The 57671-nt window shown below is 59.7% G+C and carries 42 protein-coding genes and 10 pseudogenes (2 of these 52 cut by a window edge); 41 read left to right on the plus strand and 11 right to left on the minus strand.

What is annotated here, in order from left to right; translation table 11 throughout:
* From ACG873_RS31630 to ACG873_RS31655, 6 genes are all read left to right on the plus strand, one after another.
* Nucleotides 1-173, plus strand: the 3' portion of a protein-coding gene (locus ACG873_RS31630; RefSeq protein WP_394889902.1) for a cytochrome P450. The gene continues 1045 nt to the left of window position 1, outside the view; 173 of the gene's 1218 nt are visible here — the last part of the coding sequence; its start codon lies beyond the left edge, outside the window; it ends in the stop codon at nucleotides 171-173.
* A 44-nt stretch (nucleotides 174-217) separates the two neighbouring features.
* The gene (locus tag ACG873_RS31635) at nucleotides 218-463 is read left to right on the plus strand and encodes a ferredoxin (protein WP_394889904.1); all 246 of its coding nucleotides are present in this window, start codon (nucleotides 218-220) and stop codon (nucleotides 461-463) included.
* Between the two features lie 203 nt (nucleotides 464-666).
* Entirely contained in the window at nucleotides 667-1269 is a 603-nt protein-coding gene (locus ACG873_RS31640) for a nuclear transport factor 2 family protein (RefSeq protein WP_394889906.1), read from the plus strand.
* Nucleotides 1270-1645: 376 nt separating this feature from the next.
* A complete protein-coding gene (locus tag ACG873_RS31645) occupies nucleotides 1646-2503 on the plus strand; it encodes an SDR family oxidoreductase (RefSeq protein ID WP_394889908.1) in 858 nt (285 codons plus the stop codon).
* A complete protein-coding gene (locus tag ACG873_RS31650; RefSeq protein ID WP_394889910.1) occupies nucleotides 2473-3219 on the plus strand; it encodes an SDR family oxidoreductase in 747 nt (248 codons plus the stop codon). Before ACG873_RS31645 ends, ACG873_RS31650 begins: the two co-directional genes overlap by 31 nt.
* A gap of 317 nt (nucleotides 3220-3536) precedes the next feature.
* Nucleotides 3537-4583 carry an LLM class flavin-dependent oxidoreductase gene (locus tag ACG873_RS31655; protein ID WP_394889912.1) on the plus strand — a complete coding sequence of 349 codons (1047 nt, stop codon included), beginning with the start codon at nucleotides 3537-3539 and terminating at the stop codon, nucleotides 4581-4583.
* 255 nt (nucleotides 4584-4838) lie between these two features.
* Here ACG873_RS31655 and ACG873_RS31660 read toward each other — a convergent pair whose 3' ends face one another.
* Nucleotides 4839-5201, minus strand: coding sequence for a hypothetical protein (locus tag ACG873_RS31660; RefSeq protein WP_394889914.1), 363 nt, complete (start codon nucleotides 5199-5201; stop codon nucleotides 4839-4841).
* 278 nt (nucleotides 5202-5479) lie between these two features.
* Between ACG873_RS31660 and ACG873_RS31665 the strand changes: the two genes are divergently transcribed.
* Entirely contained in the window at nucleotides 5480-5806 is a 327-nt protein-coding gene (locus ACG873_RS31665; protein ID WP_394893798.1) for a helix-turn-helix domain-containing protein, read from the plus strand.
* Nucleotides 5781-7037, plus strand: coding sequence for a type II toxin-antitoxin system HipA family toxin (locus tag ACG873_RS31670; protein WP_394889915.1), 1257 nt, complete (start codon nucleotides 5781-5783; stop codon nucleotides 7035-7037). The genes ACG873_RS31665 and ACG873_RS31670 overlap by 26 nt, the downstream gene beginning before the upstream one ends.
* A 697-nt stretch (nucleotides 7038-7734) precedes the next feature.
* Here ACG873_RS31670 and ACG873_RS31675 read toward each other — a convergent pair.
* On the minus strand, nucleotides 7735-8547 hold the full coding sequence (locus ACG873_RS31675; protein ID WP_394889916.1) for an IS5 family transposase: 813 nt from the start codon (nucleotides 8545-8547) through the stop codon (nucleotides 7735-7737).
* A gap of 527 nt (nucleotides 8548-9074) precedes the next feature.
* Here ACG873_RS31675 and ACG873_RS31680 point away from each other — a divergent pair.
* The 5 genes and pseudogenes from ACG873_RS31680 to ACG873_RS31700 all read left to right on the plus strand — a co-directional run bounded on the left by ACG873_RS31680 (nucleotide 9075) and on the right by ACG873_RS31700 (nucleotide 15621).
* Nucleotides 9075-9563 (plus strand): Spy/CpxP family protein refolding chaperone, encoded by a 489-nt coding sequence (locus tag ACG873_RS31680; protein WP_394889917.1) that lies wholly within the window; start codon nucleotides 9075-9077, stop codon nucleotides 9561-9563.
* Between the two features lie 219 nt (nucleotides 9564-9782).
* Entirely contained in the window at nucleotides 9783-11972 is a 2190-nt protein-coding gene (locus ACG873_RS31685) for a hypothetical protein (RefSeq protein ID WP_394889919.1), read from the plus strand.
* Nucleotides 11973-12469: 497 nt separating this feature from the next.
* On the plus strand, nucleotides 12470-12952 hold the full coding sequence (locus ACG873_RS31690) for a Spy/CpxP family protein refolding chaperone (protein WP_394889921.1): 483 nt from the start codon (nucleotides 12470-12472) through the stop codon (nucleotides 12950-12952).
* Nucleotides 12953-13008: 56 nt separating this feature from the next.
* Nucleotides 13009-13383, plus strand: a pseudogene (locus ACG873_RS31695) (response regulator); the annotation flags it as partial.
* 846 nt (nucleotides 13384-14229) lie between these two features.
* Nucleotides 14230-15621 carry an ATP-binding protein gene (locus tag ACG873_RS31700; protein WP_394889923.1) on the plus strand — a complete coding sequence of 464 codons (1392 nt, stop codon included), beginning with the start codon at nucleotides 14230-14232 and terminating at the stop codon, nucleotides 15619-15621.
* A 318-nt stretch (nucleotides 15622-15939) separates the two neighbouring features.
* Here the strand turns inward: ACG873_RS31700 and ACG873_RS31705 are convergent, their stop codons facing one another.
* Nucleotides 15940-16122: a hypothetical protein gene (locus ACG873_RS31705; protein WP_394889925.1), complete on the minus strand. Its 183-nt coding sequence runs from the start codon at nucleotides 16120-16122 to the stop codon at nucleotides 15940-15942.
* The gene (locus ACG873_RS31710) at nucleotides 16119-16769 is read right to left on the minus strand and encodes a Fic/DOC family N-terminal domain-containing protein (protein WP_394889926.1); all 651 of its coding nucleotides are present in this window, start codon (nucleotides 16767-16769) and stop codon (nucleotides 16119-16121) included. Before ACG873_RS31710 ends, ACG873_RS31705 begins: the two co-directional genes overlap by 4 nt.
* Before the next feature lie 620 nt (nucleotides 16770-17389).
* On the opposite strand from ACG873_RS31710, the gene nifH reads away from it, so the two are divergent.
* The 14 genes and pseudogenes from nifH (at nucleotide 17390) to queC (ending at nucleotide 31605) form a co-directional block, all read left to right on the plus strand.
* Nucleotides 17390-18283, plus strand: coding sequence for a nitrogenase iron protein (nifH, locus tag ACG873_RS31715; RefSeq protein ID WP_394889927.1), 894 nt, complete (start codon nucleotides 17390-17392; stop codon nucleotides 18281-18283).
* Between the two features lie 95 nt (nucleotides 18284-18378).
* Nucleotides 18379-19872: a nitrogenase molybdenum-iron protein alpha chain gene (gene nifD, locus ACG873_RS31720; RefSeq protein ID WP_394889928.1), complete on the plus strand. Its 1494-nt coding sequence runs from the start codon at nucleotides 18379-18381 to the stop codon at nucleotides 19870-19872.
* Between the two features lie 128 nt (nucleotides 19873-20000).
* A complete protein-coding gene (gene nifK / locus ACG873_RS31725) occupies nucleotides 20001-21542 on the plus strand; it encodes a nitrogenase molybdenum-iron protein subunit beta (protein WP_394889929.1) in 1542 nt (513 codons plus the stop codon).
* A gap of 53 nt (nucleotides 21543-21595) precedes the next feature.
* Nucleotides 21596-23086 (plus strand): nitrogenase iron-molybdenum cofactor biosynthesis protein NifE, encoded by a 1491-nt coding sequence (gene nifE / locus ACG873_RS31730; protein WP_394889930.1) that lies wholly within the window; start codon nucleotides 21596-21598, stop codon nucleotides 23084-23086.
* 5 nt (nucleotides 23087-23091) lie between these two features.
* Entirely contained in the window at nucleotides 23092-24504 is a 1413-nt protein-coding gene (gene nifN, locus ACG873_RS31735) for a nitrogenase iron-molybdenum cofactor biosynthesis protein NifN (RefSeq protein WP_394889932.1), read from the plus strand.
* A pseudogene (gene nifX / locus ACG873_RS31740) lies at nucleotides 24470-24954 on the plus strand (nitrogen fixation protein NifX). The gene nifN and the pseudogene nifX overlap by 35 nt, the downstream one beginning before the upstream one ends.
* 19 nt (nucleotides 24955-24973) lie before the next feature.
* Nucleotides 24974-25453, plus strand: a complete 480-nt coding sequence (locus tag ACG873_RS31745) for a NifX-associated nitrogen fixation protein (protein WP_394893800.1) — start codon at nucleotides 24974-24976, stop codon at nucleotides 25451-25453.
* 454 nt (nucleotides 25454-25907) lie between these two features.
* The gene (locus ACG873_RS31750; RefSeq protein ID WP_394889933.1) at nucleotides 25908-26657 is read left to right on the plus strand and encodes a winged helix-turn-helix transcriptional regulator; all 750 of its coding nucleotides are present in this window, start codon (nucleotides 25908-25910) and stop codon (nucleotides 26655-26657) included.
* 100 nt (nucleotides 26658-26757) lie between these two features.
* Complete coding sequence (locus ACG873_RS31755; RefSeq protein ID WP_394889934.1) at nucleotides 26758-27681, plus strand: universal stress protein; 924 nt, start codon at nucleotides 26758-26760, stop codon at nucleotides 27679-27681.
* Between the two features lie 177 nt (nucleotides 27682-27858).
* Entirely contained in the window at nucleotides 27859-28158 is a 300-nt protein-coding gene (locus ACG873_RS31760; RefSeq protein ID WP_394889936.1) for a hypothetical protein, read from the plus strand.
* 485 nt (nucleotides 28159-28643) lie between these two features.
* Nucleotides 28644-29657, plus strand: a complete 1014-nt coding sequence (locus ACG873_RS31765) for a 1-aminocyclopropane-1-carboxylate deaminase (RefSeq protein WP_394889938.1) — start codon at nucleotides 28644-28646, stop codon at nucleotides 29655-29657.
* Between the two features lie 178 nt (nucleotides 29658-29835).
* Nucleotides 29836-30471 carry a 7-carboxy-7-deazaguanine synthase gene (gene queE / locus ACG873_RS31770; protein WP_394889940.1) on the plus strand — a complete coding sequence of 212 codons (636 nt, stop codon included), beginning with the start codon at nucleotides 29836-29838 and terminating at the stop codon, nucleotides 30469-30471.
* Nucleotides 30468-30821 (plus strand): 6-carboxytetrahydropterin synthase QueD, encoded by a 354-nt coding sequence (gene queD, locus ACG873_RS31775; RefSeq protein ID WP_394889941.1) that lies wholly within the window; start codon nucleotides 30468-30470, stop codon nucleotides 30819-30821. The genes queE and queD overlap by 4 nt, the downstream gene beginning before the upstream one ends.
* Before the next feature lie 4 nt (nucleotides 30822-30825).
* Complete coding sequence (gene queC, locus ACG873_RS31780) at nucleotides 30826-31605, plus strand: 7-cyano-7-deazaguanine synthase QueC (protein WP_394889945.1); 780 nt, start codon at nucleotides 30826-30828, stop codon at nucleotides 31603-31605.
* 343 nt (nucleotides 31606-31948) lie between these two features.
* Here queC and ACG873_RS31785 read toward each other — a convergent pair.
* A pseudogene (locus ACG873_RS31785) lies at nucleotides 31949-32055 on the minus strand (transposase); the annotation flags it as partial.
* 542 nt (nucleotides 32056-32597) lie between these two features.
* Between ACG873_RS31785 and ACG873_RS31790 the strand changes: the two are divergent.
* The 4 genes from ACG873_RS31790 (at nucleotide 32598) to ACG873_RS31805 (ending at nucleotide 38068) form a co-directional block, all read left to right on the plus strand.
* Nucleotides 32598-33545 carry a hypothetical protein gene (locus ACG873_RS31790; RefSeq protein ID WP_394889947.1) on the plus strand — a complete coding sequence of 316 codons (948 nt, stop codon included), beginning with the start codon at nucleotides 32598-32600 and terminating at the stop codon, nucleotides 33543-33545.
* 10 nt (nucleotides 33546-33555) lie between these two features.
* Nucleotides 33556-34614, plus strand: coding sequence for a cysteine synthase family protein (locus ACG873_RS31795; protein ID WP_394889949.1), 1059 nt, complete (start codon nucleotides 33556-33558; stop codon nucleotides 34612-34614).
* Nucleotides 34560-37313 carry a lyase family protein gene (locus ACG873_RS31800; RefSeq protein ID WP_394889951.1) on the plus strand — a complete coding sequence of 918 codons (2754 nt, stop codon included), beginning with the start codon at nucleotides 34560-34562 and terminating at the stop codon, nucleotides 37311-37313. The genes ACG873_RS31795 and ACG873_RS31800 overlap by 55 nt, the downstream gene beginning before the upstream one ends.
* A gap of 74 nt (nucleotides 37314-37387) precedes the next feature.
* Entirely contained in the window at nucleotides 37388-38068 is a 681-nt protein-coding gene (locus tag ACG873_RS31805; protein ID WP_394893801.1) for a gamma-glutamyltransferase, read from the plus strand.
* 708 nt (nucleotides 38069-38776) lie between these two features.
* Here the strand turns inward: ACG873_RS31805 and ACG873_RS31810 are convergent.
* The 3 genes and pseudogenes from ACG873_RS31810 to ACG873_RS31820 form a co-directional block, all read right to left on the minus strand.
* Nucleotides 38777-39033 (minus strand): annotated as a pseudogene (locus ACG873_RS31810) (IS110 family transposase); the annotation flags it as partial.
* Between the two features lie 146 nt (nucleotides 39034-39179).
* Entirely contained in the window at nucleotides 39180-39521 is a 342-nt protein-coding gene (locus ACG873_RS31815) for an Lrp/AsnC family transcriptional regulator (protein WP_394893803.1), read from the minus strand.
* A gap of 30 nt (nucleotides 39522-39551) precedes the next feature.
* Nucleotides 39552-39650 (minus strand): annotated as a pseudogene (locus ACG873_RS31820) (AsnC family transcriptional regulator); the annotation flags it as partial.
* Nucleotides 39651-39850: 200 nt separating this feature from the next.
* Between ACG873_RS31820 and ACG873_RS31825 the strand changes: the two are divergent.
* A pseudogene (locus ACG873_RS31825) lies at nucleotides 39851-40805 on the plus strand (integrase core domain-containing protein); the annotation flags it as partial.
* 315 nt (nucleotides 40806-41120) lie between these two features.
* On the opposite strand, the pseudogene ACG873_RS31830 reads toward ACG873_RS31825, so the two are convergent.
* Together ACG873_RS31830 and ACG873_RS31835 are read right to left on the minus strand one after the other, a co-directional pair.
* A pseudogene (locus ACG873_RS31830) lies at nucleotides 41121-41358 on the minus strand (glycine C-acetyltransferase); the annotation flags it as partial.
* A gap of 466 nt (nucleotides 41359-41824) precedes the next feature.
* Entirely contained in the window at nucleotides 41825-42691 is an 867-nt protein-coding gene (locus ACG873_RS31835; protein WP_394889953.1) for an aminotransferase class IV, read from the minus strand.
* Between the two features lie 501 nt (nucleotides 42692-43192).
* Between ACG873_RS31835 and ACG873_RS31840 the strand changes: the two genes are divergently transcribed.
* The 5 genes and pseudogenes from ACG873_RS31840 to ACG873_RS31860 all read left to right on the plus strand — a co-directional run bounded on the left by ACG873_RS31840 (nucleotide 43193) and on the right by ACG873_RS31860 (nucleotide 49141).
* Nucleotides 43193-43438 carry a group II intron maturase-specific domain-containing protein gene (locus tag ACG873_RS31840; RefSeq protein ID WP_394889955.1) on the plus strand — a complete coding sequence of 82 codons (246 nt, stop codon included), beginning with the start codon at nucleotides 43193-43195 and terminating at the stop codon, nucleotides 43436-43438.
* A gap of 163 nt (nucleotides 43439-43601) precedes the next feature.
* A pseudogene (locus ACG873_RS31845) lies at nucleotides 43602-44012 on the plus strand (IS5 family transposase); the annotation flags it as partial.
* A 546-nt stretch (nucleotides 44013-44558) separates the two neighbouring features.
* Nucleotides 44559-46436, plus strand: coding sequence for a condensation domain-containing protein (locus ACG873_RS31850; RefSeq protein ID WP_394889957.1), 1878 nt, complete (start codon nucleotides 44559-44561; stop codon nucleotides 46434-46436).
* A gap of 589 nt (nucleotides 46437-47025) precedes the next feature.
* Nucleotides 47026-48051, plus strand: coding sequence for a D-alanine--D-alanine ligase family protein (locus ACG873_RS31855; RefSeq protein ID WP_394889959.1), 1026 nt, complete (start codon nucleotides 47026-47028; stop codon nucleotides 48049-48051).
* A 202-nt stretch (nucleotides 48052-48253) separates the two neighbouring features.
* Nucleotides 48254-49141 (plus strand): MurR/RpiR family transcriptional regulator, encoded by an 888-nt coding sequence (locus tag ACG873_RS31860; RefSeq protein WP_394889960.1) that lies wholly within the window; start codon nucleotides 48254-48256, stop codon nucleotides 49139-49141.
* Between the two features lie 1138 nt (nucleotides 49142-50279).
* Here ACG873_RS31860 and ACG873_RS31865 read toward each other — a convergent pair.
* Complete coding sequence (locus ACG873_RS31865) at nucleotides 50280-51857, minus strand: gamma-glutamyltransferase (RefSeq protein ID WP_394889962.1); 1578 nt, start codon at nucleotides 51855-51857, stop codon at nucleotides 50280-50282.
* A 1143-nt stretch (nucleotides 51858-53000) separates the two neighbouring features.
* On the opposite strand from ACG873_RS31865, the pseudogene ACG873_RS31870 reads away from it, so the two are divergent.
* From ACG873_RS31870 to ACG873_RS31885, 4 genes and pseudogenes are all read left to right on the plus strand, one after another.
* Nucleotides 53001-54110 (plus strand): annotated as a pseudogene (locus ACG873_RS31870) (IS110 family transposase).
* Nucleotides 54111-54395: 285 nt separating this feature from the next.
* Nucleotides 54396-55998, plus strand: a pseudogene (locus tag ACG873_RS31875) (ABC transporter substrate-binding protein).
* Entirely contained in the window at nucleotides 55999-56940 is a 942-nt protein-coding gene (locus ACG873_RS31880) for an ABC transporter permease (protein ID WP_394889964.1), read from the plus strand.
* 1 nt (nucleotide 56941) lies between these two features.
* Nucleotides 56942-57671: the 5' portion of an ABC transporter permease gene (locus tag ACG873_RS31885; protein ID WP_394889966.1), read on the plus strand. Its footprint extends 152 nt past the window's final position; only the first 730 of its 882 coding nucleotides appear in the window; the start codon lies at nucleotides 56942-56944; its stop codon lies beyond the right edge, outside the window.

The raw sequence follows: 57671 nt of genomic DNA on the forward strand, positions 1-57671 counted from the left end.
GCTATGGTCCTCACCGCTGCCTTGGCTCGCACCTCGCCCGGCGGGAGATCGTTGTCGGCCTAGAGGAGTGGCTGGCGCGCATCCCGGCCTTTCGGATCAAGGAAGGTACGGCCCCCATTACCTCTGGCGGGCATGTGTTCGGGATCGAAAATCTGATCCTGGACTGGTCCTGACTAAGGCCGTGCGGAGCCGCGGCAAGACAAATGGAGGCAGCGCTATGCGCATCATCGTGAACAAAGCCAAATGCCAGGGTCACGCGCGATGCTGGGCGCAAGCGCCGCACATCTTTGTGGTTGATGACGAGGGTTACATCCTGCCCGGCGACATTGAGGTTCCGGAGGGAGAGCGACCGCTTGCGTCACGAGGCGCGCGATCTTGCCCCGAGCGTGCGCTGGAAATCGACCCTTCACCCGCCGCGCGGGTAAAATCGGGCGTCCCCCAACCGAAAGTCGGACGAGTTTAGTTGGGGTGGAGCGATGGCGCCGCGCGCTGGAAAGGCCGGCGCTCGCAGCCTCGTCCTACGATCGTGCTCGCCCTACTACGAAGGGGGCATCTGACACATCGAAGTGTTCCCCACAATTCACAAGCGGCATGCGGAGTCCGCGAAGCACCTCTTTTCAATCTTAGAATTTACGACAGAGACGATGGACAAGGTATGGACAAGGTATGGACAAGGTAACGACAAAAATTGCCGAACTCCTCGACCGTGAGGCGATCCGCGACTGCCTCTATCGGTACTGCCGCGGGATAGACCGCGCGGACGAGGCGGCGCTGCGCAGTTCGTACTGGCCCGATGCGCATGACAATCACGGGGCATATTGCGGCTTGGCAGAGGGCTTCATCCAATTCGCGCTCGGTGTCTTCAAGACCGGACCCCGCAACATCCATCAGGTCACGAACATCCTGATCGAATTCAGCAGCCCGGTGGAGGCGGGCGTCGAGAGCTATTTCAACGCGTTGCAACGTGGGACGGACAAAGACGGAGAAGTACGCCAGGTGCTCCTTTGCGGCCGTTATTGCGACCTGTTTCAGAAGAGGGAAGGGGAGTGGCGGATTGCAATACGGACGGTGGTCTACGATTGGCTGGAGGAGCAAACCCCACCAGCGGTTCCCGAAGCAGAATGGTTCGGCTTGCGCCAACCGATGGGAGCACCGCATCCGGATGACCTGGTCTACGCGCTCGGGAAGCGCTGCATTCCTTCTCGCCACAATGCCTTCAGAGGTTCCCAACCGGTGAGCTGCAGCGGCAGTGGTGACGAAAGACTATGACGAATTTTCAATGCCACAGTACTTCCGGCCAATGCCTGATCGGTGAAGTTGCGGCCGATAGGACTGCCTTTCGGCCCCGCGACAGCGTGACCGCGACAGCGGTCTGCTCTGTCGCCACGATCCCGCCGACGATGCTGGTCTGCATCGATTTGCGGGACCTCGGCAGAGCCGCTCATGAAGGCAATCGCCTGTCCTCGAAGGGCCCTTCAACAGCTTCGCCTGCCAAATCGAGAGTTGGGCCGCTGCCGAAGCGCGCGAGCTGAGTCAGGGGCCGCAACTGGCACTCACCAGGACGTGCGGCCTTACCGCGACGGATCGTTCCCCGTCTGGCCGTCGAAGGGCTGGGTCCGCTGCGGCTCGTCGCGGAGAAGTTCTTATGAAACACGCCGGGCCTATCGTCATCATTACAAGCGCCGCGCGCGGGATCGGCCGCGCGCTCGTCGATATTTTTGCCGGAACTGGAGATACTGTTGTTGCCGTGGACATTCCGGGCAGCGGCGTGGTTGAACTGGCCGGTGGTCTCGGCTACCCGCATCTCGGCCTCGAATGCGATGTCTCGCGACAAGAGGATATCCTCGCGCTTTACGACCGGGTTGATGCACAGTTCACGCAGATCGGCGTCCTCATCAACAACGCGCCGGTCGGACGCACCATGGCGGCGGCTGTCGACACCAGGGTCGACGCCTTCCGACGCGGTCTGGCAGTAAACCTGAATGGGGCGTTCGTCATGGCCCGCGAAGCGGCGAGACGGATGCAGTCGGGTGGTGCCATCGTCAACCTCGCTTCGCTGGCCGGCGTGATCGGCAATCCGAATTGCAACGCCTACGCAGCCACGAGAGCGGGCCTGATCTCGTTGACGAGGTCACTGGCATATGAGTGGGCTTCTCGCGGCATCCGCGTGACGGCGGTAGCGCCGGGCTACGTGCGCACGCCGATGGTCGCGGAACTGGAAGGCGCGGGCAAATTGGACCTCGCGGCGGTGCGTCGCAGCGTGCCGATGGGGCGCATGGTGCGCTCCGACGAGATCGCCCGGGCCGTGCGTTTTCTGGCCAGCACGCAGGCGCGTTACATCACCGGATCGGTGCTGCTGGTCGACGGCGGCTGGATGTCGTTCAACCAGCCGGGGGAAGCGCACCCGCCGCAGGACGGAACGCCTGGAGCCGAACTCGCCCGGCCGGCCGAACGTACCGACGCGCGCGAATCGTGCTCGTCACGGGCGGCGGGAACGGTATAGGTGCGGCCGTCGTTCGCCGCTTTGCCGCGAACGGCGATACCGTCGTGATTGCTGATAGAGATGGCGCTGCAACGGCAGAGCTCGCTGGATTGCTCGACGGCAAGCACCTGGTGAAATGCGTCGACGTGGCCGTCGAGAGCGAGGTGGTGACGCTGTTCCAGGAGCTGCGGGGGCGCTTCGGCCACATTGATGTCCTCGTCAACAGTGCTGCTGTCGCCGACACTTTCGTGCCGCGCATCGAACCACTGTCGGACCAGATCGAACGGGTCCTGGATGTCAATCTCACCTGCGCGCGCGAGGCGATCAAGGCGATATGCCCGGGCGGCGTGATCGTCAATCTCGGGCCGATCAACAGCGTTCTGCCGTTCGCGCCGCGCCAGGCCTACCGTGCCGCAAAGGTGCGGATGGACATCCTGACCCGGAGCATGGCGGCCGAACTCGGGCCGATCGGCATTCGGACCGCAGCCGTCGCTGCCGGTTATATCCGCACGCCTGCCCTTGCTCAGTTGGCGAAGGCCGGCCACATCGATTTGACAGCGATCAGACGGCGCATCCCGATGGGGAGGATGGGACAGCCGGAGGATGTTGCTCATGCAGTGTTCTTCCTTGCTTCGTCTGACGCTTCATACGTCAACGGCTCAATCCTCTGCGTGGACGGCGGCTGGACCTTGTTCAGTGATGCGGGAATGGCAACGAACTCGATGACGAACATTTAGCGGAGGCCGCGGGTTTGTCACCGACCATTCGTCAAGCGAACGGGCTGCGGCTCATCGAAGCCCAGGATTTCGCGGGCCTCAGGCTCGGGCTGGGCGAGGCGCCGCAACGCGGCCTGCGATCGAGAATGTCGTCTTTGGCTATGACGGAGACGTTCCTCGGGGTCGAAGCAGGTCCAAGCCTTCTGGCGCGGCTTGGCGAGCGGTTTGCCGCAAAACCATGCCGCCGCCAAGGGGGATCGACATCACGGCCAACCCAATCTGTGCGCGTGCCGAGCACATCCCCTGATCGGCCAGTCCCTCTGCAACAAGGAAACACCATGGAATTCGCGACCTTCATCCTGGCCGCCCAGCGCGGATATCATCAATCGTCCGACAGCGTCATCCGCAATTCCATCGAACAGGTTCTCGTTTCGGAGCAGGCCGGCTTTAACACCGCGTGGTTCGCCGAGCACCACTTCAACAATTACAGCCTCATTTCGTCGCCCCTGATGATGGTGGCGCACTGCGCCGGCGTGACGAGCACCATTCGCCTCGGCACTGCCGTGTGCGTGCTGCCGCTTTATCAACCGCAGCGCCTGCTTTCCGACATCGGCTTTGCCGACATCGTTGCGAACGGCCGTCTCGAGCTCGGCGTCGGCTTGGGATACCAGCAGTTCGAGTTCGAGCGCTTCGGTGTCAATGTCGATGAGGCGCCGGCGGTGTTTTCGGAATATTTGGACATCCTTCTGAAGGGTCTCAACCAAGACATCTTCGAACACGACGGCCAGTATGAGAAGATACCCCCGACGGCGATTTCGGTGCGCACTGTCCAGAAGCCGACCCCGCCCATCTGGATCGCCAGCGGGTCCGCCCGCATGGGCCGGGCCTATCGAGACGGGCACAACTGTTTTGTCACAGCCCTCCACAATGGCTTGGAGAGTTTGAGCACCCTGCGCCAATCGATCGAGACGGCGGCGGCGGCCGAGGGTAAGAAGGCCACGGAGGTCAAGATATCGCTGCTGCGCTGCTGCTATGCCAGCGACGACGAGGCGGAGATCAACAGCTATCTCGACAATGCCCGTTTCCAGCGCCGGCTGTCTGAAGCACTGCATCAGCGCCGCCAGCAGAGCCAGGACGGCTATCTGTTGGAGGAAACGCCGACGCAGCAGGACCTTTCGTTCAAGGCTATGCGCGAGAACCTGCCGATCGGCAGCGTGAATCGCGTGATTGATCGGCTGCTGGAAGAGATCGATGTCTTGAAACCGGACCAGATCGCAATTCAGACCCAATTGGGGGATTTCGACCAAAAGACAATGCTGCGCCAGATCGAGCTCTGGGGAGACAAGATCATCCCGGCGGTCAACAAGTCGCTTCGGCCATGCTGAGGCTAGGACCTTCAAGTTCGCGACGACCTATTCACTAGATCATTGGCTTGGCGCTGTTCGGCATCGGGCAGCTCTGGCCAACGGAGGAACCAGTGGTCACCAGACGAAAGGCCAATGAAGATGTCGACTACCATTAGCGAGCGCCCCCGCAACATACTCCCCTGAGATGATCTGCCCATGACACCATTGTCTATCGCGACGGGATCATGGCGACGGACAGCCGCGCCTATTCGGGCGACAGGAGCCCGATCGGCTTCAAGAAAAACTGCACGTCCTGCCCGTTGGCGCCATGGTCGCGTCCTCGTCGCGCGACGTCGGCAAGACCGACGCCTCGCCAAATGGTGCATCCAGGCGGTCAACGAAGGCCATCCCCTGCCCGAGCGCGCCCATGACCACCACATCGAGGTCCAGGCGCTGCTGGTGTGGACCGACGGCACCGTCCACTACTGGAAGGACCTGCTTCACCGGCCCGCTCGAGGCGCCCTTCATCGCGATCGGCTCCGGCTGGGAGTTTGCACTGGGCGCGCTGCACGCGGGCGCAACTGCCGAGGAAGCGGTCGGGATCGCCAGCGAGTGCGATCCCTTAACCGGCGGGCCGATCCAGACGACGAAGGTCATGCCTGTCGAGCTTGCCTCCCCCTATTTCGAAGAAGCGCAAGCGTCGGCCGGCGCGCACGCGCGTGGTCAAGAAGAGCCCGACCCGCGCGTTGGGCACATGCGCCGGGCGGCGCGACCAGAGCTAAAGCCAGGGAGGTCCTTGAATGAAGCATTGATCTCTTTGCATATCATGGTCTCCAATGATGATATGCGAGGAGATCATAAGCTTTGACTTCAGGCGATCGCCGAGATACGTTGGCGTATCATCGTGCATTGGAATGGTCCGGATAGGTGTCATGATGGACTCAGAATCAGAAGTTCTGCGTCAAATCGGCGCCCTTTTTAGGCAGGCGAGGCTGGCGGCTGCCATGACGCAGGAGCAGGTCGCTGATTTGGCGGGCATATCCCGTCCCCGCTATCGCGACATTGAAAAGGGAACCGCAGCAGCGCGTGCGACGACGCTCATGAATGTCGCTCGCGCGCTCGGTCTAGAAATGATGCTGGTTCCGCAAGTCATGGTGCCGGCTGTCCAGGCTTTATTGCGTCCGCACGACGATGACGATCGACCTGCCTTTGTTTCTCAACCTGACGATGACGATCATGGCTCCAGTCTTCCGCGCACCTAAGACGATCCCGTCGCTGGACGTGCTCCTGAACGCACTGAAGGTCGGCACAATCGTTAGGACGCCGGGCGATTTCAACGCGTTCAACTTCGATGAGGCTTACCGCGCGACGGGCGGCTTTCCGGTTTTCAGCCTGTCGTTCCGGGCAGCGGCGGGAGGATTGCGGAAAGATCCGAAGCCTCTGGCGGGCGCTTTGCCCGCTTTCTTCGCGAACCTCCTGCCGGAGGAGAAATTGCGCGAGGCGATGGAAAAGCACCACGAAGGTAATGTGCGCCCAGGCAATGATTTCGATCTTTTAGCGGCGCTGGGCGCCGATCTACCGGGAGCCGTACGGGCATTGCCCAGTGACGGCGCGATAGCGGTCACGCAGGATCCTTCAATGGATAAGCCCAAGGCTCGGTTCTCACTTGCCGGTGTGCAGATGAAGCTGTCAGTCATGAAGAACACTGGAAAAGGCGGCGGCCTGACCTTGCCGATGGACGACGAGCAAGGCCGGTACATCGCCAAGTTTCCTTCAACGGTGTTTCCGGGCGTTTCCGAGAACGAATTCGCCAACTTGGCGCTGGCCGCAGCAATCGGCATGGAGGTGCCTGAATGCGAACTGGTCGAGAAGTCCGATTTTGAGGGCATTCCCGAAGAATTCAACACGCTGTCCGAGGGCAAGGTCCTTCTCGTCAAACGTTTCGATCGCGGCGCCGATGGCGATAGGATTCACATCGAGGATTTTGCTCAGGTCTTCGGTGTCTATCCCTCGCGCAAATACGAGGGCGCTGCTTACCATGACATAGCCTCGGCTCTTGGCGTGGCCGTCTCGACTACGGCTGCTCTCGAATTCGTCCGCCGCTTGGCGCTGACTGTCATCACCGGCAATGGCGACATGCACCTAAAGAACTGGTCGTTGATCTATCGCGGAAACGGCTTTAAGCCGGCCCTTTCACCAATCTACGACCTACTGTCGACCGTGCCATATCTTCCCGCGGACGCCATGGCGCTTTCGCTTGGAGGAGAGCGCTCGTTCAAGGCGCTAGCAGCACCGCGATGGAAAGCATTTGCGAACCGTGCAATGCTTCCGGAGCCGGCAGTCCTGAAGGCAGTGGTCGAGACCGTCGAACTCGTCAACGAGCACTGGTGGCATCTGCCTGAGCGCGACGTTGTCGCGAAGAAAGTGCTCGAGCGGATCGACGAGCATGTGAAGGCGATGACGCCGATACTGAACTCCTGCGCCGAGAAGTGAGCCGAACCCTCTTGGTTTAACGATATGGCGGAATGATCGCCCGCGCCGGTGGCCCAGCGTCACTTGGCAGGCTTCTCCCTTTTTGTTTCGCGTCAGTTTTGTCCGATGTCGAACGATGTCGGATATGCGACATAGTCGCCGTAGAACTATGATGTTCTTTATAAGCACGTTTTGTCATTGGCACAGTACATGCAGGTTCCGGTGCAAGCCTTAGGTGCTGAGGGAAAAAACGCTTGTCGCATGCAGATGATGTTTATCCGGTGCTCTGGCTGCGGCGAATTGGACCAACAAAGATAGCGTTGCGAAAGTACGGCTCCGGCAAAACTCATCCAACATGGCGGTTAAGCGGCCCGACAGTCATCTCCGACAAGCGACGACATCAACTGAGCGTTCTCGAGTGCCCGTCAAGGTGGCAGGCTGGAGCGATACAGAGGTATGCGTAGACCGACGTTCTCGCTGCGGTCTCCCCGATCAAAATCGCCTCAGACTCGCTGCCTTTCCGGTCTGCGAGGTAAACGGGTCGCAAGTAACGGAATCCGACACATTGTCGTCTTTGTCGGGTCCGCGACACAGGCTGCTTTAGCCAATCTCTTGTTGCCTCGGGCTAAGTGGCTGAAAAGCAATCACAATTTTTTGCTTCGGCCCAACTCAGCCGAGTTGGCACGAGTCTTGAAACCCTTAGAGTCCGTGCCGAAACTCATTGATGTCGCGCGATGCGTCGCACAAGGATCATGACGGCTGCTGCGTAGAGGAAAGCTGTTGCGGATTCGATGGTTGCCTCGGCGTCCTTCCATAGCCGCCTGTTGCGGCTGATCCAGGCAAAGAAGCGTTCCACCACCCAACGTCTCGGTTGCACGGCGAAGCCGACCTGATCAGGTTTTCTTTTGACGATCTCGACAGCGATCGAGGTGGCCTCGGCCACACGCGGTCCCTGATATCCAGAATCGGCGAACACCTTTCGGATGAAGGGGAATGGTCGCCGCGAGGCGTTCAGGACCGGGCCGGCGCCGTCGCGATCCTGGATGCTGGCGGGATGCGGATATAGGACGAGAGCCCGACCGTCGGTGTCGACCAGCGCATGGCGCTTGCGGCCTTTGATCTTCTTGCCGGCGTCATAGCCACGCGGCCCGCCACTCTCGCAGGTCTTCACGGTCTGGCTGTCGATGATGGAGGCCGTGGGTGAAGCCTCTCGGCCGCAACGTTCGCGATCCAGCATCAGGAGCTTGTGGTTGATCTTCTCGAACAGGCATGTGTCGCGGAACAGGCAAAACCAGCGAAACACCGTGCTCCTCGGCGGAAAATCCGATGGCAGAAGACGCCACCCGATCCCGCCGCGCATGACGTAGAAGATCGCGTTCACGATCTCGCGCAATGGCCATTTGCGCGGTCGCCCCGTCGGGCAGGCCGTGGGCATGAGTGGCGCGATCAAACTCCACTCTGCGTCCATCATGTCTGTTTCGTAACGCAGGCTTTCGCGGTTATGCTGGCGGCGAGTAGCTGGCGTCCACATCAGGTCTCTCCAATCAGGCTTCGACAACCCGTTGGAATCACGACCGCGCCAGCTGCTCAACCCCTTCGGCGAGATCAATAGTGGAGCACATGTTTGTGTGGATGTAGATTCACACGAATCCACTAACACATTGAATTAGAATTATATAATCATGGCTCAAGACGCCCGTCGCCCGCCTTTGCCTGACTAGGCAGGATACGGAAAAACGTGACACAGCTTTCCGAAGCGCTCATCGAACACCACGATCGCTAGTGATCACGACCGAATCACACCTATCCGACACAGGCGCCGACCGTTCAAAAAGACCAAGCGCGTCCGGACGCTCTGGCCGGCAAAGCCACCGCTCCGAATTTTCGAGACGGGCTCTTAGTGAAAGGCGGCGAGAGCTGCCGACCGGCATCCTACGGCGGGCAGCCGCAAATGGAACAAAAGAAGGAAAGCTACATGTCAGGTCTGCGTCAGATCGCGTTCTACGGCAAGGGCACCCCAGTCGCGGCAAAAATGCCGCTCATCGGAGGGAGGTGATAATGGAACCGAACCCCCAGAAGAAGAGCTGGCGCAAGCGCATCGCCATAGGTGGCATTGCGATAGTGGCGCTTGCCGGCGTCGGCGTCCCTGGCGCGCTCAGCCAGGATTACGAGCGCATGCAGAGCTTTGGCATGGGCTGCGGCGACGGCGGGCCCGGCATGCACATGCAGGACTTCCGCCGCGCGACGGAGTTCGACAGGCGTCAGTTTGAGCGCACGCTCGAGGAGATCGACGCCACACCCGAGCAGGAAGAGAAACTGTGGGAGATCAGGGGCAAGTTCCTCGACGGTGTCAGCCCGATCATCCTCGGCTTCCTCGAAACCCTGGAGGATTTCGACAAGCTGCCAACCATCGACCGCGAGGCGGCGGAGAAGCTGCGGGCCGAGTTCGTCGCGGCGGTCGACGGAGTCTTGCGCAAGCTGACGAAGGCGCTGTTCGACGCCGAGGCGGTGCTGACGCCCGAGCAGTGGGAGGAGCTGGTCGAATAGGATCGTAGCTGGCACCCGCTGGTAAGCTTTGTACCGGCACAGTTTCGATCGGAGCAGACAAACGAGCATGCGGATCAGGTTCTCATCGTCGACGACGACAGGCGCCTGTCCGCCCTGCTCGCGAAATATCTGACAGGCAACGGCTTTCGCGTGAGATGCGCTCGCCAGCTCCGCCGCCGCTCTAGCCTCTCGACTACCTCCCACAGAAAAGGAACATGCATGAGCAGCCTCGCCGAGGCCATCAAGAACGAAGCTCTGCGGATCGGCGCTGACCCTGGCGCCCCAGGTCGCTACGACGCCTCTGACGCCAACAACGGCGGCGCTGCGGGCATCGTTCGCGACAAGGTCGAGCAGCAGATGGAGCAGCACAAGGCGAAGGCCGCTGCCCTTTTGGGCGGCAACTATGTGCCCCAGGTCGACAACCCCTACGTCGATACTAACGCTCCAGACAACAACACCAACGTCTACGCCCGCAGCCAGACGCCTCCGAACGACTGGGGAATTGATGACGCTGCGGTGGACCGTGGCCTCGGTGGTCGGGCACGTTTCGACGTGGCTGGACAGCTCACCACGAGCGAGAACCCTCGAGCCCGCCTTCCTGGCTTCGCCGTCTTCGAGCAGGGCGCTGGCACAGTGGACCACGCGGTCCCAGACGCCTCAGCATCGGTTCGCGCAGTGGCCCTGGAGCGCAAGCTGATGGGCAACCGCAACTCGGTCTACCGGGTCGCCAAGCGCGACTACGTGGCCGAGGGATCGTCGCTCCTCAATCCGCTAGCTCGTGCCCGCAAGGCCGACGAGTTCAACCACGCGGTCAACGCCTACATGACCGACCCGCATCCATCGCCCGACGCGAACCCTCACGTCGTCCAGGCAGCGAATGCCCGCAAGCAGTTCTACGATGCATGGGCCGACGAGCTGGAGCGAGCATTCCCCGGCCGCACGGTCAAGCAGAACGGCTTCTACTCGCCAAAGGTGGCGGACCACAATCGGATCTCCGAAATCGACCGTATGGTGGACGAGGAGACGATGCAACGATTCATCGCCGAGAGCATCCGCCGCGCCCATGGGGAGATTGAAGACGACCTCCTAAAGAAGATGGCGAAGGGCTACTGGGCCAATATCCGCAAGGCCGGCTACGGCATCGAGGACAGCATCTCCGGGGCTCTCGGGATGGGCGACAAGCAGGGCTTTAAGGACGCCTTCAAGCGAGCCCTACAGGACTCCGAAGGCATCGCCGACGAGGACCTGGACAAGGTCTACGACCTGTTCTCCGGTGTTGTGGACCACACCAAGAAGACCATGGACGGGGACAAGGGCGTCGGCTATCTCAAGCGCCGCACCGTCATGGATTACGCCTACTCGGCCAACGTCCGGACCCGCGACGGTGGCTCGATCCCTCTGAAGATCGATGACGTGTTCCTTCAGGACGCCGAGTTCCTCGACCACCGCTATGCCCGCACCATGTCCGGCCGTGTGGCGTTCGCCGACACCAAGATACGCGACCCCAAGACGGACGAACTGATCTTCGACGGCATCCGCTCCGAGGCCGATCTGGAGAAGGCCAAGAACTGGGTCCGCGAAGGCTTCCGCCAGACCGGCAAGCCCATCGCCAAGGTGGAGGCCAAGATGGACAACGCCATCGAGAGCCTCGACTTCGGCTGGAAGCGCGTCAACGGCATCCCGGTGTACGGCCAAGAGACGGCTTACGCCCAGTGGATCCGCCGGCTCAAGGCCATGCAGTTCATCCGCCTCATGCCCAACATGGTCCTCAATCAGGTTCAGGAAAGCTGGAAGGTGGCGGAGATGACGGGCTTCCGAGCGTCGATGTCCCAGCTCCCCGCAATCCGCCGTATGGTGGACGAAGGCGGCCGATCGATCCCCAAGAGGGACGCTCTACTGGCCGAGCTGGAGCACATGACGGGCATCGGCCTGGACGGTCTGGTCGGCAAGTTCGACTTCCGCTTCGCTGACGACCGCATCGGCGCGGGGGCTTCCTCCAGGCTCGCTAACTGGCTCGATATGGCTCTCGATTGGGGACAGCGAATGACGGCTGAGGTGATGCGCGGCATTCACGAGTACCAACAGAAGTGGGCGGCCAAGGCTGTTTCCCAGCACCTATTGGACATGGCTCGAAAGACCGCCGTTGAGGGTGGCGGGTTCGACCTATCCCGGCTGGGCGGCGAAGGCCGCGAGCGGCTGGCCGCGGTAGGCATGGGCGACGAACAGGCCAACCTGATCTTCGGGAACCTCCTCAAACACGCCGAAAAGGACGGGCGAAAGCTCGTGTCGCTCGGCTCGAACAAGTGGGACCCGGAGGCTGTGATCCAGTTCTCCTACCTCATCAACAGGTACACCGATCGCCTCGTTAAGAGGAACGACGTGGGCAGCCTAGCTGTGGAGTCTCAATAGGTTCCGGTCAGACCGAGGCGGCTGATGGGCGGTTTTGAGCCGGTACTTGCTATGGCTGGAGCGATACAGAGGTATGCGTAGACCGACGTCCTTGCTGCGGTCTCCCCGATCAAAATCGCCTCAGACTCGCTGCCTGACATTCCAGCTTCTTTCCGGTCTGCGAGGTATGCCGGTCGCAAGTAACGGAAGCCGACACGTTGTGTCGCCTTTGTCGGGTCCGCGACACAGGCTGGTTTAACCGATCTGTTGTTTAGCCTCGGACTAAACAGCTGAAAAGCAATCACAATTTTTTGCTTCGGCCCAACTCAGCCGAGTTTGCACGAGTCTTGAAACCCGTAGGTGCAAGGCGGCGAGAGCTGCCAACGGCATTCATGTCGCGGGCAGCCGCAAATGGAACAAAAGAAGGAAAGCTACATGTCAGGTCTGCGTCAGATCGCGTTCTACGGCAAGGGCACCCCAGTCGCGGCAAAGATGCCGCTCATCGGAGGGATGTGATAATGGAACCGAATCCCCAGAAAAAGAGCTGGCGCAAGCGCATCGCCATAGCCGGCATTGCGATAGTGGCGTTTGCCGGCGTCGGTGTCGCTGGCGCCCTCAGCCAGGATTACGAGCGCATGCAGAGCTTTGGCATGGGCTGGGCCGACGGCGGGCCCGGCATGCACATGCAGCCCAATTTCCTCGACGGCTTCGAGCGCTTCCTCGAGGAGATCGACGCCACACCCGAGCAGAAAAAGAAGCTGGAGGCGATCCGGGACGAGTTCTTCTTCGATGTCAGCCTGATCATGCTCGGCTTCCTCGATACCCTGGACGATTTCGACAAGCTGCCAACCATCGACCGCGAGGCGGCGGAGAAGCTGCGGGCCGAGTTCGTCGCGGCGGTCGACGGAGTCTTGCGCAAGCTGACGAAGGCGCTGTTCGACGGCGCCGCGGTGCTGACGCCCGAGCAGCGGGGGAAGCTGGTCGAACAGGATTGTAGCTAGCACCCGCTGGTAAGGTTTGTACCGGCACAGTTTCAGATCGGAGCAGACAAACGAGCATGGCGGATCAGGTTCTCATCGTCGACGACGACAGGCGCCTGTCCGCCATGCTGGCGGAATATCTGACCGGCAACGGCTTTCGCGTGCAAGCGGCGGAGACGGCGGGCGCCGGCATTGCCGAGGTCGCACGGCTGTCGCCGGATGCCGTGGTTCTCGACGTCATGCTGCCCGACATGGACGGATTCGAGGCGCTCAAACGCATCCGCGCGAACTCCGACGTGCCGGTTCTGATGCTGACAGCGCGAGGCGACGAGACCGACCGCATCGTGGGGCTGGAGATCGGCGCCGACGATTATCTGCCGAAGCCGTTCAATTCGCGCGAGCTGCTGGCCCGGCTGAAGGCGATTCTGCGCCGCCGCAACGGCATGCGTGCCTGCGTACCCTCGATCTGCGACGAGATCACTGCCTCCTTGCGCACGAAGGCATAGATGAACCAATCGAGGCAAGGCACCATATCGCCAGCGACATCGAGCCGAACGGGCGCCTGCTCGGCTTCCCGCAGAGGACTTCGAGCTTGCCTTCAACAAACAGTGCCGGACGCGCAGGCGGCAAATCGATCGGGATGAACGCATCGACGTTCTCTGCGCCTGCGGTTACGCTCTCGTATCGACCCGTTGTTCGCTTCGGAATTTCATGTCGCCCAATTGGCAACAGCTTCGTTCGCTTTGAGGCGGAACGACAGGGTTCCTTGGCCACCGACCTGGGAACGAAGTCTTTACTAGCGCCGAGTGTTAGTCAGGAAATCGTTCTTAGCGCGAGTGCCTTAATGGATTGTCGCCGAGTGTCTGCCCCCTGAAAAGGATGGCGGCAGCCCTATGACACGGTGCGAGCGCATTCATCTTTGGACTACACCCCGGCACCAGATGCGATCCTGTGGCCGGCTGCGCAACCCGGACCAGCTTCGCCGGCCACCCCAGCCGAAGCGCAAAGACCAAGCATGCGCTACCGTTAACATGGATCACCCGATTGGGGCCGGCCAGTTGTCGGGCTCCGGCGAGGTCAATAGCGGTCGCAAGTAACGGAATCCGACATCCTGTGTCGTCGGGTCCGCTACACACGACTTGCTTAGCCAATCTCTTGTTGCCTCGGGCTAAGCAGCTGACACAAACTTCTCCGCCCAACCAGCCAAGTTGGCACGAGTCTTGAAACCCTTGGTGCAAGGCGGCGAGAGCTGCCTTCATGGCGCGGGCAGCGCAAATGAACACAGGAAGGAAAGCTACATGTCACGTCTGATGACGGGTTTTCGCTTTGCATGGCAGGCGCTTCATGCCCATTTCAAAACCGATAATTTGATGGAGCTGACGAGCTCCCACCGAAGGTTTTATCCACATCTCCTGCCGGATCTTCAAACCATGATCGAAGAGCAGATCGCGCCTCTGTCTCCCAAGCTGGTCGGCGTCCACCAGCGCTACGAGTATGAGCCCATGAAGCTGTCGGACCTGGTCATTCGCCAGGAACATGCAGTCGTTTCGATAACACCCTTGCAATATCAGGACATCGACATCGGCAAAGAGGAGCCTTATGCGTCTCTGCACAACGGCCTGTGGTTGTTCCAGATCGGCGACGAGCCGGTTGCCGTTTTTCTGTCGCAGTTTACCTCCCTAGTCGATGACATGCCATACGTTCAAGTGGAAATCGCTTGTCTGCCCGGCGAGCAGGCATCCGACTTCTCGCGCGAATTTCTTCGCAAGATCCAGGAGGGCTGTGAGAGCTCGCGGTATTATCGCAACAAGGTTCTCTCTTTCGAAGGAGATGCAGGAACCTCTGGGATGCAGGGTACGATGCGGGTTCATAACCTTCCTGCCGTATGCCGGAAGGACCTGGTGCTTTCCGAGGCAACTATGGCGCGTCTTGATGCCCACATCTTCGATTTCGATCGACACCGAGAAGGGCTGAAGCGTCTCGGCCAATCGACGCAAAAGGGTATTCTGCTTTACGGAGCTCCTGGCACAGGCAAGACGCACGTCATCCGTCATGTTTGTGCCACCCTGCCTGGACGCACTACCGTTCTGGTCACGGCTGAGCAGACAATTGCGATTGGGTTTTACATCGCGCTGGCCCGTACCTTGCAGCCGAGCATCGTCGTGCTGGAGGACGTCGATCTGGTGGGCCGGTCGCGAGAGGATGTTCATGGTCAGAAGGCCGAACGCCTCCTCAACCGTCTGTTGAACGAGATGGACGGTCTTGTGTCAGGGACAGATATCTTTTTCTTCCTGACGACGAACCGGCCGGAGGACATTGAGGAAGCGCTCGCTTCGCGTCCGGGCCGCGTAGACGAAGCTATTGAAATTCCGCTCCCGGACGCTGGTTGCCGCGAGCAGCTGATAGCGCTCTATGGTGATGCTCTCACCTTCGAGAGCGGAGCGGTGGCCGATGCCGTCGCACGCTCAGACGGCAGCAGCGCGGTCTATGTCAAGGAGATGGTCCGTCGTCTGGCGCAACGGAGCCTTGCGCGAGATGGCTCTCATTTTGTCTCGCGCGACGATGTGGAGGTGGTCTTCGGCGACTCCGGAGTATTGTCCAGCCGTCTCAACAGGCGCATCGTCGGCCTCACCGACAAGACGTCAAGACGACTGAACGCCGAAGAAGATGAAAGTGACTGCTGCGACTAAAGTTCTGCGGCCCGAGTTCGCCTTGCGCTGATTTTCGATGCTTCGCTCTAATCAGCGCAAGGCGCCATTGGGCGCCCCTCGGCCATGCCTGGTCCGCTCGATGCGAGACAAGAAGATGAGTGCCCGAAATTCACCTGGCCGCTCACCTGCGGAGCAGTCCCGCACCGCTCCGATCCGCCGCAGTCAGTGGTCGTCGTGACCGATGCTTGCGCACTCCCAGCCCTGGATGAACAGCCTCCGATAGCCGAAGCGCCGCTACTAATTGGCGAGGCAGCAGCTTCGTTCGCGCAGCGTCGTATGATTTCGCGGTTATAGCGATCAGCCGCTGTCCAATACCGTTCCGGTTTGCAGGCATTCCAGATAGGCGCGATAGGCGAAGCTGCGGTCGCGCTTCTTCCCCGTGGTTTCCACGAGAATATTGGCTTCAGTCAGCGCCTCGATCGCACGGATCGCGGTCGGCTTGCTTACGCCGATCAACTTTATGCCCGACGCAACGCTCACGATCGGATGACGCGGCAATTGCTCGAACAGTCTGACTGCGGAGCCGGAGGCGGATTGGGCTTCGAGCAGTCGCACCCGGTCCGCGGATACGAGATTGAGCAGTTCCCGCGCCGAAGCGACGGCTTCACCGGAAGTGGTGGCGACCCATCGAGAAAGAAGTCTATCCAGCCCTCCCAGTTCCCTTCCACCCGACTAAGATCGAGGCGCCGGTAGTACTCTTCCCGGTGGCGCTTGAAAAACAGGCTGAGATAGAGGAGCCGCGCCTTCAGCAAGCCCCAGTGCTCCAAGAGCAGCGCGAGCGCGTCGAGGTAGTTCGTGACCTCTTCCGCATCGGCGTTGGGTGCCGGCCTCTCTTCGGCCTCGAAAGCCAGAAGGTCCACGAGTGCTGCCTGCGTGCCCTCGATCTGCGACGAGATCACTGCCTCCTTGCGCCCGAAGGCATAGATGAACCAATCGAGGCAAGGCACCATATCGCCACCGAGATCGAGCCGAACGAGCGCCTGCTCGGCTTCCCGCAGACGATATTCGAGCTTGCCTTCAACAAACAGTGCCGGATGCGCAGGCGGCAGATCGAACGGGATGAACGCGTCGACGTTCTCTGCGCCTGCGGTTACGCTCTCGTATCGGCCCGTTTTTCGCTTCGGCATTTCATGACGCCCAATTGGCAACAGCTTCGTTCGCTTCGAGGCGAGCGCGCTCCTTGGCGACCATCTGGGAACGAAGTCTTTACTAGCGCCGAGTGTTAGTCAGGAAATCGTTCTTAGCGCGAGTGCCTTGAGATTGTCGCCGACTGTCTGCTCCCTGAAAAGGATGGCGGCAGCCCTATAACACGGTGCGAGCGCATTCATCTTTGGACTACAGACCCCCGGCACCAGATGCGATCCTGTGGCCGGCTGCGCAACCCGGACCAGCTTCGCCGGCCACCCCAGCCGAAGCACAAAAACCAAGCATGCATTAACGTTCAACATGGATCACCCGATTGGAGGCCGGCCAGTTGTCCGGCGATCCGGCGAGGTCAATAGCGGTCGTAAGTAACCGAATCCGACAGCTTTGTGTCGTCTTTGTCGGGTCCGCTACACACGCCTTGCTTAGCCAATCTCTTATTTGCCTCGGGCTAAGCAGCTGAAAAGCATGCACAAATCCTCTTCTTAGGCCCAATCAGCCACCTTGGCACGAGTCTTGAAACCCTTGGTGCAAGGTGGCGAGAGCTGCCGACCGGTATTCATGGCGCGGGCAGCCGCAAATGGAACAAAAGAAGGAAAGCTACATGTCACGTCTGCGTCAGATCGCGTTCTACGGCAAGGGGGGCATCGGCAAATCGACGACATCCCAAAATACGCTCGCCGCCCTTGTCGACCTCGGGCAAAGGATCCTCATCGTCGGCTGCGACCCCAAAGCCGACTCCACCCGCCTGATCCTGAACGCGAAGGCGCAGGATACGGTCCTGCACCTGGCAGCACAAGAAGGTTCGGTGGAGGATCTCGAACTCCAGGACGTGCTCAAAGTCGGCTACAAAGGCATCAAGTGCGTGGAATCCGGCGGCCCCGAGCCGGGTGTCGGCTGCGCCGGCCGAGGCGTCATCACCTCGATCAATTTCCTCGAGGAGAACGGCGCCTATGACGATGTCGACTATGTTTCCTATGACGTGCTCGGGGACGTGGTGTGCGGCGGCTTCGCGATGCCGATCCGCGAGAACAAGGCCCAGGAAATCTACATCGTCATGTCCGGCGAGATGATGGCACTCTATGCCGCCAACAACATCGCCAAGGGCATCCTGAAATATGCCCATTCGGGCGGCGTGCGGCTCGGCGGCCTGATCTGCAACGAGCGCCAAACCGACCGCGAGCTTGACCTGGCCGAAGCGCTGGCTTCCAGGCTGAATTCCAAGCTGATCCACTTCGTGCCGCGCGACAACATCGTCCAGCACGCCGAACTCAGGAAGATGTCGGTGATCCAGTATGCGCCGGACTCCAAGCAGGCGGGCGAATACCGCGCGCTGGCCGAGAAGATCCATGCCAATTCGGGCCAGGGCACCATCCCGACACCGATCACCATGGAGGAGCTCGAGGACATGCTGCTCGACTTCGGCATCATGAAGACCGACGAGCAGATGCTTGCCGAGCTTCAGGCCAAGGAAGTGGCGAAGGCGGCGGCACAGTAACCGCCGCCGCCGCGCCGCCTTCACCGGGCGGCGCGTCTTTACGAGAACGGCGTCTCGTAACTGAGGCGTCACCCAAAAACGTGGAAAGAGGTCCCATGAGCCTGGAATACGAGAATGACGGCGCCCTTCATGCGAAGCTTATCGAGGAGGTGCTCTCGCAATATCCAGACAAGGCGGCGAAGCGCCGCAAGAAGCACCTCAGCGTCGCAAAGAGCGGGGACGGCGGGGAGGGCGAGCTTCTTTCCGAATGCGACGTCAAATCGAACATCAAGTCCATTCCGGGCGTGATGACGATCCGCGGTTGCGCCTATGCCGGCTCAAAGGGCGTGGTATGGGGTCCGGTCAAGGATATGATCCATATCTCGCACGGCCCGGTCGGCTGCGGGCAATATTCCTGGTCGCAACGCCGCAACTACTACGTCGGTATGACCGGCATCGACACGTTCGTGACAATGCAGTTCACCTCCGATTTCCAGGAGAGGGATATTGTGTTCGGCGGCGACAAAAAGCTGGAACAGGTCATCGACGAGATCGAGGAACTGTTTCCGCTGAACAAGGGCGTCACCGTGCAATCCGAATGCCCGATCGGCCTGATTGGTGATGACACGGAAGCAGTTTCCCGCAACAAGGCCAAAGAGCACGGAAAGACGATCGTGCCGGTGCGTTGCGAGGGCTTCCGCGGCGTCTCGCAATCGCTCGGCCATCACATCGCCAACGACGCGATCCGCGACTGGGTCTTCGAGAAGAAGGACGTCGAGTTCGAGGCCGGCCCTTACGACGTCAACGTCGTAGGCGACTACAATATCGGCGGCGACGCCTGGGCCTCGCGGATCCTGCTCGAGGAGGTGGGGCTGCGGGTGGTTGCCAACTGGTCGGGCGACGCCACGCTCGCCGAAATAGAGCGAGCGCCGAAGGCCAAGCTCAATCTCATTCATTGCTACCGGTCGATGAACTACATCTGCCGACACATGGAGGAAAAATACGGCATACCCTGGATGGAATACAATTTCTTCGGCCCCTCCCAGATCGAAGCCTCTTTGCGCAAGATAGCCAAGCATTTTGGGCCGGAAATCGAGCAGAGTACTGAAATGGTCATTGCCAAGTACAGACCGCTTGTCGACGCGGTCAAAGCCAAGTACCGGCCGCGCCTCGAAGACAAGACGGTGATGCTCTACGTTGGCGGCTTGCGCCCCCGTCACGTCATCACGGCTTACGAGGACCTCGGCATGGTGATCGTCGGCACAGGCTACGAGTTCGGCCACAACGACGACTATCAGCGCACCGGCCATTACGTGAAGAACGGCACGCTGATCTATGATGACGTGACCGGCTACGAGTTGGAGAAGTTCATCGAGGGAGTTCGCCCGGATCTCGTCGGCTCCGGCATCAAGGAGAAGTACCCGGTGCAGAAGATGGGCATCCCATTCCGTCAGATGCACTCCTGGGACTATTCCGGCCCGTATCACGGCTATGACGGCTTCGCCATCTTCGCCCGCGACATGGACCTGGCCATCAACAACCCGGTCTGGGGCCTCTACGACGCTCCCTGGAAGAAGGCCGTGGCGCCGACGGCGATCGCCGCCGAATGAGAACCTAGTCTCTCCGCCCAGGCGGGGAGGCAGATGAGCGCCCGCGATCCTCATTCGCGGGAGTCCCTTCAAACTCTCGATATCCCTGTGCCGCCGCGTTGCGTCGCACTGGAAAAAGGTGACCACCAATGCCGCAGTCGGCCGAAAAAGTTCTTGACCATGCTCCCCTGTTCCGCGAGCCGGAATACAGGCAGATGCTTGCCGAGAAGAAGATCAATTTCGAATGCCCGCATCCGGACCAGGTCGTTGCGGATCAGCGCGAATTCACCCAGAGCTGGGAGTACCGCGAAAAGAACCTCGCCCGCAACGCGCTTGTCGTAAACCCCGCCAAGGCCTGCCAGCCCCTCGGCGCGGTGTTCGCGGCAGCCGGCTTCGAGCGGACGATGTCCTTCGTCCACGGCAGCCAGGGCTGTGTGGCCTATTACCGCTCGCACCTTTCGCGGCATTTCAAGGAGCCGTCCTCGGCGGTCTCCTCGTCAATGACCGAGGACGCGGCGGTGTTCGGCGGCCTTAAGAATATGATCGACGGGCTCGCCAATACCTACAAGCTCTACGACCCGAAGATGATCGCGGTCTCGACAACCTGTATGGCGGAGGTGATCGGGGACGACCTGCACAGCTTCATCGAGAACGCCAGGGACGAAGGTTCCGTGCCGCACGACTTCGACGTGCCCTTCGCCCACACCCCGGCCTTCGTCGGCAGCCATGTCGACGGCTATGACAGCATGGTTAAGGGCGTCCTTGAGCATTTCTGGAACGGCAAGGAGCACGCCGAAGTCGCAGGGAATATCAATATCATCCCTGGCTTTGACGGCTTCTGCGTCGGCAACAATCGCGAGCTGAAACGCCTGCTCGACCTGATGGACGTGTCCTACACCTTCATTCAGGACGCCTCCGACCAGTACGACACCCCGTCGGACGGCGAGTACCGGATGTATGACGGCGGCACCAAGATCGAGGACGTAAAGGCTGCGCTGAATGCCGAGGCCACGATCTCGCTGCAGCACTACAACACCCGCAAGACGCTCGAATATTGCGAGGAAGTTGGGCAAGCGACGGCGTCATTCCGCTACCCGCTCGGTATCCAGGCGACCGACGAATTCCTGATGAAGGTCTCGGAGATTTGCGGCAAGGAAATTCCGGAGGCGATCCGCCTTGAGCGCGGTCGCCTGGTCGACGCTATGGCCGACAGCCAGTCCTGGCTGCACGGCAAGAAATACGCGATCTATGGCGATCCGGATTTCGTCTACGCCATGGCCCGCTTCATTATGGAAACTGGTGGCGAGCCGATCCACTGCCTCGCCACCAACGGCACCAAAGCCTGGGAAGCCGAGATGAAGGAACTGCTCGCCTCCTCGCCGTTCGGCAAGGATGGGCAGGTCTGGGCGGGCAAGGACCTCTGGACGATGCGCTCGCTGCTCTTCACCGAGCCGGTGGATCTCTTGATCGGCAATTCCTACGGCAAATATCTGGAACGCGACACAGGCAAGCCGCTGATCCGGCTGACGTTCCCGATCTTCGACCGGCACCATCATCACCGATTCCCGCTGATGGGCTACCAAGGCGGCCTGCGCGTGCTGACGACGATCCTCGACAAGATCTTCGACAAGCTCGATCGCGAGACGAGCGAGACGGGCGTGACGGACTTTTCTTACGACCTTACCCGCTGAGAGCGGGCGGCTGGGTTCCACCGGAGCCGGCCGCTGTTCGACGGAGACCAGCAATGTCCTCGCTCAATACAAAAATCCAGGACGTCTTCAACGAGCCTGCCTGCGAGAATAACCAGAGCAAAGATGTCAAGGCGCGCAAGAAGGGCTGCTCGAAACCGCTGACCCCGGGCGCGGCGGCCGGCGGTTGTGCGTTCGACGGCGCCAAGATCGTGCTGCAGCCGATCACCGACGTCGCGCACCTGATCCATGCGCCGCTCGCCTGCGAGGGCAATTCCTGGGACAACCGCGGCACGGCTTCCTCCGGGCCAACGCTGTGGCGCACAAGCTTCACGACCGATCTCACCGAACTCGACGTGGTGATGGGGCAGGGGGAGCGGAAGCTTTTCAAAGCGATCCGCGAGATTAAGGAAGCCTATGCGCCGCCGGCGATCTTCGTCTATTCGTCCTGCGTGACGGAGCTGATCGGCGACGACATCGAGGCAGTCTGCAAACGCGCGACGGAAAAATTCGGCTTGCCGGTGGTGCCGATTAATGCGCCGGGTTTCGTCGGCTCCAAGAACCTTGGCAACAAGCTCGCCGGCGAGGCGTTGCTCGATCATGTCATCGGCACGGTGGAGCCCGACGACACCGGCCTCTACGACATCAACATCCTTGGCGAGTTCAACCTCTCCGGCGAGTTCTGGCTGGTGAAGCCGCTCCTTGATCGGCTCGGCATCCGGGTGCGCGCCTGCATCCCGGGCGACGCTCGCTACCTGGACGTTGCCTCATCGCACCGCGCGCGGGCGGCCATGATGGTATGCTCGACCGCGCTCATCAATCTCGCCCGCAAAATGGAGGAGCGCTGGGACATCCCGTTCTTCGAGGGCTCTTTCTACGGCATCACAGACACCTCTGAGGCACTGCGCCAGATCGCAGGGCTGCTCGTGAATAACGGCGCCGATCCGGACCTGCTCGACCGGACCGAAGCGTTGATCGCTGCGGAGGAGGCGATCGCGTGGAAGAAGCTCGCGGCCTACCGGCCGTGGCTCCAAGGCAAGCGCGTGCTGCTCAACACCGGCGGTGTGAAGTCCTGGTCGGTCGTTCATGCGCTGATGGAGATCGGGATCGAGATCGTCGGCACCTCGGTCAAGAAATCGACCGTCGAAGACAAGGAGCGCATCAAGCAGATACTCAAGGACGAGAACCACATGTTCGAGTCGATGGCGCCGCGCGAGCTTTACGCCATGCTCTCAGAACACAAGGCCGACATCATGTTGTCGGGCGGGCGCACGCAATTCATCGCACTGAAGGCCAAGATGCCCTGGCTCGATATCAATCAGGAGCGCCAGCACCCTTATGCCGGCTATGACGGCATGGTGGAACTCGTGCGCCAGATCGACCTCGCCATTCATAACCCGATCTGGCGCCAAGTGCGGGAGCCGGCACCGTGGGACTGCCAGCCCGCCGTGAAGGACGAACCGCCAAGCACGAAGTGCGAGACCGGGGCTGTGAACGCTTTCAAGAAACTTGCCGGCTCGATGGCCGCCGACTTAGGCGGGTGTTGAGGCCGATGGTCCGCATCCTTTCGCAGACCAAATCGGCGGCGATCAATCCGCTGAAGTCGTCGCAGCCGCTGGGTGCGGCCTTCGCCTTTCTTGGGGTCGATGGTGCGATCCCGCTCTTCCACGGCAGCCAAGGCTGCACCAGCTTCGCACTCGTGCTCTTCGTGAGGCATTTCAAGGAGACGATCCCGTTGCAGACCACGGCGATGGACGAAGTGGCGACGATCCTTGGCGGGGCGGACCATCTGGAGGAGGCGATTCTCAACCTCAACACCCGCACAAAGCCAAAGCTGATCGGGGTCTGCACGACGGCGCTGGTGGAAGCCCGTGGCGAAGATTGCGAAAGCGATATCGCCAATATCAAGCTGAAGCGCGCGGAAGAACTCGCGGGTACGGAGGTGGTTCTGGCCAACACGCCGGATTTCGACGGCGCGATCGAAGAGGGATGGGCCAAGGCTGTCACTGCGATCATCGATGGGGTTACACGGCCCGGCGAGCGGGCGCGGAAGCCGAAGAAGAAGAAGGAGAAGGAGAAGGAGAAGAAAAAGATAGCGATCTTGCCCGGCTGGAATCTCACTGTGGCCGACATCGAGCATTTGCGTGACATGGTGGAAGCTTTTGGGCTCCAGCCGGTGATCCTGCCTGACATCTCTGGCTCGCTCGACGGTACGGTGCCCGACCGCTGGGTCCCGACCACCTATGGCGGCACCAGCATCGACGATATCCGTGAGCTTGGCACGGCGGTGAAATGCATCGCCGTCGGCGAGCATATGCGTCGCCCGGCGGATGTGCTGCACACGCTGACCGGCGTGCCTTACGTGCTGTTCCAGTCGCTGACCGAGTTGAAGAGCATCGACCGGTTCGTCTCGCTGCTCACGGCGATTTCGGGCGCGGCGGCGCCGGCCAGGATGCGCCGTCAGCGGGCGCAATTGCAGGATGCTTTACTCGACGGACATTTCCATTTCGGCGGCAAGAAAATTGCGATCGCTGCCGAACCGGACCAGCTCTACCAGCTCGCAACCTTCTTTACCGGCATGGGCTGCGAAATCGCAGCGGCTGTCACTACGACCGATAGGTCGAAAATTCTCAAGAAGGTGCCGGCGGAATCGGTCCAGGTCGGCGATCTCGGCGATCTGGAACGTCTTGCCGCCAGCGCGGATCTTCTCGTCACCCATTCGCACGGACGCCAGGCGGCCGAGCGCCTTGGCATTCCGCTCATGCGCGTCGGCTTCCCGGTCTTCGACCGGCTGGGCAGCCAGCACAAGCTCACAATCCTTTACCAAGGGACCCGCGACCTGATCTTCGAGATCGCCAACATTTTCCAGGCTAACCGGCACGCGCCGACGCCTGAGGCACTTGATCCACTCCGTAAGCGAGGAATGCCAGATGAGCTCCGTTCGTCGCCTCTCACTCGTCACTGACGAGATTCCTGGACAGCAAGTCGGCGCATTGCGCGTAGCCATCGCTACTCACGACATGCAGAACCTCAATGCGCATTTCGGGTCGGCCAGGCGCTTTGCTGTCTACGAGATGACGCGCGAGGAGTGGCATCCCGTGGAAGCTGTGGAGTTCGATGACGTTTCCGACGAGAGCGGCGAGCATCGGACCGAGGGCGATGACCGCATCACGCCCAAGGTGGAGGCGTTGAGGGGCTGTCATCTTCTGTTTTGCTTGGCAATTGGCGGGCCTGCGGCAGCCAAGCTTGTTTCGGCAAGAATCTTTCCGATCAAGGTGCCGCGGCCCGAAAGCATCCAAGCGGTGCTGTTGCGCACGCAGATGATGCTCAGGACGCGTCCTCCCCCTGGCTGCGCAAGGTGCTGGCGAAGGCAGGCGCTTCTGTAAAGAACCCGCCCTTCGAGGAGGAAGGCTGAAATGAGCCGAGAAGACGAAATGTTTGATGCCACGGTTATCTCCGCTGTCAGCGAGAACGAGGCGGCCTTTGCCACCCCCTTTGTCAAATGCCTCCTGCGGCTGATCCGCGCTCAGGATTCCTACGGACTATGGGAAGGCAAAACGGACGCCGAACTGCTGGCTGACTTCATCATCACCAAGGAACAGCGGCGTGCGATCCCGATCATCGGCGATCCCGATCCGGACGTGCTGTGGAGGCTCGAAATTTTTTACGCCGCCGTCGGGCTTGCGATCGAGGAGCGCTCCGGCCTGATCGCATCGCCGATAATCAAGGTGAGTCCTGAAGGCTTCGGGCGCGTGGTTTTCACGGCAGGGCGGTTGGTCGTTCTGTCGAAAGCCCTGCGCGACGTCCACCGGTTCGGCTTCGAGACGTTCCAGAAACTCGCCGAGGCCGAAACGAAACTGGTCGACGCTGCGATCGCAGCCATCGAAGCCTATCCCGAGGTCGCACGAGCGTGATTGGACCGGTTCGAGGCAAGGTGATCATGCCAGATCTTGAGGCGCTGCATAGAAGGTCCGGAAACTGCAGTCTCTCGCGTGAGCTGCGAAGATGACAATTGCACGACCTCGCCAAGGGCCTTCCCATCAACCTGACCGAGATCAAGGCGCGGCGGGAAAACGTTCGACATTTTTGCCGAGTGGACGCTGCAAGGAGAGTGTTCGGTGCATTGGAGAATTCATGATGCCGACCCCCTTCCGTTACCCGCGACGGCCCCAGAAGGATCCCGGAATATGCGACCGCTATCAACGCGACGACCTGCATCGGTTGCGGTCGCCGCCTCAAGATCTGCTGGCGCGAGGTCATGCAACTTCACGCCATCGATCATGCGGGCGAAGTCCTCGGCCTCCGCGCCGTCCAGGGCGACGACTTCTATGCCGAGCTCAATCAACCCATGCGGCCGAGGCAGAATTGATGTCTTCAGACAACGCAGCACCGATGAAGCCACTGGTCCTGATCTGTTCGCAAGATCCGGAGTTCTATCTGACCTACGGCCACATCCTGGAGGCGGATGTCTTCACGAAAGAACTGGCCGACGGCGTGGAGGACGCGCTTAAATTGGCAGTTGAGCGGGAGCCGAAGGCCGTGGTGCTGGACTGCCAGCCGGCAAGCGCGACAGGATCCACCATCTTTGCCCAGCTCAAGGGGGACCCCCGGACCGGCGGTGTGCTCGTTATTGCTCTGATCGCGCCCGGCGCCGAGAACCAACATTTCGATCTCTTGAAGGCAGGCATTGACGACAGCTTTGTGCGGCCAATCGCACCAGCGAAGCTGCTCGATTGCCTACGGACGAAGCTGGCGCTGGCGAAGCCGGGTTCAAACGGGATTGCAAACGGCAGATTGCTCCGCTGTGGCAGCCTTGAGATGAACGTCGATGCCCGCCGAGTCCGCGGTAACGGCCACGACATCCACCTCGGACCGGTCCAGTACAAACTGCTGCAGCATTTGCTCGAGACTCCCGGCAAGGTGTTCACCCGGAAGGAGTTAAAGGACGCAGCTTGGGACGAAAGAATACATGTCGGTGAACGCACCATCGATGTCCATATCAGCCGGATCAGAAGGGAGCTGGAGAGGACGTCGGCCGGCAGCGTCATTCGTACCATCAGGTCCGAAGGCTACTCGCTTGAGGAGGCGCACGCTGAACCTGAACCTGACGGTAAATAGGCATCGGTGCGCTGCCACCCCCTCTCCGTCGTGCTGAGCGCAAAGCTAAGGGCGTCGAACGCGCTTAAACGGCCCGACATATTCAGAAAGAAGCATTCAAATGGCTTTTAAAACCGTGCTCAGTGTGACGGGAGCTGACCACTCCGATCAGGACGTCAGAATAGCTGCCAGCCTGTGTGCCGAGGTCGACGCGCATCTTTCCGTACTGATTATATCGCCTCCGCCGCTCCTCATGTCGCCACCGCCGCTCTGCGATGGCGTCCCCGTGTGGCCGGAACAACGCGCATTGGACAGACTGGAAAAACGATCCTGGCAAATTGGGAGCTACATGGACCGACTGGAGAAACAGTCCTGGCAAATTGAGAGATTTTCACATGACATGGAGAGACTGCAAAAACGGTCCAGGGAAACCCGGACTCTGCTGAGAGGCAGGCGGCTTTCTCATGATGTCGATACCGACTATGGCGATCAGTCCAGCATCGGTGACGTGGTACGACAGCCGGCGCTCTGCGCCGACCTGACAATCGTCGGGCCCGCACTTCTCAACGACGATAACCTCGGACGTCTCGTTATCAACGGCAGCTTGTCCGAAACGGGAAAGCCGGTGCTTGTTGTGCCGAAGGGTGCTGTGGCGACTCTTAAGCCACGGCGCGTTCTGGTCGGCTGGAATTCGCGAGGCGAGGCGTCCCGGGCGGTTCGCGAAGCGCTGCCTTTCTTATCCGGTGCGGAGGAAGTTCGTCTCGCCGTAGTCGGTCCGGAGGCGAGCTGCAACGGAAACGGGCCGGAGCCGGGAGCCGGCATTGTTGCCTATCTCGCCCGGCACGGTGTTCAGGTGGCGATCTACCGGTTGCCGAGCGCCGGCCAATCGGTCGCCACTGTGCTGGCGCAGCACGCGATCGACACGTCTGCAGACATGATAGTCATGGGCGCCTATGGCCACCGCCGGCTGCGTGATCGGATCTTCGGTGGCGTGACGAGATGGATAGTTGATAAGCCGCCATTGCCGCTGTTTTTGGCTCTGTGACTGGTTTCGCAGCAGCGCCGATGCTGTTCGAAACTCTACGCCGCTGGTCGCCTATCCTGATGCCAATTGGGAGAAATCGCAGCAAACGCGCAAATTTGGTGGAGCTCTTCGGAGCCAATTTGCATGCACTCGCGGTTGCCAATGGGGAACTCAATCGAATGATCATGGTCGTCGATCATGCCGGCCCTGCATTGGCTCTGGAGGCTGCGGGGCCGCGCATGCCTGTGCCCGCAGCACTGCCAGACCCATCGTGCGGCCGACGGGTTGCTGGATGACCTGATGGATAAAACTACGAAAACGGCGTTGCCCTGCAGAATGCTTTATCGCGTCCTGCGGCTGGTCCTGTCCAGCAATGCTCTACGCGCCTGCTTCGTCTCGCGTTCCATCCGCAGAGCCATGTTCATAACCCTGGCTTTCTCGCTGCTTGTTCAGACAGGCTATTTCGGAAGCGTCCTCTTTTTTGATCTGGCGGTCTAGATGAGATGCGAGAGCTGGCCAAATGACTTAGCATTCAGGTAGGTGCCAGGAAGCGACCGCCAGATGATCAGAAGGATAGAGAATGAATCCCAAGATGTGCTCCAGCTCGGTCACATGGCATATCGCCGCTCTTTTGAGGGCCGCGACACGATAAGTGCTCCGACCCGTGATCAAATTCGCACTGCTTCGGACTAACCATGAACATTGATCTGGTGGTTCAAGGAACACCGTGTTTGGTGTGGGGCCGGAGGCGACCGCATTCCGGTCGTTCCAACGCCGAGGGAGATGCATGCTTTCGGGTCCATAGGCATTGGTGGCCTATCGCAGCACGCCGGCTTTCGGTTGTTTCGTCTCGATGACGAACGAGGCGCTGGAAATATACCGGGCTCTTCTGGGACATCGAAGAGCGCACCTGGCCTCGAATCAAACGCGGTATTAGGACGACCGTCCATAGCTGCTTTCAATCACGTATCGCTGGAGAGAACATGCTGGAGAAATTCGGACGCTACCCGCTCACCTTTGGACCCACGCCTATCGAGAAGCTCGACCGCCTCGGCAAGCATCTAGGGGGAAAGGTGGAAATCTACGCCAAACGGGAGGACTGCAACTCTGGCCTCGCCTTCGGCGGAAACAAGCTCCGCAAGCTCGAATACATCATCCCCGATGCGATCGCGTCGAATGCCGATACGCTTGTGTCCATTGGCGGCGTGCAGTCCAACCACACGCGGATGGTCGCCGCGGTCGCCGCCAAGATCGGCATGAAATGCCTCCTGGTCCAGGAGAGCTGGGTTCCACATGAGGATGCCGTCTACGACCGGGTCGGCAACATTCTCTTGAGCCGCATCATGGGAGCGGAGGTGCGCCTGATCGACGAGGGTTTCGATATCAGCATCCGCCCGAGTTGGGAGCAGGCGCTCGATGAGGTCAAGTCAAGGGGCGGCAGACCCTACGCGATACCAGCCGGGGCTTCCGTTCATAAATTTGGCGGTCTCGGCTATGTGGGCTTCGCGGAGGAGGTGCGCGCCCAGGAGACGCAGCTTGGGTTTGCCTTCGACTACATCGTGGTTTGCACGGTCACAGGCTCGACACACGCCGGCATGCTCGTCGGATTCGCCAAGGACGGACGCCAGCGCACCGTGATCGGTATCGATGCCTCCGCCACCCCCGCCCAAACCAAGGCGCAGGTGCTAAGCATTGCCCAAAATACTGCGAAGCTTGTCGACCTTGGCACGGAAATCGTCCAGGAGGACGTGGTGTTGTTGGAGGAGTACGCGTACCCAAGTTATGGCGTTCCGTCCGAGGAAACGAAGGCGGCAATCCGCCTGTGCGCGCGGCTCGAGGGGATCATTACTGATCCCGTCTACGAGGGCAAATCGATGCAAGCGATGGTCGACCTTGTCCAGAAAGGCTTCTTTCCAGAGGGATCGAGGGTCCTCTATGCGCATCTCGGTGGCGCGCCTGCCATCAACGGTTACAGCTACACCTTTCGCAACGGCTGACGCTCGACAGATTGCAGCTTCCCTGCCGTGCCGGCGATGCGCTCCAAATTCGGGTGAGTTGATTTCGGGGCTGACTGTGGAACGGGCTCCATAAGCTGCCGTCGGATACACATCGACTCCCGCCCCATTCTGTGGGCGCGGTGAAGCGGTCACTTGCTCAATCAGAGGCAATTTAGGCATGTCATACGCGGTCAAGGAAATCTTCTACACGCTTCAAGGTGAAGGGCGTAATGTTGGGCGGGCTGCCGTATTCTGTCGTTTCGCTGGATGTAACCTTTGGTCGGGGCGTGAAGCTGACCGCGCTAAGGCAATCTGCAGGTTTTGCGATACCGATTTTGTTGGTATGGACGGCGCCGGCGGTGGACGCTTTGCGAGCGCGCGGGAGCTTGCATCTGCCGTTGAGCAGGCCTGGCGTGGTGCCGGGGCAGGGGAGCGTCTTGTCGTCCTCACTGGAGGGGAACCGCTTCTGCAGGTGGACGAAGACCTCATAAAAGCTCTACATGACTTGGCATTCGAAATTGCTGTGGAGACCAACGGAACCATTCACCCGCCGACTGGCATCACGTGGCTCTGCGTCAGTCCGAAGGCAGGCGCCCCGCTCGCAGTCACGGCCGGTGACGAACTTAAGCTTGTCTATCCTCAGCCAGGTGCGGAGCCCGGGCGTTTCGAAGGCCTCGCATTCAAGCACCTTTTACTCCAGCCGATGGACGGGCCTGAACGCGAGGAGAATACGGCGGCCGCCGTCGCCTATTGCCTTGCCAACCCACGCTGGCGGCTCACTCTTCAAACCCACAAGTTTCTTGGGATTCCATGAAAATTACACAGGCTTTCACGTTCGAGGCAGCGCACCGTCTTCCCCGGGTGGCCGAATCCCATCGCTGCCATCGAATGCATGGCCACTCATACCGTGTGGAACTTCGTCTTGAGGGGCCGGTGAATCCGGACACGGGCTTTGTCGTCGATTTTTTCGACGTGGAGGCTAGTTTCGGCCCACTTTTGCAGCGTCTTGACCATCACTGTCTGAATGAGATCGAGGGCCTCGAAAATCCAACCGCCGAAAATATCGCTATCTGGCTCTGGGACCGTATCAAGCCGATCCTGCCGCAAATTGCCTCGGTGACAGTCTACGAGACCCCCCAATGCTGGGCTGAATATGAAGGGTGAGACGATGCAACAGGATTCGCAGACTGCGCTCGTACTCTTCTCCGGCGGCCAAGATTCAACCACCTGCTTGGCTTGGGCTCTCGACAAATTCGAGCGCGTCGAGACGATCGGCTTTGACTACGGGCAGCGGCATCGGATCGAACTTGAGGTCCGGCCGCGAGTGCTCGATCGAATGCGCAGGAACTTTCCGGGTTGGAGCAGCCGACTCGGCGAGGATCACCTCATCGACATAACGTTGCTTGGACAGGTGAGCGAAACTGCGCTTACCCGCGGTGTCGAGATCGCGATGCAGGAGAACGGACTCCCCAATACATTCGTGCCTGGCCGCAACCTTCTCTTCTTAGCCTTCGCGGCCGCCGTTGCGTATCGTCGGGGCGCCAAGCACCTGGTCACGGGCGTCTGCGAGACGGATTACTCGGGCTACCCCGATTGCCGAGACGACGCCATCAAGGCGATGCAACTCGCCCTGAACCTTGGGATGGAGACACGCTTTGTCGTCCACACTCCGTTGATGTGGATCGACAAGGCACAGACCTGGGCGATGGCGGAGTGCCTGGGGAACGAGGCACTTGTTCACCTGATCTGCGAGGAAACCCACACCTGCTACAATGGCGACCGAAATCACCGCCATGCCTGGGGTTTCGGTTGCGGGAACTGCCCTGCGTGCGAACTACGCGCTCAAGGGTGGGAGCGCTTCCGCTCCTCTCCGGCGAGCGCGCGCTGCAACCGATCGGCGCCCGTGCCACCCTGCGGGCCGGCACGCTCGACCCGACAGGACCGCTGACGATCGAGGCCACCGCTGCAGCGAAGGATTGGGTCCCGGCCGAAATGGTTCGGCTGATGGGCAGCCGCACGCGGACGCGCTTGCTGTCGCCGGAACGCCATCATGCGTCCGCCCTTATTCTCCGGTCGTCCACATTACGGCCTTCCTGACCTTTCTTAGCTGGGTGGTCGTCGCGGGAGATTGGCGCCAAGCGAACACAATCGCGCCGACCAGCGCGCTGTAACCGGCCGGGGTCGCAGTTCAGGAAAGGCGAATTCCTGAAAAACCGACGGCCCTGAAAATTGATGCTCTGCAGGGCGGTCATGAAAATCGTACTTAAAAAAACGCAAATTCTGATCCGAAGCCAGGCACTCTCGACCAGCACGTGCCGGACGCGGCCGTTGCCCGCTTCAGTGATACCGCGCCTGATCGTCTCTCCGGTCCATCACTCCTGGGCACGAGCCCAAGATATTCGTCTTCACCACGTCGCCCCGGCCTCCGCGGGATCGCCGATGGCGCAACGACTGTTCAGTTGCGGCCGAGCGAGCAGATGAGCCCGCGTCTTCCGGCCTCCGAGGTCAACGCATAGCGGTCTCGAGCGGCGCAATTCGACATCCCGGTCGGGTTTGTCGGGTCTGCGACACACGCCTGTTTGGCCAATCTCTTGTTGCCTCAGGCTAAACAGCTGAAAAGCAATCACAAAATTCTTCTTCGGTTCAATCAGCAAATTGGCGCGATTTTTGAAATCCTTTCTGTGCGAGGCGAGAGCTGCCGACCGGCATTCATATCGCGGGCAACCGCGATGCATTGAAAGTATTCCCAACTGAAACCCGAGCCCTGTTCAGATAATCCGGGCCTCACCTCATCGCAGCAAGTCACACTTCAATGAACCTGAGGGGAACTGATTGGTGATCCAAAATTCTCCCCATCCTAGCGGCCCTCAAAGAAGCGGGGTGAGCATGTCGACTAGAGAACTTCTCGAAGCAGCCGCCGATGAAGTTTGGAAGCCACACATGAATCACCAGAGGTTCGATGGCGCAGATGCGGCCCAGATTTTCGCCGAGGACGGGCAGCAGCCAAGAATTCATTCTAGCGACGCTCTTTGTTGCGGCACATTCGGCGAGTTGCTGCAAGGCCAGTTGCCGGCCGCCTCCGTTCCCTGCGACGCTCACTTTTTGGTCACGATGCCCATCGCGCGCTTTGCGCGAGCTCACTTCATGCCGATTGCAGGCACACGACTGGTAACTGTCTATCCGTCACATAAAGTTAAAGCAAAACGACTGGCTGAGGATCTAGTGATTGCGCTCGGCGCCTCAGGAGGAATCCTCCTTTTGGAATCTGAGCTCCCCGAAGGCAAAGGACTCGCGAGTTCGTCTGCCGATCTTGTCGCGACTGCTCGGTCAATCGCAGGCTGCTTCAAGCGTAGAATCCGGACATCGTTGATCGAGAAGTTAATGGCGGACATTGAGCCATCTGACGGGGTGATGTACCCCGGTGTGGTCGCTTACCAACAGCGATCATGTACCCTTCTCTCTTTCCTTGGCCAAATGCCCCCACTTGGAATCGTTGGTATCGATGAAGGAGGGACGGTCGAAACCGTCAAGTATGATCAACAGCGCGGTGAAATCTCCGCCAGTCGAAGAGCAGAATATCAAGACCTCCTGGACAGCGCACGGATAGCAATTGCGCGAGGTGATACGGCTACGATTGGCAAAATAGCCACAGCCAGCGCTCTCCTGCATCAGGAGCGGACTCCAAAGAAGCATCTGAAATCGATGGTGAAAGCATCCGAGGCCGCTGGCGCTCTCGGAGTCATAGTCGCGCATAGCGGCACAATGATTGGAATCCTGCTTGATCGAACGGCGGCTGACTTCCCACGGAAGCTTCGGTCCGTGCTGGCCGGCGTATCGCCGTTCGACAACGCGCCAGAAATATACCTGACCATGTCTGGCTGCCGATGAGGTGAACAATATGGACGCTGTCCGCAAACGCCTGCCATTCTCCGGGTATTCTGACGCCCATGCTCTGCCAAAGATTATTAGGTGTGAGGCAAACCTTTATCTTGCGCAGTTTGCATTCATGAAGCTTCTCCCTGCGAAGTACATCATTGAGCAAGCGGTGGCTCGAGGGACTTTGAAGCACGGCATGAAAGTTCTCGAGACCTCAAGCGGAACCTTCGCACTGGGTTTGGCCGTAGTTTGCCGGGAACGTGGATTCCAGCTCGAAATCTTCACAGACCCAGTGATGGACAAAGGTCTTGAGAACAGGTTGAGATCCCTGGGAGCCGAAGTCGTCATAGTAACTGAAAAGGCCAATCAGGGCGGCTATCAAAGAAGCCGGCTGGACGCATTACACGCTAAGATGAGACAGTTGGGCCACTCCTGTTTCTGGCCCCGGCAATACGAAACACCGGACAACCCCGCGGCCTATACGCAATTCGCCGACCAGATATCGGGGATGCTGGACGCCGACATAACTTTGGTCGGTTCTGTGGGGTCAGGCGGCTCTACTTGCGGAACGATAGAGCGCCTCCGCCAAAAAGCCCGTGGCGCGCGCCTGATCGGAGTGGACACTTTCAATAGCGTCATTTTTGGCCAACCTGATGGCGAACGGAAACTGCGGGGGCTGGGGAACAGTCTTGTCCCCATGAACGTGAAGCATGAACTCTATGACGAGGTGCATCTCATCTCGGCTCCGCTCGCATTTGCTGCAACGCATACGCTCCACGAGCGCCACGCCGTTTTCGCCGGTCCGACCTCTGGAGCGAGCTACATCGTTGGGCGTTGGCACGCTCGGCAGTATCCAACAGAAACCGTAGTCGTCATATGTCCCGATGAAGGCCACCGCTACGCCGAAGCTGTTTATGACGACGAGTGGCTCAAGCAGAACGGATGTCTACATGAAGGTGTTCTTCTGGACGCTCCGGCCAGCGAAGAGCATCCCTCGACCGCTCTCCCGCCATGGAACCGATATCGTTGGAATCGAAAAAGCCGGGAAGCTGTCCTAAACGTGCTGGAGGACGATTCATGATGAACCGAGGTAGCTTCCTTTTCGTGGAAAGCAACACAACGGGCACCGGCGAACTGTTGATGAAGCGAGCCCGAGTCTTGGGCTTTGAACCGTATCTCGCTACGCGCGATCCTGCGCGTTATGAGTTTCTTAAAGACACCGTCGCTCACGTTATCGAAGCTGAAACGCGTAGTCCGGACGAACTCGTCGGGGTCGCCACCAAATTGGGAAGGCTGGCAGGAATATACTCGTCGTCGGAGTATTTTGTGGAAGCAGCGTCAAGTGCTGCAATGGCGATCGGGCTACCAACAGCGAATCCTGAGGCCATAGCTACTTGCCGAAACAAATGGAAACAAGCGGCCGAGCTACGGCGACAATCAATCGCAATCCCTGAAACTCGACTGGCTACTTCCGTCAGAGACGTGGAGAACATTCTTGCCCAAGCTACTCTGCCAGTGGTCGTGAAGCCGGTCTCCGGAAGCGGCAGTAGCGGCGTGAGCTTATGTGATAGCGAGGTAGCCGCCATCAAGGCCTTTGAGAGTGCAAGGGGCGCATTGCTCGATCAGGTAGGTCTGCGCAGCCCTGACGTGCTCATCCAGCAATATATAGAGGGCAAGGAATACTCTGCAGAGATAATTGCGTACGATGGGACGCTGCATTGCCTTGGAATTCTTGCCAAGCACAAGGGCCCACCTCCCTGCTTCGTTGAGGTCGGGCACGACTTCCCGGCCCCGCTTCCGGAGCGCTCCCTTCAGGAATTGGCCTCTTTTGCCGTGAGCGCGGTATCAGCGCTCGGCCTAGAGTTCGGACCGGCTCATGTAGAGTTCGTGATAGCCGAGTCGGGCCCGGTCATTATTGAGGTCAATCCCAGGCTGGCTGGAGGAATGATTCCAGTCATGCTGTCGCACGCCCTGGGCACGTCAATCCTGGACATGGTCATCAAACTTTACGCGGGAGAAGGGTTCACGCCTCCGCGCGCGGGCGAAAGAGCGGGAGCCATCCGTTTCCGACTTGCTCACAAATCCGGGAAGCTCAAACGCCTGAGCTTTTCTCGAAATCCAGGACCGACAGTGCTCGAAGCGGGCCTTCTGAAATCTGAGCCGCAGGAAGTTCAAATAAACGGCGACTTCAGAGACCGCGTAGCCTACGCTATAGGCGTCGCAGATGAACTCAACGCCGCTGCAGCGGCAGCTGAAGGGATGATCGATTCCATTGTGATCGATATCGAGGCGGCTCATGGCGAATCGGACAACAAACAAGTCGCTGGGTCAAGCGAGGATAGGTGGAACCTACATCCCGAAGCGATGAAGTTGCTCGCTCCGCCTATCGAAATCTCGCGTGACGGTCGCCTTCTGCGGCACCAGGCGGCCATAGACGAAGCACATCTGGTGATGCTCGCGGACCAGGGCTTGGTCAGGCCGGCAACCGCTGCCGATCTCCTGAAGCACATCGTGGACCTCCAGGACGAGGGCTTTCAGTCGCTGGAGGGCCGCGGTGCTCCGCGTGGCCTCTACCTTGCCTACGAGGCAGAACTTGCCGCCAGAGCCGGCCCGGAAACGGCAGGCTGGCTGCACCTTGCGAGATCCCGCAACGACTTGAACGCGACCATCTCTCTCTTGGTCCTTCGGGAAGCTGCATCTACTATTTCCCAAGAAATGGGAATTGCACAAGATGCCCTGCTTCAGCGAGTGGAGGAGGCATCGAGACTTGTGGCTCCGTTGTACAGCCAGTACCAGATTGCACTCCCCGGATCGCCAGGGCACTACCTGCTCAGTGTTTTCTTCGCTGTTGGACGCGAGCGCCAGCGCCTCCATTGCTTGCTGGATGACATCAGGAACTGCCCTATGGGAGCTGGTGCCGGTGGAGGCACCAGCATGCCTATAGATCCCTTGAAGACCGCAAGGCTTCTGGGATTCGAACTCTCGTCATTCAACTCACTGGATGCGGTTGCAAGCCGCGATCATCACCTGCAAGGGCTTTCAGTCTTCGCTGGCATTTCAATTTTGCTAAGCCGTGTGGCCCAGGACCTGCAGGTTTGGACGACGCGGGAGTTCGCGCTCATCGACCTTCCTCACAATCTCGCTGGCGGCTCTTCCATGCTCCCCCAAAAGAAGAACCCGTTTTTGCTTGAACACATCAAGGGATCGGCAAGCACAGTGCTTGGCGCATACGTTTCTGCGGCAACAGCAACGTGCAAATCGCCTTTCAGCAACTCGGTTGAAACGAGCAACTACGGCTGCTCTACTCTTAGCCCTGCAGAAGAGGCCCTGAAGAGGGCCATCACCCTCACATCACTCATTGTGAAATTCATGTCTTTCAACGTGCAGTCTATGCGTGAAAATCTGGAAGATGGGTCATCGATGACGGCCGTCGCCGCCGAGCGGATGGCCTCGCGAGGCGTTTCTTTCCGGGAGGCCCACACACTAGTTGGCGAGATCGCCGGGCGCGTGCCCCAGGTTAGCCGCGTGGCGGAGCGCCGACGCGAGCTCGCCAGCCAACTCGCTGGTGTGTTACCGGAGAGTCTTGAAGAGTGCAGGGATGCTCTGCAGTTCGGAGGAGGACCGGGAAAAGGCTCAACCGACCGCCAGCTTTCTATGGCAAAAAAGCTCTTTCGGGACACGCAGCTGAAATGCGAGGACATACGGGAACGCTGGGCGCGCGCCGAGACCCACCGCAAACAGAGGGTGAAAGAACTCATTGATAGGCAGCCGACTACCTGAACGTCCGCAGCTCGACGCGGGCAGTCTATTCTAATGTCCAGCAGTCCGCCAATCCGGAGTTCGTTCACCAGCCGATCGGCAAGCTGCTGTCCAAGGGCTATGCAGCGGAGCGCCGGGCTGGCATCACAATGGACCGCGCTCAGTCATGGAGCGCGGGGGTGGCACCTAGTAGCGAAGGTGCAGATACCACCCATCTGACGGTGGCGGACGGGTTCGGCAACGTCGTCGCCAGCACGCAGACGATCTGCTACCTTTTCGGCGCCGGCTACATCGTGCCGGGCACCGGCATGATCCCGAACAACTACATGTCCTCGTTCGATCCGCATCCGGGCCGCGCCAACTCGGTCGCACCCGGCAAGCGCGTGACCTCGACGATGTCTCCGGTGATGGTGCTGCACGACGGCAGGCTCCGCTACGCGATTGGGCTGCCTGGCGGGCTCCGCATGTTCCCCTCGGTAATGCAGACGCTGTCCAACCTGGTCGATCATGGCATGAGCATTCAGGAAGCGGTGGAGCTTTGGACGCGCGGCTGGGGGGTGAAGGTCGAGGCTTCGGTGCCGGAGGGCGTGCTCGCGGCATTGCGCGACCGCGGTCAGGATGTGGCGACGGTTAACAGGATTGGCTGCGGCATGAGTGCGATTCAGTTCGATGCAGACGGCACGATGACAGCGCCGCGTGCTGGCGGGCCGATGGCACGCCGATCGGTCTCGGCGGCGGATTGGCGCGGCGTGGGGCGAGGCTTAATCCGAATTTAGGCGCGGGTTGAACGCGGCCGGCAAATGGCCGGCGATCGGGTGATCCTCATGCAAAGCCGCACATTTCGAAGAGGCGCCTCGTGAACAGTTCATCACGGTCTGCCCAGAACGATCGCACAAAGCATGCTCTGAGACACGGAGCCGTTCATCGGAAGCTACCGTTGCCGTGCATCGATGGGAGGAGACTTACTGAGCGACCTCGCCACCGCGCCGGCTAACCCGCTTGGCCCGAAAGGCTGGGTAACCGGTGCGTATGTGGACCCGTTCAAACGCGACCGGACAAGTGCGGCGTGGTGCCTATTGCCGTCGCGCAAACGCCCAAAACGGATGAAGTCACACGACCGTTCGTCTATGCCGCGATTCCGGCGTCGCGATCGTTGCGCAAGGCGGGAACACATACGGAGGTTCAGTCGCTCATCGGGTGGAGGCCGTAATCTGGCCTAGGCCGCCCGAAGACGCCTCTTGCTGACATGAGCCAAAGCGGTCGGAAATGCCGCTATACCCTATCGAGCAGCCTTTCGATCTCGGAGCGCTGATGAAACCGGGCGGCGTTGCGGTGGGACCGGACGGTGAAGCAGCACCTTCCTCTCATTTCACTATCGTAGCGCGACCATGTGGAACGTATATTCCCCGCCCGATTGCAACAGGTTGGCTGAATCCGGTTGATGGTCACAACTACTGACGTATATCCGGCTTCTTCATGCGGCTCTTGTTTGACTTGATGTATGGCGTCACGAACTGAGGGCTGATCAGCCGCACCTGATGGCCAGCTCAGTAAGCACGCGAGCCCAATAGTGCGCCCCGTTCGAACCCATGCCGACTAGACACGCCGGCAAATTGGGGAAGAAGCGGGCCACCGCATCGCGACGCAGTCTCTTTCGCACCACGACATTCCCGTGGTTGTCGACGCCGTGAACCTCCAAGACATACTTCGCCAAATCCAGACCTATCCGAACGATCTGCATGGCATCCTCCTTCATCGCAGTTGACGTTCGAGATTCCACCCTCGCCGCGAGGGCGGGGTCCAAGCGAAAGAACTCAATCGGGTGCTGCACGGCCAATCGGGTGCTTCAATAAGCGACTCGCAGTGGTGGCCTCGGCGCAAACTACGCTATACCATTACCCTCGGTTCGAACTTGACACGATCAAGGCTGATCATGCTTCTAAATTTTCGCACGTTTGGGTTGGTATAGAGCTTTGTCTTGATGAAAACGTCAAAGGCCTCGACGTCCTCCACCGCTACGACCAGGACGAAATCGGCGTCGCCCGTCACCATATAGCACTGAGTAACTTCCTTGGCAGCGCGCATCGCGCGCTTGAAATCGTCGACAAGGTCCAGACGTTCACGGTCAAGCTCTACTGTCACAACGACACTAAGCGATTTGGCAAGAGCCTTGGGATTCACAAGTGAGATATCCGCAACGATCACGCCCTCCGCACGCAACTTGTTCACTCGACGCATGCAAGAAGCGGCTGAAGAACCGACTAGTTCCGCGAGGTCGGCAAAGGAGTGCCGATTGTTCCTCTGTAGCGCCGTCAGGATCCTTTTGTCTAGGTCGTCCACCGTCCAATGCCCGGCCATACTTGACGATTTGATCTTTACTTCACAATTTTAACAGTTGCACAAATTTCCGCAACATTCATTTCGATTCGCTCGCAAAAGTGAAACAAGCGAGGCATTACGGTCTGGCATTTTGATCAAATATGCCGCCCCTTCCGGACTAGGTGTTCAGTCCCAGAGAGTCGTGACGCTATCCTGAGCCGTGATTCGGAGGAGGCGTTATGGCAGACATTCTTCACGGCAGCGTCCGCACAACGCCGCGAGTTCGAGCCGGGCTCCAAGCGTCGCAAGAAACGACCAGTATCCTGGCCAGGCAATACGGCCTGAGCCGCACAACGGTTGCGAAGTGGAAATCGAGAACGACGACGGCCGACCAGCCGATGGGGCGCGCAATTCCTAAGAGCTCGGTGCTTACCCCTGTCGAGGAAGCCGTCGTTGTCGAGTTCCGCCGCAGGACGCTGTTGCCGCTCGACGATGTTCTGGGGTGTCTGAAGGACAGCATTCCCAAGCTGACCCGGTCCAACTTGCACGCTGCCTAGTCCGTCATGGCATCTCCCGGCTGCCCTAGAGTGAGAAGACCTCCAAGCGTGGCAAATTCGCCGAGACGACGATCGGCTAGTCCATATCGACGTCTGCGAATTCCAGCACGCCGAGGGCAAGCTCCACATGTTCCTCGCGATCGACCGCGTCTCCAAGTTCACCTATGTCGAGTTCTCGCAAAGGCCGGCACGATGAACGGAGCACAGTTTCTCAGAAATGTCGTGGCGGCCTTTCCCTAGAAAATCCACACCGTGCTCACTGACAACGGCATGGCCTTCGCCGATCTGCCCAAGAACCGCAACGGCCCCACCCGCACCCTGGCTCGGTCCCCACCGGTCTTCGATCGCGTCTGCATCGAAAATGGCATCACACACAAGCTGACCTATCATCCATGGACCAACAGCCAGGCCGAGCGCATGAACCGCACCATCAAGGACGCGACAGTCAAGGTCTTCACTACCCCGACGTCGAAAGCCTCAAGGCGCATGTCCTCGCCTTCGTCGCTGCGTACAACTTCGCAAAGCACCTGAAGGCTCTGCGATGGAAACCCCCTTCGAGGCCATCTGTCATCACTGGACGAAAGACCCATCAATCTTCAAAATCGATCCGCGTCACCTCATTCCGGGACCAAACACGTTGGGCTTTCCAAGCCGTTGCTCAGAATGGACCCGCCGCCCCGTAGCTTCGCCGCCGATGCGCATGGCTGCACCGATCCTCCAGGGATCGACCGCATACAAGGTTGTGACGCGATCTGCGTTCTTGAGGCCAGATCCCCTCGGAACTGTCGTCGTTTGCCCAAGTGCTGCAGGAAAGCCTCGTCCCAACCACCATAGCCTGCCGCCGTGCTCGTGACCGTCAACGGCAAGTCGCTTCGGGATGGGGCCCGCCTGTAGCCCCACCCTTGAGCTCACTGCGCGGCGCCGTCGGTCGACGCGGAAGGCCGGCGCGAGGGACCGACGCCATGCCGTATCCATAGCGGTCGAGTGCAGCCTTTGCCGCGTCCGGCAAATCTTTGTTCGTCGGCAAGGCCGAGCTAACTATTGGCGCAGAAATTCAGGACCTTGCTGCCATGGACGACTTCGATCTCGGACGATCGGGTTGAAGTGATTACGCGCTCTGATTTGTAGAGCCCCGCAGATTTCAACCCAGCCAGTCGGGCCGACAAATGGGCAATGAAATCGTTCTTCATCGTCAATTCCGCAGGATGGCAGGATGTAAGCCCCCAAGGCCCTCAAAGAACATGATCGGTGAGGACCGGACACTCTGCCAATACACTCACCCGCGTACGCCACGAGGCCATTGGTCGCGGTCAGCTTCGAGCCCTCCATATTCCACGGGAATGACACCGAGCGCAAACCGGCATCACCATTTCGCGGGAAATCGACTGGAGGGTCGCCTGGTTGAGGTAAGTGTCGTCGGCGCGTGCCGCGAGCTCGGCGGCGCAGAAGGTTGCCGCACTATCGCGGATGGCGCTCATCTTCCGACTGCTGGATTCCAGCGGCAGGAGACGTCGGCGCATATCGACCAGTCGATCAGATCCAGGGGCGGTGCCCGCCAAAGCACGCCCGCTCGATTTTCGGAATATGCGTGACGACTGCTCAACCGTCATCGTCACGAGCCTCTCGCCAAGTTGATATCGAATGGCTGGTTTCTCATTACGGATAAATGACAGCAGTCGACCATGACGGGTCGTCGTGCTTTTGCCAGTAGAGATCCATGAGCCGGCGGGTGACGGATCCCACGCGCCCATGAGCGATCGCGGCGTCGTCTATACGGGTCACGGGCATAATGCCGCCGGCAGTCGAGGTGATGAACACCTCGTCTGACCCTTTGATGTCAGCACGACAAATTTCAGCGGCCGTGGCCGGGAGCCCGATTTCGGCACAGAGATCGAAAACAGTCCGGCGTGTGATGCCCGGCAACACGCCAAAAGCGGGTGTCCTCAAGGATCCGTCCTTTACAAGGAACACATTGAAGCCGGGTCCCTCCGCAATGTGCCCTTTCGTATCGACGATCAGCGCTGTCTCCGCGCCCATGTCATAAGCGTCGAAAAGGCCCTTCACGAGATCTAGCCAATGGTAATTCTTGATTGCGGGATCGACCGAGTTGGGTGGGATGCGGACGGTTTCGCTGATCGCGACGTGCAAGCCTCTTTCCAGCTGTTCCTTGTTGGCAACCGACCCAAAAGGGATAGCAAACGCGATGAAGCGGTTCTCCGCTTGGCGGGGATCGCGGCTGAATGTCGGCGACGTACCGCGCGTGCAAATCATCTCCACATACGCCGATCTGTGGCCCGATAGAGCGACACAATTTGTCAGGATCGATGCGATTTTCTCACGATCATAGGGCAGCTTCATTCGCAGTCGTTCCACGCCCCCAAAGAAGCGGTCAAGATGCAGATCCAAGCGGAAGAATCTGCCATTCCACACGTGCACTGTGTCATAAGTGGCGTCGGAGTGCAGGAAACCCCAATCCAGCACGGAGATCTTGGCTTCGAAGATCGGGAGGTATTGCCCATCCATGAACGCAACTCCATTCGGATACCGACGTCGATCAACGTGATGCTCGTCGACAGTTGGAAGCGCGGGAAAAGACTGTTCTATTGAGAAAGTCACTTTTTATCACTCCATCCGATCACTTGAATAGGTTCATCCGGGTCTAGACGAGCTTGCTTGATGAGATCCGCTGGACGCCTCGCATGGAGCGCTCGAAGCACTGTAAAGCCCATTTTTTTGAAATGACCATGTCTCATAGCTGCGTTTTCCTTCCTCGGTCCGGGTTTCACCCCCTGTTCGCACGCTGATCGCTCGAGCTATCGCTAACGGCACTGACGATGTTGACGTGGAAGACGCGAGGTTCGAAGCCAAATTCAGACGATCAAAGAGCCGCAACAGTCAATTGTTGGAAAGAAGTGAAATGAATCGATCAGGGAGCCGACCAACTCATTTGATGTAGACCGGTGAAGACACAGACGCCGATGTATGGGTCGCTTAAGACCGGGTAACAAGGGGCCATGGCCAGAAGTGCGTGTTCGGCTGAACCAGCTCTTGCTCGGTTGGTCGACCTACTTCAGCTACGGCACCCGAGCGCCGGCCTATGAAGCCGTTGACCGCTATGTCTACGACCGCGTGAGCAACTTCCTGCGCAAACGGCATAAGCTGCAAGGGCGCGGCACGAAACAGGTCTCGCGGACCAACATCTCCGAGAAACTGGGCGTGGTGCGTCTTCGTCGCCGGCAGCGCGTGTCGCCGCCGTGGGCCTTACGATGAAGCTAGTCGGAAAGCTGGATGCGGGAGATCCGCATGTCCAGTTTGATGAGCAGCGACTGGAAACGGAGCGACGGTCCGGACTGAGGCACCGGCACGAGGCGAAAGCCGCCGGCCAACGGCAACTCCCCGGAACCCACCGCCACCGCGCCAGTCGTTGACTCTACAGATTGTCGGGCGCAAGCGCCACATTGCCGTCGATACCGATGGGCGGCTCTTGATGGTCAATCTCACCACCGCCGACATCTCCGACAGTGCCGGGGCTCGGGCGGTCCTGGACGGCATCCGCAAGCGTTGGCCTTGGGTGAAGCATCTGTTCGCCGACAGCGCCTATGACCGGCTGAAGCTTATGGACAAAGCCGCCTATCTCGACTTCGTCGTCGAGATCATCCGTCGATCCGACGACCAGAAGGGCTTCCAGGTCCTGCCCCGTCGCTGGGTGGTCGAGCGCACCTTCGGCTGGATGACGCGCTGGCGGCGTCTCGTGCGCGATTATGAACAGCGCATCGACGTCTCTCACGCCATGATCCTCGTCGCCATGGGTGGAAACCTCATCCGACGAAATGCACATCCCTGATTTTCAAAACGGCCTCTTAGGTCTCTCGCCTGGATCGACTCAATGCCATTCGATTTCAGAGGCTCCATGCCGGTCCCACTGAAGATGCTCGGCACTATGACGCCCGGCTTCAATACACCCGGACCGGTGCGATCGCAGGCCCTCGACCAGCTCTCGGTATAGTGATTATACGCGTCGTCACTGGTTGGGTCGGCCGCTCCATCTGAGGAAAAATCGAGATGATTTCGGCTCGCTCGAGCTCGCCGACATCGATGATGCCACCGATACCGGTGTTGGTACCCCGAAAATTGACGTTCATCGCCCATACGAGTCCCAAAGTAGAACCGGCGTCACTCGGCGTCCGTGCTGCCATCTTCAGTGTCGGTTTTGAGACGTCTATGTTCGCAAGCTGACACACTGAGACGCAAAACATTCCGCCGTTGCGACGCGAGACACGTGGTTGCCCCTCTTTCCCGCACAACCTCTTCGGTGGCACGCCGATTGCATGGGACATGGTGAAGGATCCGTTACGACTTGAGCTCGCAATCTCCGGCCGAGGAGGTCTCCATGAAACTTATTCGAACTATCCAAATTAACGCGACAGATGCTGTACTGAGTGCGTTCCCGACACTCGGAGCTTTGCCGCGTCCATCGTGGGTGCCGCTGTCGTTCTCGCAGCAACGGCTTTGGTTCCGTTCGCGTCTGGCTGACGGCAGCGAGGGCTCTCACATTCAGATGGGACTTCGACTTTGCGGCGAGTTGGATGAGGCGACCCTGCAGTCGGCCTTGGACAGGTTGGTGGCGCGTCATGAGGTGCTGCGCACCACCTTCGGGGTGGAAGACGGCGAGCCGTTCCAGCGGATCGGGCGGGCGGACGTCGGCCTGCCGCTGAAACGAGACGATCTGACGACGGCGGATGTGGAGGTGATGCTCGCGGATCTGGTGCGCCATGAAGCGCAAGACGCGTTCAACCTAGAAGCCGGGCCGCTGATCCGCGGCCGGCTGGTGCGCCTGGCGGTAGACGATAATGTGCTGCTGATCACCATGCACGAAATGATCTCGGACGACTGGTCGCGGAGAATCCTTACACGCGAGCTCAGCGAATTCTACACCGCGGCCGACCTGGGGCAGCGGGCCCGGTCGGCGCCGCTTCTGTTTGTGGAGGAACATCACCGTTTTCGAGTGGAGTCCAGTTCCACGGAAGTTGTCGATCCGCAGGACCGCTGCATTGAGGCGCAGGCGGAGCGGGATCCGGAGTCGATCAGGGTCGGCTACGAGGATCAAGGCCTGAGCTATCGCGATCTCACCGTGCCGGCGATCTCGGCGAAGGCTGGCGTTTGCCCGCCTCAAACATCGCCGACAAACGCGGGTTCCGGACCCCGAACTGCGGTCATGAAATTCATCGAGGGAACGCGCGCCCTCACCGAGGTTGACTTACAAGCCAAAGGCATCACGCGTTATCACGTTACAAAATTCTATCGTGAGCAGATTACCGACAGTGGTTACTACGACCAACTTAAGCATATTGTGGAGCCCTCATTCGAGGAGTTCGAGAGCCCCGGCGATCTGGATACAAGCGGCGAGCACGACAACACGGTCGTGCCCGGACTTCAGCACAAATACGCCCAAACCGGGTTGTTGCTGGTGACGGACCGTTGCGCTTCATATTGCCGTTTTTGCTTTCGCAAACGCATTGTCGGCAAGGACTCCAATGAAACAGCAACTGACTTCGCCCAAATAGCGCAGTATATTGGCGGCCATCCTGAAATGACGAACGTGCTGCTAACGGGGGGCGACCCGTTCGTGCTCAGCACGGCTAAGCTCAACAAAATTCTGGATCATCTGCTGGCAGTTCCACATCTCGATCTGATTCGCTTCGGGACAAAGATACTTGCCTATCAACCCAAGCGGTTCGAGGATCCGGCCTTGCCGGTTTTGTTTCAACGCATCCATGAAGCGGGTAAGGCCGCGGTGATCGTCACACACTTCGACCATGTCGGTGAAATATCGGTCGATGCGGAGCGCTACATTCGCTTCTTGCGCGCACAGGGCGTGCAGTTCCTGAACCAGTCCGTGCTCCTCGCGAAAGTCAATGATGATCCCGGGATCTTGGCTGCGACCTTCGCCAAGTGTCATCAAATGGGGGTGCGACCTTATTATCTCTTTCAGGGCAGGCCGGTGCAAGGCGCATCGCATTTTCAGGTTTCGCTGCGCCGCGGAATAGAGATTGCGCATGGCATCAACCAACATCTCAGCGGCATCCAAAAAACATTCAAATACATCATGTCTCATTACACAGGAAAGATCGAGATCCTCGACCTTGGAGCCGATGGCCGGGTGTATATGCGATATCACCAAAACAAGATTCTCGAAAAGATCGGAAAGACCTTTTCCCGGCCGCACCTCGAGGGCGCCTGCTGGTTGGACGATTTACCCGAAGAATGAGATCGAAATGCTCGGAATGCTGATTATTCTCCCAGTTCGAGTGGAGCACAACGGCCCAGCCGCTCCCGGGCGGCGGCGCCATCAAGCGATGGTAACGGCTTTCCCGCTCCGTACCGAAGCCGCTCTGGACATCTTCCAGGCGGGCGGGAATGGATTTCACGCGGCGATGACGGCGGCCTCGATGCTTGGCGCGTGCCGCCGCTTGGTGGCGGATCCCAATTCATTTTGGCAACTAAGCGTCATCGCGCGTATGTCAGCATTAAGATCTGAGGCACATGCTGGCGCGAAGCCAACGGGCTCACGTCATCGGCCATATTTCGCGAGTGAAAGCTCGACTTGCTGGCGCCGGCCTCAGTTATTGCGATTTTGGCGGTCAAGCCGAGTTTGCGGGGGCAGCTCGCGAAAAGCATCGTACTTGCGCGAAACCACGACGAAGCTCGCTAATACCGAGGAGCGGGCGAAACGTATATTGGAGGGAGCAAACCTGCCTGCTGTTTGGCTGGCCTTACCGCCGGGCGAGCAAACTTCGACGAGCCGTTGCCTTCGGTCAACGGAGCGAATGAACATGACAACAGGGAAGGAGTAACTCATGCGGGTAGCCGTCGTATGGAATGGTGATCGTACGGGCGTGATCAACCGGTTCGGTCAGCCTTGTTCGGAGGAATACCGCGAAGGCGCCGAAAGCGTGGAGGCGGCATTGCGGGAGGGCGGCCACGAGACGCTGCTGTGCGAAGGGGATAAAGAACTGCTTGCTAGGCTCGAGCAGTTCATGCCCCCCGATCCACAAGCCCGCCCCTCCGGAATGGTCTTCAATATGGCCCTCGGAATTCAGGGCGAGTGCTGTTACACTCACGTTCCGGCCATGCTCGAGATGGCCGGCGTCCCCTACACCGGATCTAGCCCACTAGGGCATGGGATCGCGTTAGACAAGGTCATCACCAAGAGGCTGATCCGAGATCGCGGCGTGCCCACGCCGAACTTTCGCGTGATGCGTCGCGGCACCGAGAACACCTGCGACCTTCGATTTCCAGTGGTAGTAAAGCCGCGTCACGAATCCACCAGCTTCGGATTGCAGCTTGTACATGAGCCTGCTCAGTTGAGGCAGGCCGTAGAAGTGATCGTTATGCAATATGCGCAGGATGCGCTCGTAGAAGAATACATCGACGGGCGGGAAATCACTGTAGCGTTGCTCGGAAATGGAGAGCTTGAGGCGTTGCCTCTGGTGGAGTATGAATTCGGCGGCCATGAAACGCGTATGGTGACTAGGGACGCGAAAGAAGTGGCGGTTGCGGGGCCGCACAGAATTTGCCCGGCTCAAATCGGAAGCAGCCTTGCGACGATGCTGCGGGACATCTCGGTTGCGACTTTCCGTGCCTGTCAGTGCCGGGACTATGCCCGCGTCGATTTCCGGATTGATCGATCCGGCCAGCCCTTTGTTCTGGAGATTAACTCGATGGCGGGTATCAGTATGTCCTGCGCTTATGCCCTGGCCGCGACGACTGCCGGACATAGCTACTCGAGCTTGATCAATCGCATCCTGGATGTAGCCCATACGCGGTATTTCGGAATCGGTATCCCCAAGGCCGAACATGCACCGATCCGGCACCCTACTTGAGATCGCTCAGCACTCGCAGCCGACATGGATATCGCCGTTTAGTCGAAGAGAAGTAGCGAAACGTCGCCGCCGGATTGCGTGAAAGCTAGCGGTGCGTCAGGTCGGTTGACGGAGAGCAGATCGAACAATCCGGTGGGCCCGATGATAGGAACGACTGCCAGTTCTGAGGACTTATCGGCTCGTGCTAGGGATGTATAAAGGAATGGGTTTACCTATCGCAAGTTCCATCAAAGACAGCTACGAGTTGTTCCCGCCGCAAATGAAGGTCGCCGCACGTTGGTTGCTCGATCATCCGACGGAGGTCGCGCTGCTGTCGATGAGGGAGCAGGCGCGTCGAGCAGGAGTAACCCCGGCGACACTAACACGGCTTGGAAAGCGCCTCGGCTTCGATGGTTTTGACGGATTGAAGCAGAGATTCGCGGACAGCATCAGGGGACGACCGAAAAGCATCGATGGGCGCGCGGAGAAAGTACTGGCACTACCAGAGGCTGAGGGCGATGGCGCGCTCATCGGCGACACAATCGATACCATTCATGGCCATCTGAGGGAGCTTGCGCAGCCGTCCGCGATTGCGGCCCTGGCAGCCGCCGCCGATCTCATGATGGAGTCACGGCAAATTTTTTGTATCGGTTTCCGCTCAAGTTTTCCTGCAGCCTATCTGATGCACCATGTCGGATCCTTACTCGGCTCGTCCATGGTATTGATCGACGGAATAGGTGGCACGGCCAATGATGCGCTCCGGTCTGTGGGGCCAGGAGACATTTTGCTAGCGGTTACTGTTAGCCCGTACACGCGCTATACAATTCAGGCCGCCGAGTTCGTGGTTTCGCGGGGTGCGAAGCTGATCGCGTTGACCGACAGCGAACTATCTCCGATCGGTAAACTTTCCGAAATCGTGATTCGCGTTCGGACCGAAACGCCTTCGTTCCTTCGCACTATGACTCCCACATTCGCGGCGGCGGAATGTCTCGTGGAACTGATCGCTGCCAAGCGCGGCCGCCGCGCGCTTGAAGCACTAGCAGCCAATGACGCACATCTCGCAGCACTCGACACTTGTGTCCTGCAGACGCCGCGCAAGCGGCCGCTGTGATCGACCGGGGCAGAGCCGCTAATAAAACGCAGATGTTGCCAGCCACGAGGATGCGACAGCTCGAGGTGTAGGGCTCGCCGACTCGCTCAAGTGGATTGTGTCGGTTGCCGGCCCGGCCAACCGGCTCGACGAGCTTCTACTCTGGAATTTGCAAGGCGGAACAAGAAGCACCGCGTCGCGAGGCGGTGTCGGCGGCATGCGCCTGCCGGCCGCTTCCTACGACCCAAACTCGACAGGACGGCAGGGCGCTCGAATGGTCGGTTCGACAGATCGCCAAAGAAGGCCCGGTGTGCAGATTTCGCATAGATTGTTTCCTGGTCGATCGGCACGGTCTCGACGACGCGGCAGATGAGCTGCCGCGGGCCAAAGCGCGAGACCTCCTGCGCCGCGACCGCCCGGCCTCACCAAGGCAGACCTCTGCGACCATGCGATCGAACCCAGCGCGGGCGACGCCGCCGGCGGCAGTCGAGCCTTACGCGACTCGGCCCGCCTACGCCTGTGGAAGCGGCATTCACTTACCGCTACCCCGCCAGGGTTGACGCGGCCTTGAGGCTCCGGTGGAGAGGGTGCCCAAGACTGCGCGCGACATCCCCTGGAAGCCCAAGTCAGACTCTTCGCCCGCTATTGTCGCGTCGACGCCGTCGGCAAGAACCCGGCGGCCGTCGTGTCCGCGATCACACGCGAGATGGCCGCGTGGGCATCGGCCAGGACGTCGCACCGGTCATAGACAGGTCTCGATCCGACTCGCTGCACACCGGGGTGGGGGAACTCAGCCGGTATTTATGTCGCCCGCTAGATGCCGTAATGGGCCGGCGCTCCTCGCATTGAAAGGCGGCTGTCCCTCAGAGTGATGATGTTGAACGGGTTGCCATGGTCTCGGCCCCAAGCCTCAAAAGAGGAATCCCAACGAATGCCGTTGAGGACCTGCGGTCGTCAACAGACGCCACACCTCGAACCTTGTTCGGCGGATCGGACTGAAGCAACAAAGCCTCTGAGGAGCGCCATTTTGATAGCATTTTTGGCATGAGAGTCTTGGGCGAGAAAATATCGGGATCGCCTGGAACAGTTTCGACATCCTCGGGGAATATTTTCGAACGATCCGCCAACATCACTTCCTCAGTTCGCAATCCCAATTGTATCAAGAGGCCACGGAGGCTTCGGAGGCCTCTAAGGCAGACGGTGCCACTGCGACCCAACTACCATCCCACGCTTCATCGGCAGCGCCGTCAGGAAGACCGTCCGCATTGTGTCCGACCGCTTGGACGACGCCAAGGTGATCGCTTCCCTCGCCGCTCATCTCTAGGTCGGGCCAGCGAGCACGAAGCGTGCCGATCACTTCGGCTCCGACCTCGACTTGAATACCGACGCCACTTTGGGACACGTTCACCCGCGGCGCTCGCAGCGATTCGGCCAAACTGAATCCTCGGTCGACTACGTTGACGATTACCTGGACGATTGCACCGGGGATTAACTCGCTACCTGCAGCACCAACCGAAAGGAGCACGCGATTACCTCTCATAACGATTACCGGTGACATCTCCGTGACGTCGCGGGCTCCGGGCACCGGATCGCGTGTCATACGATAGCTTTTTGCGGGGAGCAGCCCGAACGTGGCATCCGTCGCGCGAAGCCCGAAGTGAGGGCCGATTGACATAGTCATCGACACAGTCGCACCCTCCGCGTCGAGCGTCGAGAGATGCGTGGTATCTTTGTCCCGTATCATCTTCGCAGTCGGCGCCTTAGTGAGCCCAACGGCGGGCGTGTCCTCGGCCAAGCGGCGCGCAATCTCCGCGGCTCGAGCGGCAACGAAGTCGGGCGCAATCAGGGCCTCCAGCGCATACCCGCCCGGTTTTGGTTCTAGCGAGCCCAGGCGCTGAGGTCGGTCTCCAAAGCAGGTTTCAATGACATCGACCAAGCGGCAGGCTTCAGCGCCCGTGAGACTATCGCCAAAAGGAGGCAAGCGATCCAGTATGGACAGCATCTGGATCAACGTGTGCCCCCAGCCCTGACGGCCGATCGTGGTGACCTGACAGTCACGAAAACGTGCGTGGAGGACGTCGCCATCCAAGGCTGCATTCGCCGCGAGATCTTCCGCGCGCCAATACCCCCCACGGGCCCGCACCCCTTCTGCCAAGATCCGAGCGGTCTCTCCACTAGTGATTGCCGCGGCACCGCGTTCACCGAAGGCACGCAGCAACGTCGCGAGACGGCAGTGGTTGAAACGGGCTGGTGGTCCGGCATGGTCGAGATAAGGCCCGGCACCGCCCTTTGCCAACGCGTCTGCATTCTGAGCCCAAGCAGCGGCTAGGTGGCGTGGCGGAATAAAACCGTCTTCAGCCAGCCGTGCCGCCGGTGCAGCCACTACCGCAAGCGGCAGCCGGCCATGCTCTGCGTGGAGTTTTTCGAGCGCCTGAGGCAAGCACGGGATCGCAGCGCAAGCCAATGGTCCAGTGCCGAGCGTTTCGGGCAGGCAAGAAGGAATTGCGCTTGCACCGTCGATCGCTGTAAAGCGCCCTTCACGGGTCCGCAATACGATCTGACATCGTCCAATTATACTTGCGTTCGCAGGATCGGCAACACATATCGCCAAAGCAGCCGCTGCTGCCGCGTCCGCCGCTGTGCCGCCCTGCCGCAGCATCTCGGTGCCAGCTTCTGTCGCCCAGGGTGAGCCCGTTGCGACAGCCCCACCCCGGGCGATCGGATGAACGTTTAACATAAATATCCCAACCCTTCCATGAATCTCGCGGATCGAGTGCGCGGCGTCGCTGAGAAGCCTAGTCCAATCTTCGCGTTACCCTAGTCGGAAGTATCACTCATGCCGACATACTGTTTTCGCCAAAATGCGTCTGCTGTTGAAACGCGCACCGCGCATCGCAGCGTAGATTGAAATGTTAACAGCCTGCGTGACGCTAGGGATCGCCGCATAAACACGTCGATAATTCAGTAGCCGCGCCGGGACATGGCTGGCCTTTAAGGAGGATAGCGCACCGCATGCCCGGCCCTAGGGCGGATACTTTCAAGCCGAGCGAAATCCAGCGTCTCGCTCGTTCTTCCTCGATCTGGGGCTGCCTTGGTGTGCCGCTGAGCCCCTGGCGCTGGGCGGGCAGCGAGCAACATCTTTTCGGCTTACGCGATCGTCTCCACCCGGCCGTCCTTAGAGCCTACGCTTGATCGCGGCCTTTCCAGCGCGGGCAAGAGGCGACTGCCTGCGGACTTCGTCTATATAGAACATCGACCAACACCGGAGATCGGATATATTTCGCAAATCGGCGCTAGGAGCGGACCCTTGCGCTACGCACATAGCGAGTCGGCCGCGAACGATGGAGGGATCAAGGCTTCGAGTGCGTTGATCTGACATTGGAGGGCCGGAAGAGAAGCCACAAAAGAATCTTCAGCCACTTGAGCAGGAGGCCTGGTTCTGCCCCTTTTCGAACAACACGGACGGCGCAGAAGGAGGGCAACTTTAATGACGAGATCGTTGTCGTCATCATCAGGGCAGGAAGACACGATCCTCCATCAGGACGAAGATATCCGCCCCGGTTGCCCCATAACCAAGCTGGAGCCGGCTCACGGGTCACCGCTGGCTATGCATTCATCAGCACCGACGCAGCAGGCACTGATGATGAGGATAGTCGACACGGCCAGGCGCGGCACTACCCTGCTGAGCCGTATCGGCTCATGGACGACCGCCGATGTGATCCGACTATCATGGGCAGTGCTCGATCCGGGCGTTTCGCAAGGCGCTAGACGTTATGACCGTGGTCTGAGCGGCGACCCGTCCTTATTCTTTGCAGCTGTAAGCAAACGGGGGTTGCTCGGGAGTGCCGAGCCGAGCCCCAAAGCAAAGGAAGGACGGGCCATGGAGCAAGATAAGGTTTTTTACGTCGGTGTCGATGTGTCGAAGGCCAAGCACGCCATTGCGATTGCCGAAGGCGGCCGCGATGGGGAAGTTCGATATTTCGGTGAGATCGAGGCGACGCCGGCGGCAATGCAGCGGTTCGTGCGCAAGCTGGAGGGCAAGCATCCGCGCCTGCATTTCTGCTACGAAGCCGGCCCGACCGGCTATGGGCTCTACCGCCAGATCGCTGAGCTCGGCCACCGCTGCGACGTTGTAGCGCCCTCGCTGATCCCGAAGCGCCCGGGCGAGCACGTCAAGACCAACCGGCGTGATGCAGTTACCCTGGCGCGGCTGTTGCGGGCCGGCGAACTGACCGGCATCTGGGTGCCTGACGATGTCCATGAGGCCACCCGTGATCTCGTTCGGGTCCGTGCGGCGGCCAGCGAAGACTTGCGCAAGAAACGCAGCTCATATCGTTCCTGCTGCGCCATGGCCGGATGTTTCCCGGCCGCAAGCACTGGAGCCGGGCCCATACCCGCTGGCTGGCGGCGCAGAAGTTCGATCATCCGGCCCAGCAGATCGTGTTCCAGGATCAGCTCGACGTCATCACCGATGCGCAGAACCGGCTGGATCGGCTCGATGCCCCAGCTGGCCGAGCTGGTGCCGAGCTGGTCGATGGCGCCGGTCGTGGCGGCCTATCAGGCGCTGCGCGGTGTCTCCTTCATCGTTGCCGTGACCTTTGTCAGCGAAGTCGGCGATGTCCGCCGTTTCGACAAGCCACGCCAGCTGATGGCTTTTCTCGGCCTGGTGCCCTCGGAACGGTCAACCGGCGACACGGTGAAGCGGGGCGGGCTGACGCTGGCCGGCAACCGCCGCGCGCGCCGTGTCCTGGTGGAGGGCGCTTGGGGTTATCGCCACCCCGCCCGGGTAACGGAGCCCATTCGCGTCCGCCTCCAGGGCCTGCCGAAGGTCGTGCGTGAGATCGCCTGGAAGGCGCAGACAAGGCTTTGCGCCCGCTACCGGCGCCTGATGGCTGCGGGCAAGAAGAAACCCATCGTCATTGCGGCGATCGCCCGTGAGATGGCAGCCTTCCTGTGGGCCATAGGCCATCAGGTCGAACCGGTGCGCTGAAGATCATCCATCACGCTTGACCACGGTCATAAGAGCTAAGCGGGCTGGTCGAAGGCCGATCTCGATGTGGTCGAAGTGAATGAGGAGTGGGTCAGTGCGTTTCAAACCACGCCGTCTTGTGCAGCTCGCATTTCAAAAGTCGAACCATTTTGAGCGAAATTTTCCTTCCCCAAGGGCTAGGCTTTAAAATGTCGCCGTCCGTCAGGCATCTTCACCGCCCGTGGCGTGGACAGTACCAAACAAGCGTGGATCAGCTACGCCACTGCATCAAAGGGGAACTGGAACATGACAATCTCTCGACGCGACCTCATTAAGTTCGGCGTGGCCGCCGGAACAGCTTTATCACTCCCATCGGTCCTGCGGGCGCAAGCGACCGTTGCACGGACGGTGCGCATGGTGAAAAACGGTGATCTCAGCGTCTTCGACCCGACCCTTACGACGGCTAACATAACTGCCGATCATGGCGCGGCGGTTTACGACACGCTCTTCGCCCTCGACTCCAAGTTCGTGCCGCAGCCACAAATGGTGGGTAGGTGGCGCGTTTCTGATGACAAGAAGAGGTATACGTTCGAGCTCCGGGATGGTCTGGAGTGGCACGATGGTACGCAAGTCACTGCCGCGGACTGTGTCGCGTCGATCCGTCGCTGGGCCCAAGTAACTCCCGGTGGACAACTGATCATGGCGCGAACTACAGATATTTCGAAGAACGACGACAAAACGTTCACGATTTCGCTTAAGGAGCCGTTGGGGCTTTTGATCAATATCCTCGCGGATATCGCAACGCCGTGCCTGTTCATCATGCGCCAGAAGGACGCGAACCTTCCCGCAACTGAACAGGTAACGGCGAATATCGGATCGGGGCCATTTAGGTTTAACCATGCTGTTGCCAGGCCCGGTGCGAGCTTCACCTACGACCGTAATGAACAATACGTACCTCGCAACGAGCCCCCCCGACGGATTGGCGGGTGGGAAGGTCGTGAAGGTCGATCGCGTCATCTGGGACAATATCGCCGATCAGCAGACTGCATTCGCGGCCGTGCAGGCGGGTGAGATCGATTACCTCCAATCGCCGCCGATGGATCTTCTTTCTGAAATCGAAAGTGATCCGAACCTTCAACTCACGATTCTGGACAAAGCGGGCAGCGACTACGTCCTGCGCATGAATCACCTACAAAAGCCGTTCGACAACGTCAAGGCGCGCCAGGCAATGCTTCACCTGATCGATCAGGAGGCGTTCATGCGGGTCGTCTACCCCGACTCAAAATACTTCAACACGGTCATCTCAATATTTGGCAACGAGACGCCGGTGTCAAATGATGAAAATACGGAATGGTTCAAAAAGGGTGGCGACCCTGAAAAAGCCAAGCAGCTCTTCAAGGAGGCGGGATACGCCGGCGAGAAGATCGTCATTCTCCAAGCCACGAACGTATCCGAATACAACAATATGTCTCAGCTCCTGGCAACCACATTTCGAAAGATTGGCGTTAATGCCGAGCTTGCCCCGAGTGACTGGGGCGGTATCGTCGCTCGCCGCGCGAATAAGGGGCCTATTGAAGACGGAGGCTGGAGCATATTCGTCACGGACGAGGCGGATTATTCCCTCGGTAATCCGCTCACCACATCCTTCCTCCTCGCGAATGGAGAGAATGCCTGGTTCGGTTGGCCGAAGAGCAACGAGTTTGAGGCCCTTCGGGCCAAATGGGCAGATGTTGAAACGCTAGAAGAGCGCAAGGCGCTGGCCCGCAAGATGCAACGGATTTGGTGGGACTTTGTCGGCGACGTTAGGCTGGGTCAGGCCGTCTCACCTATCCTGCACCGGAAGGCGCTCTCGGGTCTCATTGGCATTCCGGGTGTCAGGCCGATGTGGAACATGCAGAAAGCGTCATAAATGGCGGCGTACATAATACGCAGATTGGTTTCGGCCATCGCCGTCATGGTGATGGTCGGGATTTTCGTCTTCCTGCTTCTCAGGCTGGCGCCGGGCGACCCGGCTGCGATCATCGCCGGCAAGTCGGCCACGGCGGAGGTGATCGCCGGCATCCACGAAAAACTGGGCCTGAATGATCCTATGCCGATTCAGTTTATGCGTTGGGTGCGGGACATGCTCCGCGGCGATTTCGGCACCTCGATCTTTGCCGGGCGGCCGGTTCTCGAGTTAATCTCGCAGCGGCTTGAACCAACCCTTTCCCTGTCGATCCTGACGATGATCCTTTCGGTAACGGTCGGGGTCTCCCTCGGCGTCCTTGCCGCGTGGCGAACTGGAGGTCTCGTCGACCGCTTCCTCACGGCCTTTTCGGCATTTGGATTTTCTGTCCCGGTATTTGTGATCGGCTATTTTCTCATATATTTCTTCGCTATCAGGACGCACTGGCTACCGGTCCAGGGATATGTGCCGATCGCTGGTGGCCTCCGGCCTTGGTTCGTGCACCTTATCCTGCCTACGGTAGCTTTGGGTCTCGGCTTCATTGCATTCATCGCCCGGATCACGCGTGCAAGCATGCTCGAGGTCCTGTCGGAAGACTATATGCGAACGGCCGCCGCCAAGGGCGCGTCGTCCTATGCCATGCTTTTCCACCATGCCTTGAGGAATGCCGGCGTCCCGATCCTGACTGTCATCGGTCTAAGCTTTGCCTATCTCATTGGCGGGGTCGTCCTTACGGAAACGGTGTTCAACATCCCCGGTATCGGTCGTCTGGTCGTCGATGCTATCAACAACCGCGACTACCCCATTATTCAGAGCGTGCTCATCCTGACTTCGGGTCTGTACGTCCTTATTAATCTCACAGTCGATTTGGCCTATACGCTGATCGACCCCCGCATCCGGTACTGAGATGACGCTCCTCTCCGCGCCAGTTGAATTGGTCCCCACGGGCCGCCGCCGGCTATCTGGACTCCCCCGTTTCGCAAGACGGCACCCACTGGTCCTGATCGGCGGCGGTCTGTTGGCGCTCCTGATCATTCTGGCGCTCGCCGCCCCGTTTTACGCCGGCGATCCGGTGAGCATGGATCCATTCAAGCGCCTCCAGCCGCCTTCCGCCGAGATGTGGTTCGGAAGCGACAATCTGGGCCGGGACGTGTTTGCGCGAACGATCTTCGGCGCCCGGATCTCCCTCATGGTCGGGCTGATATCAGCGGCGTGCGCGGCTCTTGCCGGGCTTCTGATCGGTGTCATTGCCGGTTACAACCGCAGCTTCGACAACGTCGTCATGCGGGTCATGGATGGCCTGATGTCGATCCCGACGATTCTGCTGGCCATTGCACTCATTTCTCTGACCGGCGCCGGCATCGGCATCCTCATCGTCGCCATCGCGATCCCCGAGACGCCAAGCGTCGCACGGCTGGTTCGTTCGGTGGTTCTGGGAGTTCGAGAGCGTCCCTACGTGGAGGCCGCGCTCTGCGGAGGTGCGCGCCTGCCCAAGGTACTATGGCGACATATCCTCCCGAGCACCATTCCGCCGCTGATGGTCCAGAGCGCTACCGTCTGCGCCAGCGCTATCCTGACGGAGGCGGCGCTGAGCTTCCTCGGAGTGGGCGTGCCGCCGGAGCTTCCGAGCTGGGGCA

It is taken from the genome of Allomesorhizobium aridi (assembly GCF_043769475.1).
Lineage (GTDB): Bacteria > Pseudomonadota > Alphaproteobacteria > Rhizobiales > Rhizobiaceae > Allomesorhizobium.

What these genes read in the sequence shown, in the direction of transcription:
- ACG873_RS31635 (WP_394889904.1), top strand. Translation starts at nt 218, where the DNA reads ATGCGCATCATCGTGAACAAAGCCAAATGCCAGGGTCACGCGCGATGC.
- ACG873_RS31640 (WP_394889906.1), top strand. Translation starts at nt 667, where the DNA reads ATGGACAAGGTAACGACAAAAATTGCCGAACTCCTCGACCGTGAGGCG.
- ACG873_RS31645 (WP_394889908.1), top strand. Translation starts at nt 1,646, where the DNA reads ATGAAACACGCCGGGCCTATCGTCATCATTACAAGCGCCGCGCGCGGG.
- ACG873_RS31655 (WP_394889912.1), top strand. Translation starts at nt 3,537, where the DNA reads ATGGAATTCGCGACCTTCATCCTGGCCGCCCAGCGCGGATATCATCAA.
- ACG873_RS31660 (WP_394889914.1), bottom strand. Translation starts at nt 5,201, where the DNA reads ATGACCTTCGTCGTCTGGATCGGCCCGCCGGTTAAGGGATCGCACTCG.
- ACG873_RS31665 (WP_394893798.1), top strand. Translation starts at nt 5,480, where the DNA reads ATGGACTCAGAATCAGAAGTTCTGCGTCAAATCGGCGCCCTTTTTAGG.
- ACG873_RS31670 (WP_394889915.1), top strand. Translation starts at nt 5,781, where the DNA reads ATGGCTCCAGTCTTCCGCGCACCTAAGACGATCCCGTCGCTGGACGTG.
- ACG873_RS31675 (WP_394889916.1), bottom strand. Translation starts at nt 8,547, where the DNA reads ATGTGGACGCCAGCTACTCGCCGCCAGCATAACCGCGAAAGCCTGCGT.
- ACG873_RS31680 (WP_394889917.1), top strand. Translation starts at nt 9,075, where the DNA reads ATGGAACCGAACCCCCAGAAGAAGAGCTGGCGCAAGCGCATCGCCATA.
- ACG873_RS31685 (WP_394889919.1), top strand. Translation starts at nt 9,783, where the DNA reads ATGAGCAGCCTCGCCGAGGCCATCAAGAACGAAGCTCTGCGGATCGGC.
- ACG873_RS31690 (WP_394889921.1), top strand. Translation starts at nt 12,470, where the DNA reads ATGGAACCGAATCCCCAGAAAAAGAGCTGGCGCAAGCGCATCGCCATA.
- ACG873_RS31700 (WP_394889923.1), top strand. Translation starts at nt 14,230, where the DNA reads ATGTCACGTCTGATGACGGGTTTTCGCTTTGCATGGCAGGCGCTTCAT.
- ACG873_RS31710 (WP_394889926.1), bottom strand. Translation starts at nt 16,769, where the DNA reads ATGCCGAAGCGAAAAACGGGCCGATACGAGAGCGTAACCGCAGGCGCA.
- nifH (WP_394889927.1), top strand. Translation starts at nt 17,390, where the DNA reads ATGTCACGTCTGCGTCAGATCGCGTTCTACGGCAAGGGGGGCATCGGC.
- nifD (WP_394889928.1), top strand. Translation starts at nt 18,379, where the DNA reads ATGAGCCTGGAATACGAGAATGACGGCGCCCTTCATGCGAAGCTTATC.
- nifK (WP_394889929.1), top strand. Translation starts at nt 20,001, where the DNA reads ATGCCGCAGTCGGCCGAAAAAGTTCTTGACCATGCTCCCCTGTTCCGC.
- nifE (WP_394889930.1), top strand. Translation starts at nt 21,596, where the DNA reads ATGTCCTCGCTCAATACAAAAATCCAGGACGTCTTCAACGAGCCTGCC.
- nifN (WP_394889932.1), top strand. Translation starts at nt 23,092, where the DNA reads ATGGTCCGCATCCTTTCGCAGACCAAATCGGCGGCGATCAATCCGCTG.
- ACG873_RS31745 (WP_394893800.1), top strand. Translation starts at nt 24,974, where the DNA reads ATGTTTGATGCCACGGTTATCTCCGCTGTCAGCGAGAACGAGGCGGCC.
- ACG873_RS31750 (WP_394889933.1), top strand. Translation starts at nt 25,908, where the DNA reads ATGTCTTCAGACAACGCAGCACCGATGAAGCCACTGGTCCTGATCTGT.
- ACG873_RS31755 (WP_394889934.1), top strand. Translation starts at nt 26,758, where the DNA reads ATGGCTTTTAAAACCGTGCTCAGTGTGACGGGAGCTGACCACTCCGAT.
- ACG873_RS31760 (WP_394889936.1), top strand. Translation starts at nt 27,859, where the DNA reads ATGCCGGCCCTGCATTGGCTCTGGAGGCTGCGGGGCCGCGCATGCCTG.
- ACG873_RS31765 (WP_394889938.1), top strand. Translation starts at nt 28,644, where the DNA reads ATGCTGGAGAAATTCGGACGCTACCCGCTCACCTTTGGACCCACGCCT.
- queE (WP_394889940.1), top strand. Translation starts at nt 29,836, where the DNA reads ATGTCATACGCGGTCAAGGAAATCTTCTACACGCTTCAAGGTGAAGGG.
- queD (WP_394889941.1), top strand. Translation starts at nt 30,468, where the DNA reads ATGAAAATTACACAGGCTTTCACGTTCGAGGCAGCGCACCGTCTTCCC.
- queC (WP_394889945.1), top strand. Translation starts at nt 30,826, where the DNA reads ATGCAACAGGATTCGCAGACTGCGCTCGTACTCTTCTCCGGCGGCCAA.
- ACG873_RS31790 (WP_394889947.1), top strand. Translation starts at nt 32,598, where the DNA reads ATGAATCACCAGAGGTTCGATGGCGCAGATGCGGCCCAGATTTTCGCC.
- ACG873_RS31795 (WP_394889949.1), top strand. Translation starts at nt 33,556, where the DNA reads ATGGACGCTGTCCGCAAACGCCTGCCATTCTCCGGGTATTCTGACGCC.
- ACG873_RS31835 (WP_394889953.1), bottom strand. Translation starts at nt 42,691, where the DNA reads ATGGATGGGCAATACCTCCCGATCTTCGAAGCCAAGATCTCCGTGCTG.
- ACG873_RS31850 (WP_394889957.1), top strand. Translation starts at nt 44,559, where the DNA reads ATGAAACTTATTCGAACTATCCAAATTAACGCGACAGATGCTGTACTG.
- ACG873_RS31855 (WP_394889959.1), top strand. Translation starts at nt 47,026, where the DNA reads ATGCGGGTAGCCGTCGTATGGAATGGTGATCGTACGGGCGTGATCAAC.
- ACG873_RS31860 (WP_394889960.1), top strand. Translation starts at nt 48,254, where the DNA reads ATGGGTTTACCTATCGCAAGTTCCATCAAAGACAGCTACGAGTTGTTC.
- ACG873_RS31865 (WP_394889962.1), bottom strand. Translation starts at nt 51,857, where the DNA reads ATGTTAAACGTTCATCCGATCGCCCGGGGTGGGGCTGTCGCAACGGGC.
- ACG873_RS31880 (WP_394889964.1), top strand. Translation starts at nt 55,999, where the DNA reads ATGGCGGCGTACATAATACGCAGATTGGTTTCGGCCATCGCCGTCATG.